Annotated in this window: 45 protein-coding genes and 3 pseudogenes (2 of these 48 running past the window's edge); 31 read left to right on the forward strand and 17 right to left on the reverse strand. The window is 53.4% G+C overall.

The features are described 5' to 3' along the window. Window positions 1-884, forward strand: partial view of a phosphogluconate dehydrogenase (NAD(+)-dependent, decarboxylating) gene (gene gnd / locus NYE48_RS01445; protein ID WP_212949401.1) — the 3' portion only. The gene continues 10 nt to the left of window position 1, outside the view; only the last 884 of its 894 coding nucleotides appear in the window; its start codon lies off the left edge, out of view; its stop codon occupies window positions 882-884. A 42-nt stretch (window positions 885-926) separates the two neighbouring features. Beyond that, the gene (gene fsa / locus NYE48_RS01450; protein WP_212949403.1) at window positions 927-1,592 is read left to right on the forward strand and encodes a fructose-6-phosphate aldolase; all 666 of its coding nucleotides are present in this window, start codon (window positions 927-929) and stop codon (window positions 1,590-1,592) included. 185 nt (window positions 1,593-1,777) lie between these two features. Here the strand turns inward: fsa and NYE48_RS01455 are convergent, their stop codons facing one another. Next, on the reverse strand, window positions 1,778-2,347 hold the full coding sequence (locus NYE48_RS01455) for a hypothetical protein (RefSeq protein ID WP_340996430.1): 570 nt from the start codon (window positions 2,345-2,347) through the stop codon (window positions 1,778-1,780). Between the two features lie 182 nt (window positions 2,348-2,529). On the opposite strand from NYE48_RS01455, the gene NYE48_RS01460 reads away from it, so the two are divergent. The 4 genes from NYE48_RS01460 (at window position 2,530) to NYE48_RS01475 (ending at window position 8,488) form a co-directional block, all read left to right on the forward strand. Then, on the forward strand, window positions 2,530-3,120 hold the full coding sequence (locus NYE48_RS01460) for a TetR/AcrR family transcriptional regulator (protein WP_340996432.1): 591 nt from the start codon (window positions 2,530-2,532) through the stop codon (window positions 3,118-3,120). Window positions 3,121-3,376: 256 nt separating this feature from the next. Continuing rightward, a complete protein-coding gene (locus tag NYE48_RS01465) occupies window positions 3,377-5,671 on the forward strand; it encodes an ABC transporter ATP-binding protein (RefSeq protein ID WP_340996434.1) in 2,295 nt (764 codons plus the stop codon). Next, on the forward strand, window positions 5,668-6,219 hold the full coding sequence (locus NYE48_RS01470; protein ID WP_340996436.1) for a DUF1854 domain-containing protein: 552 nt from the start codon (window positions 5,668-5,670) through the stop codon (window positions 6,217-6,219). The genes NYE48_RS01465 and NYE48_RS01470 overlap by 4 nt, the downstream gene beginning before the upstream one ends. A 46-nt stretch (window positions 6,220-6,265) precedes the next feature. Further along, window positions 6,266-8,488: an ABC transporter ATP-binding protein gene (locus tag NYE48_RS01475; RefSeq protein WP_340996438.1), complete on the forward strand. Its 2,223-nt coding sequence runs from the start codon at window positions 6,266-6,268 to the stop codon at window positions 8,486-8,488. 386 nt (window positions 8,489-8,874) lie between these two features. Here the strand turns inward: NYE48_RS01475 and NYE48_RS01480 are convergent, their stop codons facing one another. After that, window positions 8,875-9,276 (reverse strand): hypothetical protein, encoded by a 402-nt coding sequence (locus NYE48_RS01480; protein WP_160039504.1) that lies wholly within the window; start codon window positions 9,274-9,276, stop codon window positions 8,875-8,877. A gap of 634 nt (window positions 9,277-9,910) precedes the next feature. Between NYE48_RS01480 and NYE48_RS01485 the strand changes: the two genes are divergently transcribed. Further along, window positions 9,911-11,581 (forward strand): glycoside hydrolase domain-containing protein, encoded by a 1,671-nt coding sequence (locus tag NYE48_RS01485; protein WP_340996442.1) that lies wholly within the window; start codon window positions 9,911-9,913, stop codon window positions 11,579-11,581. Window positions 11,582-11,783: 202 nt separating this feature from the next. Here NYE48_RS01485 and NYE48_RS01490 read toward each other — a convergent pair whose 3' ends face one another. From NYE48_RS01490 to NYE48_RS01505, 4 genes are all read right to left on the reverse strand, one after another. Continuing rightward, a complete protein-coding gene (locus NYE48_RS01490; RefSeq protein ID WP_212949418.1) occupies window positions 11,784-12,761 on the reverse strand; it encodes a proline dehydrogenase family protein in 978 nt (325 codons plus the stop codon). A gap of 73 nt (window positions 12,762-12,834) precedes the next feature. Then, window positions 12,835-13,647 carry an AraC family transcriptional regulator gene (locus NYE48_RS01495; RefSeq protein ID WP_340996445.1) on the reverse strand — a complete coding sequence of 271 codons (813 nt, stop codon included), beginning with the start codon at window positions 13,645-13,647 and terminating at the stop codon, window positions 12,835-12,837. Window positions 13,648-13,747: 100 nt separating this feature from the next. Next, on the reverse strand, window positions 13,748-14,509 hold the full coding sequence (locus NYE48_RS01500) for a MerR family transcriptional regulator (RefSeq protein WP_036713332.1): 762 nt from the start codon (window positions 14,507-14,509) through the stop codon (window positions 13,748-13,750). A gap of 11 nt (window positions 14,510-14,520) precedes the next feature. Further along, a complete protein-coding gene (locus NYE48_RS01505) occupies window positions 14,521-15,396 on the reverse strand; it encodes a CPBP family glutamic-type intramembrane protease (protein WP_340996448.1) in 876 nt (291 codons plus the stop codon). 336 nt (window positions 15,397-15,732) lie between these two features. Between NYE48_RS01505 and NYE48_RS01510 the strand changes: the two genes are divergently transcribed. Beyond that, on the forward strand, window positions 15,733-17,094 hold the full coding sequence (locus NYE48_RS01510; protein ID WP_036713330.1) for an FAD-dependent oxidoreductase: 1,362 nt from the start codon (window positions 15,733-15,735) through the stop codon (window positions 17,092-17,094). A 118-nt stretch (window positions 17,095-17,212) separates the two neighbouring features. Here the strand turns inward: NYE48_RS01510 and NYE48_RS01515 are convergent, their stop codons facing one another. Continuing rightward, window positions 17,213-18,145 carry a hypothetical protein gene (locus NYE48_RS01515; protein ID WP_036713329.1) on the reverse strand — a complete coding sequence of 311 codons (933 nt, stop codon included), beginning with the start codon at window positions 18,143-18,145 and terminating at the stop codon, window positions 17,213-17,215. A 219-nt stretch (window positions 18,146-18,364) separates the two neighbouring features. On the opposite strand from NYE48_RS01515, the gene NYE48_RS01520 reads away from it, so the two are divergent. Beyond that, window positions 18,365-19,327, forward strand: coding sequence for an acetylxylan esterase (locus NYE48_RS01520; RefSeq protein WP_340996451.1), 963 nt, complete (start codon window positions 18,365-18,367; stop codon window positions 19,325-19,327). A gap of 626 nt (window positions 19,328-19,953) precedes the next feature. Here the strand turns inward: NYE48_RS01520 and NYE48_RS28160 are convergent. Continuing rightward, window positions 19,954-20,270: pseudogene (locus tag NYE48_RS28160) on the reverse strand (transposase); the annotation flags it as partial. A gap of 391 nt (window positions 20,271-20,661) precedes the next feature. On the opposite strand from NYE48_RS28160, the pseudogene NYE48_RS01530 reads away from it, so the two are divergent. The 3 genes and pseudogenes from NYE48_RS01530 to NYE48_RS01540 form a co-directional block, all read left to right on the forward strand. Beyond that, window positions 20,662-20,865 (forward strand): annotated as a pseudogene (locus tag NYE48_RS01530) (oligosaccharide flippase family protein); the annotation flags it as partial. A gap of 140 nt (window positions 20,866-21,005) precedes the next feature. Then, window positions 21,006-22,565 (forward strand): IS5 family transposase, encoded by a 1,560-nt coding sequence (locus NYE48_RS01535; protein ID WP_068700626.1) that lies wholly within the window; start codon window positions 21,006-21,008, stop codon window positions 22,563-22,565. Further along, window positions 22,556-24,031 (forward strand): putative polysaccharide biosynthesis protein, encoded by a 1,476-nt coding sequence (locus NYE48_RS01540; protein WP_340996454.1) that lies wholly within the window; start codon window positions 22,556-22,558, stop codon window positions 24,029-24,031. Before NYE48_RS01535 ends, NYE48_RS01540 begins: the two co-directional genes overlap by 10 nt. 143 nt (window positions 24,032-24,174) lie before the next feature. Here NYE48_RS01540 and NYE48_RS01545 read toward each other — a convergent pair whose 3' ends face one another. Together NYE48_RS01545 and NYE48_RS01550 are read right to left on the reverse strand one after the other, a co-directional pair. Then, entirely contained in the window at window positions 24,175-26,067 is a 1,893-nt protein-coding gene (locus tag NYE48_RS01545; protein WP_340996455.1) for a discoidin domain-containing protein, read from the reverse strand. A 173-nt stretch (window positions 26,068-26,240) separates the two neighbouring features. Beyond that, window positions 26,241-27,716, reverse strand: a pseudogene (locus NYE48_RS01550) (glycoside hydrolase family 20 zincin-like fold domain-containing protein); the annotation flags it as partial. Window positions 27,717-27,999: 283 nt separating this feature from the next. Here NYE48_RS01550 and NYE48_RS01555 point away from each other — a divergent pair. Continuing rightward, a complete protein-coding gene (locus NYE48_RS01555) occupies window positions 28,000-29,322 on the forward strand; it encodes an MFS transporter (protein ID WP_340996457.1) in 1,323 nt (440 codons plus the stop codon). After that, window positions 29,294-30,202: a polysaccharide deacetylase family protein gene (locus NYE48_RS01560; protein WP_340996459.1), complete on the forward strand. Its 909-nt coding sequence runs from the start codon at window positions 29,294-29,296 to the stop codon at window positions 30,200-30,202. Before NYE48_RS01555 ends, NYE48_RS01560 begins: the two co-directional genes overlap by 29 nt. A gap of 107 nt (window positions 30,203-30,309) precedes the next feature. Here NYE48_RS01560 and NYE48_RS01565 read toward each other — a convergent pair whose 3' ends face one another. Together NYE48_RS01565 and NYE48_RS01570 are read right to left on the reverse strand one after the other, a co-directional pair. Continuing rightward, window positions 30,310-31,671 carry a sensor histidine kinase gene (locus NYE48_RS01565; protein WP_340996461.1) on the reverse strand — a complete coding sequence of 454 codons (1,362 nt, stop codon included), beginning with the start codon at window positions 31,669-31,671 and terminating at the stop codon, window positions 30,310-30,312. Then, entirely contained in the window at window positions 31,668-32,381 is a 714-nt protein-coding gene (locus tag NYE48_RS01570; RefSeq protein ID WP_212949435.1) for a response regulator transcription factor, read from the reverse strand. The genes NYE48_RS01565 and NYE48_RS01570 overlap by 4 nt, the downstream gene beginning before the upstream one ends. A 205-nt stretch (window positions 32,382-32,586) precedes the next feature. On the opposite strand from NYE48_RS01570, the gene NYE48_RS01575 reads away from it, so the two are divergent. Both NYE48_RS01575 and NYE48_RS01580 read left to right on the forward strand, forming a co-directional pair. Then, window positions 32,587-32,754: a hypothetical protein gene (locus tag NYE48_RS01575; protein ID WP_340996464.1), complete on the forward strand. Its 168-nt coding sequence runs from the start codon at window positions 32,587-32,589 to the stop codon at window positions 32,752-32,754. Window positions 32,755-32,885: 131 nt separating this feature from the next. Continuing rightward, entirely contained in the window at window positions 32,886-33,605 is a 720-nt protein-coding gene (locus tag NYE48_RS01580) for a hypothetical protein (RefSeq protein ID WP_340996466.1), read from the forward strand. 178 nt (window positions 33,606-33,783) lie between these two features. Here the strand turns inward: NYE48_RS01580 and NYE48_RS01585 are convergent, their stop codons facing one another. Further along, window positions 33,784-35,202: a sensor histidine kinase gene (locus NYE48_RS01585; RefSeq protein ID WP_340996468.1), complete on the reverse strand. Its 1,419-nt coding sequence runs from the start codon at window positions 35,200-35,202 to the stop codon at window positions 33,784-33,786. After that, window positions 35,192-35,920, reverse strand: a complete 729-nt coding sequence (locus NYE48_RS01590) for a response regulator transcription factor (RefSeq protein ID WP_036715623.1) — start codon at window positions 35,918-35,920, stop codon at window positions 35,192-35,194. The genes NYE48_RS01585 and NYE48_RS01590 overlap by 11 nt, the downstream gene beginning before the upstream one ends. A gap of 164 nt (window positions 35,921-36,084) precedes the next feature. Here NYE48_RS01590 and NYE48_RS01595 point away from each other — a divergent pair, with 164 nt between their 5' ends. The 6 genes from NYE48_RS01595 to msrA all read left to right on the forward strand — a co-directional run bounded on the left by NYE48_RS01595 (window position 36,085) and on the right by msrA (window position 43,529). After that, window positions 36,085-38,361 (forward strand): MFS transporter, encoded by a 2,277-nt coding sequence (locus NYE48_RS01595; protein ID WP_340996469.1) that lies wholly within the window; start codon window positions 36,085-36,087, stop codon window positions 38,359-38,361. A 245-nt stretch (window positions 38,362-38,606) separates the two neighbouring features. Next, window positions 38,607-39,704, forward strand: a complete 1,098-nt coding sequence (locus tag NYE48_RS01600; protein WP_340996471.1) for a threonine aldolase family protein — start codon at window positions 38,607-38,609, stop codon at window positions 39,702-39,704. A gap of 243 nt (window positions 39,705-39,947) precedes the next feature. Beyond that, on the forward strand, window positions 39,948-41,336 hold the full coding sequence (locus NYE48_RS01605; RefSeq protein WP_212949443.1) for a hypothetical protein: 1,389 nt from the start codon (window positions 39,948-39,950) through the stop codon (window positions 41,334-41,336). 168 nt (window positions 41,337-41,504) lie between these two features. Continuing rightward, on the forward strand, window positions 41,505-42,122 hold the full coding sequence (locus tag NYE48_RS01610; protein ID WP_036715160.1) for a hypothetical protein: 618 nt from the start codon (window positions 41,505-41,507) through the stop codon (window positions 42,120-42,122). A gap of 163 nt (window positions 42,123-42,285) precedes the next feature. After that, window positions 42,286-42,816: a carbohydrate ABC transporter permease gene (locus NYE48_RS01615; protein ID WP_340996475.1), complete on the forward strand. Its 531-nt coding sequence runs from the start codon at window positions 42,286-42,288 to the stop codon at window positions 42,814-42,816. Between the two features lie 77 nt (window positions 42,817-42,893). Beyond that, the gene (gene msrA, locus NYE48_RS01620; protein WP_036715159.1) at window positions 42,894-43,529 is read left to right on the forward strand and encodes a peptide-methionine (S)-S-oxide reductase MsrA; all 636 of its coding nucleotides are present in this window, start codon (window positions 42,894-42,896) and stop codon (window positions 43,527-43,529) included. A gap of 7 nt (window positions 43,530-43,536) precedes the next feature. Here msrA and pdxR read toward each other — a convergent pair whose 3' ends face one another. Next, on the reverse strand, window positions 43,537-44,931 hold the full coding sequence (gene pdxR / locus NYE48_RS01625; RefSeq protein WP_212949445.1) for a MocR-like pyridoxine biosynthesis transcription factor PdxR: 1,395 nt from the start codon (window positions 44,929-44,931) through the stop codon (window positions 43,537-43,539). 108 nt (window positions 44,932-45,039) lie between these two features. On the opposite strand from pdxR, the gene NYE48_RS01630 reads away from it, so the two are divergent. The 3 genes from NYE48_RS01630 to NYE48_RS01640 all read left to right on the forward strand — a co-directional run bounded on the left by NYE48_RS01630 (window position 45,040) and on the right by NYE48_RS01640 (window position 52,109). Beyond that, window positions 45,040-45,672 carry a LysE family translocator gene (locus NYE48_RS01630; protein WP_340996479.1) on the forward strand — a complete coding sequence of 211 codons (633 nt, stop codon included), beginning with the start codon at window positions 45,040-45,042 and terminating at the stop codon, window positions 45,670-45,672. A 638-nt stretch (window positions 45,673-46,310) separates the two neighbouring features. Then, window positions 46,311-47,783 carry a chitinase gene (locus tag NYE48_RS01635; RefSeq protein WP_340996481.1) on the forward strand — a complete coding sequence of 491 codons (1,473 nt, stop codon included), beginning with the start codon at window positions 46,311-46,313 and terminating at the stop codon, window positions 47,781-47,783. 510 nt (window positions 47,784-48,293) lie between these two features. Continuing rightward, a complete protein-coding gene (locus NYE48_RS01640) occupies window positions 48,294-52,109 on the forward strand; it encodes a glycosyl hydrolase family 18 protein (RefSeq protein WP_340996483.1) in 3,816 nt (1,271 codons plus the stop codon). Window positions 52,110-52,340: 231 nt separating this feature from the next. On the opposite strand, the gene NYE48_RS01645 is transcribed toward NYE48_RS01640, so the two are convergent. After that, window positions 52,341-52,640 carry an MGMT family protein gene (locus tag NYE48_RS01645; RefSeq protein ID WP_212949451.1) on the reverse strand — a complete coding sequence of 100 codons (300 nt, stop codon included), beginning with the start codon at window positions 52,638-52,640 and terminating at the stop codon, window positions 52,341-52,343. Between the two features lie 201 nt (window positions 52,641-52,841). On the opposite strand from NYE48_RS01645, the gene NYE48_RS01650 reads away from it, so the two are divergent. From NYE48_RS01650 to NYE48_RS01660, 3 genes are all read left to right on the forward strand, one after another. Beyond that, a complete protein-coding gene (locus NYE48_RS01650; protein ID WP_340996486.1) occupies window positions 52,842-54,440 on the forward strand; it encodes an ATP-binding protein in 1,599 nt (532 codons plus the stop codon). Between the two features lie 62 nt (window positions 54,441-54,502). Further along, the gene (locus tag NYE48_RS01655; protein WP_340996487.1) at window positions 54,503-55,075 is read left to right on the forward strand and encodes a hypothetical protein; all 573 of its coding nucleotides are present in this window, start codon (window positions 54,503-54,505) and stop codon (window positions 55,073-55,075) included. Between the two features lie 24 nt (window positions 55,076-55,099). After that, complete coding sequence (locus NYE48_RS01660) at window positions 55,100-55,354, forward strand: hypothetical protein (protein ID WP_212949455.1); 255 nt, start codon at window positions 55,100-55,102, stop codon at window positions 55,352-55,354. Window positions 55,355-55,363: 9 nt separating this feature from the next. On the opposite strand, the gene NYE48_RS01665 is transcribed toward NYE48_RS01660, so the two are convergent. After that, complete coding sequence (locus NYE48_RS01665; RefSeq protein WP_212949457.1) at window positions 55,364-56,173, reverse strand: AraC family transcriptional regulator; 810 nt, start codon at window positions 56,171-56,173, stop codon at window positions 55,364-55,366. 162 nt (window positions 56,174-56,335) lie between these two features. On the opposite strand from NYE48_RS01665, the gene NYE48_RS01670 reads away from it, so the two are divergent. The 3 genes from NYE48_RS01670 to NYE48_RS01680 all read left to right on the forward strand — a co-directional run. Further along, window positions 56,336-56,788, forward strand: coding sequence for an SRPBCC family protein (locus NYE48_RS01670; protein ID WP_340996489.1), 453 nt, complete (start codon window positions 56,336-56,338; stop codon window positions 56,786-56,788). A 328-nt stretch (window positions 56,789-57,116) separates the two neighbouring features. After that, window positions 57,117-57,545 (forward strand): hypothetical protein, encoded by a 429-nt coding sequence (locus tag NYE48_RS01675; RefSeq protein ID WP_036715152.1) that lies wholly within the window; start codon window positions 57,117-57,119, stop codon window positions 57,543-57,545. Next, window positions 57,542-57,671, forward strand: partial view of a hypothetical protein gene (locus NYE48_RS01680; protein WP_340996492.1) — the 5' end (the start) only. It continues 218 nt past the right edge of the window; only the first 130 of its 348 coding nucleotides appear in the window; its start codon is at window positions 57,542-57,544; the stop codon falls past the right edge of the window. The genes NYE48_RS01675 and NYE48_RS01680 overlap by 4 nt, the downstream gene beginning before the upstream one ends.

Below are 57,671 nucleotides of genomic sequence, written 5' to 3' on the forward strand. Positions count from 1 at the left end.
GATTAATCGGATTGGGTAAAATGGGATTGAACTTGGGACAAAACTTGATGGATCACAACCACAGCGTCGTGGCTTACGACCTGAATACGGCTGCGGTCAAAGAATTGGAAAGCAAAGGCGCAAAAGGCACGTCCAGCCTGAAAGAGCTGGTTGAAGCGCTGGAAACGCCAAGAATTTTGTGGATCATGGTTCCGCACTCCGTGGTGGATTCCGTCATCGATGAACTGACTCCGCTGCTGGCTAAAGGCGACATCGTCATCGAAGCGGGCAACTCCCATTACAAAGAATCGATCGCAAGATACAACAAGCTCAAGGAATTCGGCGTGAGCTTCCTTGATGTGGGCACTTCCGGCGGCATGGAAGGCGCACGCAACGGCGCTTGCTACATGATCGGCGGCGACGAAGAAGCTTGGAACCATGTCGAGCCGATCTTCAAAGACACGGCGGTTGAAAATGGATACCTGTATGCAGGCAAAGCCGGCAGCGGCCACTTCCTGAAAATGGTCCACAACGGCGTGGAATACGGCTTTATGGCTGCTATCGGCGAAGGATTCGAAGTGCTTGAGAAGAGCGATTTCGATTTTGACTACGAAAAAGTGGCCCGCGTATGGAACAACGGTTCCGTTATCCGTTCCTGGCTGATGGAATTGACGGAAAAAGCATTTGCCAAAGACGCGAAATTGGATGAAATTAAAGGAATTATGCAATCTTCCGGCGAAGGTAAATGGACGGTGGAAACGGCTCTGGATCTGCAGGCTGCCACTCCGGTCATCGCAATGTCCCTGCTGATGCGCTACCGTTCCCTGGAAAACGACACGTTTACGGGTAAAGTCGTTGCAGCGCTTCGCAACGAATTTGGCGGCCACGCTGTAGTGAAGAACTAATTCCAGATCCTAAACAATAAACATATATGGAGGTTATGCATCATGAAATTTTTTATCGATACTGCCAATCTTGAGGACATCAAAAAAGCTTACAAAATCGGCGTGCTTTCCGGCGTAACGACCAACCCTTCCCTCGTAGCCAAAGAAGGCGTGAAGTTCGAAGACCGCATCGAAGAAATTTTGAAGGCCGTTCCTGAAGTGGAGTCCGTATCCGCCGAAGTAACTCCGGATGCCGAAACCGCAGAAGACATGATCGCGCAAGCCGAAGAGCTCATCAAGATCAACGGCGGAGACAAAAATATCACGATCAAGCTTCCAATGACGCTGGCTGGTCTTGAAGCTTGCCGTTACCTCTCCAAAAAAGGCGTAAAAACGAACGTTACCCTGATCTTCACCGTGAACCAAGCGCTCCTCGCTGCACGCGCAGGCGCAACTTACGTATCCCCGTTCCTGGGCCGCTTGGACGACATTTCCGAAGACGGCGTGCTGCTCGTAACGAAAATCGCCGAGCTGTTCCGCGTCCACAACCTGGATACGCAAATCATCGCGGCATCGGTTCGCCATCCGGACCATGTTACCCGCGTAGCCATGGCCGGCGCTCACATCGCGACCGTTCCGTTCAGCGTCATCGCGCAGCTTGCGAAGCACCCTCTGACGGATCAAGGCATCGAGAAGTTTGCTGCCGACTGGAAAAACGCAACGAAATAAGCTAGCTATATTATAAGTAAGGATTTCGCGAATCCTAAAATAAAAGGCTTCCCTCGAGTCGAATGGCATCGGCTTGAGGGAGGCCTTTTTTTGCGGGCGCAGATCGATTGTCGGCAAGGGAAGGCACGAAAAACACGGCAAGCTTATCCGAAAAGATCCGCATGAATACGAGTTCGGCGTGCTGTTCAGGCTTTTTCCCCCGTGTCGCGGCTGGCATGCCCATAATGGTCGACCGCAAATCCGTATAACACTTTCAGCATAAACAATAAGCTGACGATGAGCATATGGGGCTGCAGATCCGGCAGCATCGGTATCCAGCCGAGTCCGGCAGACAGGAGCAAACCGGCGACGAACCGCTGCGAGGGTTTCCCGATAAGCGCATTGACGACGAGCGCCCCGGCGACGGTATACGCCCAAATCCCGATCGAAACCCCCATATCCGTATCCAAAAGAAGCGCGATGAAAACGATGTGAACATGGATCGCAATGAATACGAGCCGATTCGTTGAGCGTACGGCATAAAAGTTGCTTGTCGAGGCCGTGAAATTGGCGATGCATCCGGAAAACACATCGAAAACGAGCAGCAATGCAAGGGTGACGCGCCATACGGGCAAATGCTCTCCGAGGCCGGGGAACCTAAGGTAGAACGCGGCGGTCAGCAATCCGCCGAACAATAGGACGGTTAGAATCGAAACGAGGCTTTGGCGTTCGCCGAACACGTCATGCAAAAATGAAGGCATCCGAAGTGGTTTCATGCACGAGCACCTCCCATCCATTTTAGGTTTGAAAAAACCGCTTTGAACAATATTTTGTACTATATATAGTGAATAACTACAAAAATATTATAAATTTTCGGATCGGGAATGGCAATAAATGTTGTACTGGTTTCATTGTATTGCTCCAAAACATCCGCTACACTACAAATGAGGTGCAAAACATGAACGGATTCGAACGACGGAAACGGAACAAAATGGAGCAGATCTACAGCTCTTCTTTTGAATTGTTCTCCAAATACGGTTTTCAGAAGGTAAGCGTGAACGAAATCGCCGAACATGCGAAGGTTTCCCCCGCGACCATTTACAACTACTTTGGAACCAAAGAGCAGCTGTATGCCGACATGTTTAAGGATTGGCTGGACAAACAGCTGGAGCAATACGAGGACATTTTGGCCTCGGGGCGTGCCTTTGCAGAGAAGGCCAAAGAGATCATGCTACTGGAGGCGAAAAATTTAAAAATTTTAACGGATCAGTTTCAGAAAGCGTCGTTTTTTGAGGCGAGCGGATTGATGCGGATGCTGGAGGGCTACAGCGAGCAGAAAATGATGCAATTTTTCATGAAGTTTGTCGCCATGGGAAAAGACGAGGGATATATTCGAAAAGACTACACGGACGAGACGGTCATGTTGTACTTTACCATGTACAAAAACGAGCTCGGACGGCATTGGGAGGCTTCGAAACAGGAAAGCATCGCGAGGAATATGGACCGGTTGATGGAGTTGTTTTTTTATGGGTTGGTCGGAGAAAAATAGGGCATGGCGGAGCGGGAACTTGCAGCCGCTGGCTTATGCGCTCGCAGACCAATCGGATAGCGGAATAAAGGCAGCGGCAGTCTGAGGCTTCATTTTCGCCCAAGGCTTTCCGCTGCTTTTTTTCGGACGAAAACCGGCTGTAAAGATAATTTGCGTTTAAAGCAAATTTTCCCTTTATTGGAATCGGTAAAGAGTGTATTATAATTCGTACCTAAAACAAATGAAATCCACATTAATCCAAAAAGTCGGAGGGCAAATGGATAAGCTTCCAGAAGAAATCGGAAAGGTTCTTCAGCGGCATGGCGCCGATCCGGAAGGCGTTTTGTGCTGGATGCTGTGCGACCGGACGCTGGACGGAGAATTCTCGGATACGTACGTGCTGCTTACCCGCGGGCATGTATGGATCCTGGCCAGCTTGGAGGAGCCTTTGCAGGAGAAGACGTACGGCGGTTATGCCGCGGGTACGCGCGCGAAACAGCCTCCCGCCCCGCGGGAGCGGAGGTGGGCGTTCGAGCGGTTGCCGATCGGGGAAATCGAGTCCCTGACCATCGTCAACCTGGTCGCGTCCGGCATGGTGGTGTTGAAGGCGCCGGAGGAACGGGCGATCGCCGCCTTTACGAACGGCCACATGAGGGCGGCAGCGCGGCTGGCGGGGATGTTTGCCAAGGTGAAGAAAAACGAGGAACCGGAGGAACAGGAGACGGAGGACGGCGACGAGCGCGCCGCGTGCCCGAAATGCGGCATGATCTACCCCGAGGAAGGGCGCAAGGTTTGCCCCAAATGCATGAAAAAACATGCGGTATTCGGGAGGCTGCTGTCATTTGCGGGCAGGTACAAGGCTTCGATGTTTTGGATCGTGCTTTTGATGCTGCTCGGTTCCGGAACGGGGCTCGTCATCCCTTATTTGCAGGGGACGCTGCTGTTCGACCAGGCGCTCGGCGGAGAAGGGGCTTTTGCGGGCAAAATCGGGCTCGTCATCTTGCTGATCATCGTGTTTCGGACCTTGTCGCTGCTGTTCGGGGTGCTCTACGGGGTGATTAACGCGAAGATGGCCGCAAACATCGCCTTTGATTTGAAATCGAGCGTGTTTCAGGCGATGCAGCGGCTTTCCTTGAGCTTTTTCGAGAAAAAGCAGACGGGGCAGCTCATGACGCGGGTCAATAATGACGCAACCGAGCTGCAGTATTTTTTCGTGGACGGTATTTCTTATTTCGTCGTAAACGCGATGAACATCGTCGGGATCGTCACGGTGCTGCTCATCATGGATTGGAAGCTGACGGTGCTGTGCCTGCTGCCGCTTCCGCTCGTGTTTTGGCTTGTTCGGAAAGCGTTTCCCAAGCTGTGGCGCCTGTCCATCCGCAGGCATAAACGGGTCGCGGCGATGAATGCCATCATCAGCGATACGATCCGCGGGACGCGGGTCGTCAAGGCTTTCGGGAAGGAGCAGACGGAGAATGCCCGTTTTGGCCGGGCCAGCGGCGCCTTTTCCGAGGCGGAACAGTCGTTCAACAAAATGGGCGTCACGTTGTTTCCGGTATTAAACATATTAACGCAGGTCGGCGGCATCGTGATTTGGGCTTTTGGCGGCTGGAGGGTGATGCAGGGCGACTTTACGTTCGGGAAAGTGATGACCTTTATTAACTACATGCTGCTACTGTACGGTCCGATCCAGTTCATGAACAACATCGTCAACTGGTGGTCGTATTGCATGTCCGCCGCCCAGCGGATTTTCGAGATTCACGACGCGGTGCCGGACGTTGCGGAAAAGCCGGATGCCGTCCAGCTTTCGGACATGAAGGGCGAAATCGAGATCAAAAACGTCACCTTCGGTTACGAGCCGAACAAGGCTATTTTGAAGGGAGTATCCCTGCATGCGCGTCCCGGCCAGATGATCGGGGTCGTCGGACACTCGGGGGCGGGCAAATCGACGCTCGTCAACCTCATCCCAAGGCTTTACGACGTTAATGAAGGAGAGATCCGGATCGACGGCATCCGCATCAAGGATCTGTCCATGGCTTCGCTGCGCAAGCATATCGGCATCGTATCCCAGGACGTGTACGTCATGTCGGGCAGCATCGCCGAAAACATCGCCTACGCCGACCCGGACTGCACGCTGGAGGACTTGGTCCATGCCGCCAAGATCGCCGGAGCGCATGACTTCATCGAAAAGCTGCCGGAAGGCTACGACACGATCGTCGGCACGGGCGGGCATAACCTGTCAGGGGGCGAAAAGCAGCGGCTCAGCATCGCGCGGGCGATTTTGCATAATCCGAAAATTTTGATATTGGACGAAGCGACCGCTTCCCTCGATACGAAAACGGAGCTGCAAATCCAGGAGGCGCTGGACACCCTCATTCGGGGCCGTACGACGATTGCGATCGCGCACCGCCTCTCGACGCTGCGAAACGCCGACTACTTGGTCGTGCTTGAGCATGGAACCATCGTGGAGGAAGGAACCCACGAGCAGTTAATGAAAAAAGAAGGGGCGTATTACGGCTTGGTGCAAAAACATGACGAAGCGCTGAAAATGAAAGAGGTGATCACGGCATGACCCAAAACGAAACGGGAGCGGCACGAAGCCCGGGGAAAAGCAGCGCCGGCTTGGCGGACGCGGCCCAAATCCGTTATCTGTCGCCGGCGGATGCAACGTTCACCCGGACGGAAGGGCGGATGTTAAACGTGACCGTCGGGGGTCAGGCGCATGCGGGCGTGTATATCCATTGCTCCTTTCCCCATACGAACAAACGGATCTATTTATCGGTCCGGACCGCGGAAAACGAAGAAATCGGCATGATCCGCTCGCTGGATGAGTTCCCGAAGGAAACGCAGGAGCTGCTGGAGGAGCAGGTGCAGCTGCGGTATTTTGCCCCGGAAATCACGAAGGTGCTCTCAGTGAAGGAGGAATTCGGCTATTCCTATTGGGAAGCGGAAACCTCGTCGGGGCTGTGCCGGTTTACGGTCCGGAGCGGCGGCGGAAACGTCAAGCTGATGACGCCGAACCGCCTGCTCGTCGTCGACGTGGACGGCAACCGGTTCATCATTCCCGAACTGGACCGTTTGAGCGATAAGGAATACCGGATGATCGAAGTATGCATGTAGGCTTTGAAAGGCCTGCAAGCAACCGAGTGCGAGGACGGAGGTATCCATGAACCTTAATTTTACGCTGCCCGAGGAGCAGCTGTTCGCCGCGAGGCAGGCCGTCGGGGAGACCATCCTATATTGCGTCCCGGCCGATCTGACGTATGGCGGAAGGCGGACGGAAAACTATTTTGTCGTCGGCGAACACCGCTGGGCGCTGCTGGAGGACGGGGTTGTCATCGAAAGCCGGGCGATAGCGGACGCCGAAGAATACAAGGTGGTCCCGCTGATCGGCAGCGCCGTATTGGAAGGGGACGAAGCCGGGACCAAGTTCATCCTGACCCGGCTGTCGATGAAACATGCGGCCCGATACGGATATATCGCGCAAATTTTGAACGACATATCCCGCAAACGCAAGGTCCGGATATACAACGATGAGGATGAGCCGATCTGCGCGACCTGCGGCGGGCCGCTCGTTCCCGGAACGAGGGTATGCCCGAAATGCATGAACAAAGCCGCCGCCCTCAAGCGGCTGCTGTCGGTTTCGCTGGCCCACTCCAAAACGTTTGCGGTCGGGCTGGCGGTCATTATCGCCGCTTCGGCGATATCGATGGCCGGACCCTATTTTCAAAAGCTGCTGGTCAATTCTGCGCTGCAGCCGCCGGCGGGTCAGTCGCCCAGCGTTCTGATGTTCCTTCTGGGCATTGCGGGCCTTTTGCTCGTGCTGGTCGGCGGCGAAGGGCTCGGCATCATCAAAGGCCGGATTATGGCGCGGGTCAGCTCGGAAATCGCCGCGGATCTGCGCAAGGTGGTGTATGAGCGGATTCAAAGCCTGTCGCTCGGTTTTTTGACGTCGCAGCGGGCCGGAGATATCATGAACCGGATTACGTCGGATACGGAGCGGATCCGCAATCTCGTGCAGGAGCTCGCCACCACGGCGATCTTTCAGCTGATCATCCTCGTCTCCGCGAGCGTGCTGCTGTTTTCCGCCGATTGGCGGCTTGCCTTCGTGGTGCTGCTTCCGGCTCCGCTGGTCGCCTATTTGCAGCGTTACATATGGAAAGGCGTGCTGTGGAAGCTGTTCCGCAAGCAATGGCGGGTCTATGACAAGGCCAATTCCTTCCTGCATGACGTGCTGAGCGGCATCCGCGTGGTGAAGGCTTTCGGCAAGGAGGAGCGGGAGGTCAAACGTTTCCGGCAGTATAACGGCGAGTTTGCTGCGGCAACGATCCAGACCGAAAAGGTATTCAGCATTTTGGCGCCGATTTCGAACTATTTGATCCAGATGGGGCAGTATCTCGTGCTCCTGATCGGCTGCGGAATGATTTTGAATAAGGACATGACCTTGGGCGAGCTCGTGCAGTTCAGCGGTTATGCCGCCATGATCTACGGGCCGATCACCTGGCTGATGTTCATGCCGAGATGGGTGTCGAACGCGATCATTTCGATTGACCGGATTTTTTCGGTGATCGACGAGCAGCCGGAGGTGATCGATTCGGAGAGCTCCGTCAAACATTCGATCCGGGGGACGATTACGTTCCGCGGCGTTTATTTCGGGTACAAATCGTATGAGCCGGTATTGAAGGACGTGAACTTCGAGGTGAAACCCGGGGAAATGATCGGCCTTGTCGGGCATTCGGGTTCGGGCAAATCGACGCTGATCAACCTGGTTTCCCGTTTTTACGACGTAAACGAAGGGGAGATTCTGATCGACGGCGTGAACATCCGCCGGATCGAGCAGGCCCACCTGCGTTCGCAAATCGGCGTCGTCCTGCAGGAGACGTTCTTGTTCGGCGGCACCATTCTGGACAATATCCGTTATTCCAAGCCGGACGCCACGTACGAAGAGGTGCTGGAGGCGGCGAAAATCGCCAATGCGCATGATTTTATCCTTCGTTTGCCGGATGGATACGACACGCGGCTGGAGGAAAACGGCAGCAACCTCTCCGGCGGCGAACGGCAGCGGCTGGCGATTGCCCGGGCGGTGCTGAACGATCCGCGGATTCTCATTTTGGACGAAGCGACCGCTTCGCTCGACATCGACACGGAGACGGCGATCCAGGAAGCCTTGCAGCGCGTCACCCGCAACCGCACGACGCTGGCGATCGCGCACCGGCTGTCGACCTTGCGCCACGCCGACAGGCTCATCGTGCTCGACAAAGGCAAAATCGCCGAAATCGGCACCCATGCCGAGCTTATGGAGCGGAAAGGAATTTATTATAACCTCATTACCGCGCAGCGCAATATGGCGAAGGCGAAAACGGAGGCGGCCGTAGAGTCGGTGGTGTAGATGCGATGACCTTTTGGCTCAACGGCATAATTAGTGCACAAGAAATGGGAGCTAAGGCTTTTAAGCCGATTCCATGGTTACTACGCTTGACTTAGGTGAGAGCAGAAATAGGGGGTGTCCCAAAAGTCTAAAGAGACTTGGAACACCCCCATGTTTTTATAGGATAGCCCATTTTAAAATTCAATCAGAGCAAACGTGTAAGGTCAGCTCTTCTTCTCTTGATTCTCTTTGTGCTCTTTATTCTTTTTATCCCGCTCCATTGCCTCAGCTACGTAATCACGTGGTGGGCGCGGGGGGATCTTATTGTTAATATTAATAAGCAGTATTATGGCAATGATCAATAAAAATATGATTAGAATTAGCAATAATCATTCATCTCCCTGGTGTCAATATTGCCAAGAAATCCCGGTCTGTATTGCTGGGTCTTGTTTGACGTTTGCAGTGATTGAAAAACTTCCAGTTCCCTTTGCATCTACACCAAGAGAACCAGAATATTTTGTTTCAGTGTGAATGTAGTGTCCTGATAAATCACCATAAGTAAATGTGCTATTATTTCTTATAGCTCTATATAATACCGAACCTCTATGATTTTCTTCTTTGTATTGCTTGCCGGTGGAGTTTACCATTCCAGTATCTTCTCTAAGCTGAAGCTCAAAACCGATTCCGCCTGTTTTATCGTTTGCACTCCAAAGAGAACTGGATGTAACACGTTCAAAATTCCAAGGACCTACACCTTGAATAGGATTTCTTGAGTAATCCAACTTTTTCAAGAGATCTTGATTACTCACTGTTTGGTTATTCCCATCTTCAGCGACTGCCACTGCGGAACCAGTAAAGCAAAGAAGTAACGCGATAAGGAATGAACGGACTCTTTTCTAATTTTATTCCTCCCTATTTTGGATTATTATTACATCAAAATGTATAACAACTAAAAAGGGAAAAAGTTTGTTTTTTAGGAAACCGTCGAGGTTTAGCTTGGAAGTACAAAAAATCAGCTACTTTAGATATTATGCAAATTCAATCTGTCCGATCCGATCAAGTGTGAGGGGGTTGTCCCCCCCTTGTTGTTCAGACGCCCATAGATGAAAGTCATTGAAGTCGATCATCAAGCAGCAGGTGCAAGGTATTTCTTCCGAGTGCCTACAGCACAAAATACGAAAGTCAGATCGGGTTACTTTTTGAGGTAGAATAGCGTTCCTTATAGCCTTTGGATTAAGCGAGACCATGGTTCTTTTATCTGGAAAAGGAAGGGGGAGCAGGACAATAACCACGTACAGACAGTCTTTTTCAAATTAGGGCTTGAATGTCTTCTGCCATCAGGTAAACTGGAAGTCAGTAGAGCGCGGATTTTGCATGATTCCCCCAAGAGCCTCCAAGCAGCCTGAATTGCGAAATCCCGGAAAACAAGGGAGGAAGGATTGTATGACGCAAAAGTTTGAAACCCGCATTCTCCATTCTTTAGTGAAAGTGTTTCCCGATGAGGAGCTGCAGGCCGCGGCCGGCAAAGCCAAAGGCTCCGCGCTTCTGAACGAAGTATTTTCGTATCAGGTGGCCTATCGCTCGCCGCATTTGATCCCCGCGGTGAAGGTCAAGGCCGAATCGGAGCTTGGGGATCTGGTCACCCTGCGCAGCGTCGGCTTGGTACCGTCCGAACTGCCTATTTACTCCGACCATGACGACAATGTGCTTCGGTCCACGCCGGGTTTATATCCCGATCCTTTGTTACCGCTTACAGACGGGGAGCTGAGAGCTTATCCCGGGCAATGGCGTTCGGTATGGGTTACGGTCGATCCAAAAGGACAGGCGAAACCGGGACGGTACCCGATCACGGTCCGCTTTGAGACGGCATCCGGGGAGACGCTTGGGGAAGAACGCTTCGAGCTGGAGATTATCGGGGCCGAGCTGCCGAAGCAGCAGCTTTTGCATACGCAGTGGTTCCATGCCGATTGCTTGGCGACCCAATACGGCGTGGAAGCGTTCAGCGAACGGCACTGGGAGCTGCTGGAGAAGTACATACGAACCGCTGCCGATCATGGCATCAACATGCTGTTGACGCCGCTTTTTACCCCGCCGCTTGATACCGAGGTGGGAGGGGAGCGCCCGACGGTGCAGCTGGTGGACGTCGAGATGACGGGCGAAGGCCAATACCGCTTCGGTTTTGACCGGCTGAAACGCTGGGTGGATCTGTGCCAAAAATGCGGCATCGAATACTTCGAATTTTCGCATCTGTTCACGCAATGGGGGGCCAAACATGCGCCGAAAATCATGGCTGTCGTGAACGGTGAGTCGAAACGCATTTTCGGCTGGGAAACCGATGCTTCCGGCGAAGAGTACCATACGTTCCTGAAGCAGCTGCTGCCGCAGCTGAAAGACTGGATCCATGAAAACGGCATTGAAACCCGCAGCTATTTCCATATTTCCGACGAGCCGAGCTTGGAGCATATCGAATATTATGCCAGCGCCAAACAGATGGTCAACGAGCTGCTGTCGGGTTTCCCGGTGATCGATGCGCTGTCGGACTATGATTTTTACGAAAAAGGTTTGGTGCAGACGCCGATCCCGGCCAGCAACCATATCGAACCATTCCTTGAAAATAACGTGACGCCGCTGTGGACATACTATTGCTGTTCGCAGTACAAAAACGTCGCCAACCGGTTTTTCTGCATGCCTTCGGCCCGCAACCGGATTCTCGGATACCAGCTGTACAAATTCGACAACGCCGGATTTTTGCAGTGGGGATATAACTTCTGGTATACGCAATATTCGAAAAAAGTCATCGACCCGTTCCGCGTAACCGATGCCGGCGGAGGCTTCCCTTCGGGCGATGCTTTCCTCGTGTATCCGGGCGAGGATGGGCCGATCGAGTCCATCCGCATGGAGGTCATGCAGGAAGCGCTTCAAGACCTGCGCCTGCTGCGCCAGCTGGAGGAATGGCTGGGCCGCGATGCCGTTCTTGCCGCGCTGGAAGAGGGCCTGGAGGAACCGATGACCTTCAGCAGCTATCCGAAGGACGCCGAATGGATTTTGTCCAAGCGCGAGTGGATGATTGAAAAGGTGAAGGAGCATATCGGCAACCGCGCGGTCATTTCTTAATGCGCAGCATGGGAACTTCCGATTAAAAAACCGCAGCCTGATTCAGGTTTTGGAAAAGAACGCACCGCTTTAAGCCGATTATTGGGGCTTAAGCGGTGCTTCTTCGCGTTTGTTGCGCAGCCTTCAACTCGCGGTAACGTTTTTGGCGGCCGGATTTACCGCATGGGGATTTAGGGTTAAGCCGCGCAAGTTCCTGTATCCGTCATTGGGTTTGAAGCTCGTAAGCAAGGCAAGGGTCGGCCGCTTCCCCGCCGGCCATGTCCGCGACGGCCCGGTATAAATGCGGCGGATATTCGGCGATCCGGTGACAAAGGTACAAAAACCACTCTTGTCCATAGGTGATGTAGATGCGCACGGGGAAGCCGGCCGCCCTCAGCTTCGCGGCCAGGCCCGGGCGGAAGCCGTAAAGCATATCGAATTCGGCGTTTCCGGCGTCGAGCCATCCGCGGCGGATCGCCTCGTTGATGATTTGCTCGTCATGCGTCGCAATGGATACGTGGTGGCCTTGTCGGATCGCGTCGTGAACCAGCTCCAGATAACGATCGTTCAGTGCAGCCGAGCGGGGCAGAGCTTGTCCTTCCGGCTCCCGGAAGGCCCCCTTGACGATCCGGATGCGGCGAGGCGAATGGCTTAGGTCCGCCAAGTCCTGCCGGGTGCGGTGCAAATGCGCTTGCAGCGTGATGCCGATGTTCGGGTAGCGGGAGGCGGCCTGCCGGTAGACGTCCAAAATGCGATCCGTTTTGGCAGACTCCTCCATGCTGATCAACAGCTCCGCCTCGACCCTCAAGGCTTCTTCGGCCAATTCGGTCAACAGACGATAAGCCAGATCCGTATCCACCGACAGACCGATATGGGACAGGTCGAAGCAAACCCGATCGCCCGCTCCGTTCAACTCCCGGATGATCGTTTTCAGCTCTTCGGCAGCCGCCTGGCATACCGCCCGATCTATCGTATTTTCGCCGATGTATTCCAGGGAAGTCCTGTACCCCATGTCCGCAAGTTTGCCGGCGGCATCCAGGCCGTCCCGGCGTTCCTCGCCGGCGACGTACTGCCTCGCTGCGCGCCGCAGAAGCTGATAGAGCCAAGGCGTTTGCTCCACAAATGATTTCACGTCCGGGCGTCTTGCCACCGATTTTAAGGCGTCCGCCAGACGCCGCTCCCAATCGGGTTCATGGTTCATATCGCAAGCCTCCTTTTCTTTATGCCTTTAAAGTATACAAAGGCTCGGGAGGCTCGTATTGTAAATTATTGCTCTATGGCATCCGGGTGGAGACGTACCGTTGGGGCGTCACGCCGACGATTTTGAAAAAAGCCTTCGAAAAATGGCTCTGGTCGTAATACCCGGTCTCAGCAGCAATATCCGCGATCGGCCGCCTTTTCAAAAGTTCGGCCTTCGCATGGTTGATCCTCAGCAGGTTTTGGTAGGCGTGAGGCGGCATGTGCGTGCCTTTCTTGAAAAGGCGTATGAGATGGAATTTGCTGACCCCCACCGCTTCCTCCAGCCTTTGGAGCGTAATCCGCTCATGATAGTGGGCATGAAGGTATTCCTGAATCCGGCGGATGTACGGCTGTTCGCACCCGGGTCCTGATGGATGCTCCAGATCGAGCGTATTTCGGCTGGCGAGCGCATAAATCAACTCAACGGCAGCGGATTCGGCGGCCAACGGTTCGTCCGCCCCGGCGAGAGCGTCCGCCACCTGATTGATCAAGCGGCGGCAATATTGATTTTTGTGCCCTTCCAGTAAAAACGGGATGCGCAGCGGTTCCGCCATGGCCGGCTCCAGTTGGTCCAGCCATTCCGGCTTGATGAACAACATTTTATATTTCCATGAATCGAGGGAGGCGGGGCGGCAGGCATGCAGCATGCCTGGCGGAAAACTGATCGCCCTGCCCGTCTCTACCCGATACGCGTGTCCGTCGCACCAGGCTTCCGTTTCGCCTTCGTCGATCAAGCCGATCGAATACTCTTCATGAAAATGCTTCTGATAGGCCAGATCGCTTCGCGTGCATCGTTTGGCCTCCAGGAAAGGCAAATGTTCGTTTCTATAAAAGGTTACATTCGTCATAGAATTCTCTCCATCCGGTGTCCGACCCCAAAATTACAAGCGAGATGACTCCTTGAGCGTAAGGGGAGTTAGTCCATCATTCGCGCGGAATGCAAATGGCTCAGCTTGTGCTTTTTCCTGTGTAGTATTGCTCCAGGATCTGTTCGATGTAAATCATAACCTCCCGGTCCATGCCGTAGATTTTGGCGGCTTCGCCAGGCTCCGGTTTGATGTAATCCCAATATTTTAGAGCCAATGCCTCGTCGTCTTTGAATAATTGTTCGGCATAAGCCGCTATACGGGCAGCCAGACGTTGGGAGCGCCCGGACGCGGGAGAATCGTTGAGCTGCGCCCGCAACTCGTTTAGTATATCGGCCCATTCCATGGCAAGCGGATCGGCAGGTTCATGGGACGGCAGCTTTTCCATTTCCTCTTCCGTAAAGAACAGCCGGCGAATCTGCCGTTTTCTGTCCGGCTGTCTTTCGATTTCACGGATAAAACCGAGCATCTCTTCAATCCGGACTTCCTTGGTCGCCCTCATGGCATAAAGCGATGATTGGAGCAGATGCTCGACCTTTTGGATTTCTTCCTTCTCTTTTTGCAGCTCCGCGATTTGGCGCTCGATGACGCGGACCCATATGTCGTAATCGTCACCCGTTTGCCGCTCAAAATGTTGATCGAACATCTCCTTGATCTCGCGAAGCCGAAACCGCATTCGCTTAAGGAGCACAATTTGCTGCAGACGCATGACATCCCCCGGACCGTAAAGCCGGTATTGATTGTCCGGGCTGCGTTTGGGCTTTAACAGATTCATTTTTTCATAATAATGCAGCGTTCGGATCGAAATGCCGGTTTTTTTGGACAGTTCCCCGACCGTATACAAAATTTTTCACCTCACCTCTTTTTTGCGCGAATTCGGCGAACCGTAAGCATGCACGCAAGAATAAGGGCTGCAACCACGACCGTCATAAAAAACAATATAAACAATTCCCCCGTACCAGGCATCGTTTCATGATACGTAAACAATCTTTGCTCCCTCTGCAGCACGGCAAACCTGGAAATTTCAAGATACGCAAGATGAAAACCGATGGGGGCCCAGAGGCTGCCGGTCGCTATTCTGAGCAGCTGCAGCGCGGTCCCGAAACATAGCAGAAGGATTACGTATTCGGCGTTCATCTGAGTGGCCATCCCCATTCCGCTAAGCCGCTGCAGGCAGGCAACCGCAACCGGAACGAGCACGAACATGGCAAGCTGAAGCGGGAAAGCGGCAAGGGCAGGAAGTTTCAATCTCAGCGTGCTGTACGCAAAACCCCTTAACACGGTTTCTTCCGGCAACGCCTCGTAGAGGAAAGCGAACATGATGTTGACCGCGATGCTCCCCAAGAGCTCCGGAGAGAGATGCCATTGCGCAATGCCGATCCATCCCTGCCAACACGCAATGATGAATCCGAAGCCTGCAAGGCCGACGGCAAGACCCGCTCCGATGAGGAGATGGACGATTCCTTTTCGAAGGCGATCGCCAACAATATCGCTCCAAGCTCTGCCCAGCAGCCTCGTTTGAATATAATAAACGGCCGCAAGGCTAATGGAACTGATAATTCCTCCTTTACTTAATTGGACAACGATGACATTCGCACCTGCAAGTTTGAGCAATCGGCCGGCCGCTGTCGCTGCGTACAAGCCGATTGTCAGGGACAACCATCCCAGGAGGACGGCTGTTATCCACGTTTTGGTTTCCGCGCCGGTTGGCGAAGTTTTCATTGATTCCATCAACTTTTCCCCTCCTTGGCGCTATTGTAAACCCTCTACTATAGGTCAGGGTCAAGAGGGGTCTGGATCAAGACGTTAAATAATGCGAGCGCTTCTTGAGGAGAAACGAAGATGCCGTCGGATTATTTGTGAAAAAATGAACAAATTATGAACTTCGTGCATGAACCTATTGATTTGTGAAAAAAATCACAGTATACTGTGAATGTGAAATAAATCACAACTAAACATTACAATTCGAAGGTTAAAATGCAGCGGCTTCACGACAGGCATGAACTTTTAAATTTCTTTAGATGAAGAACCATCGGACTTACCGATTATATTCGAGGAGGAATTACGATGAGAATTGCAGTGATTGGATGTACCCATGCCGGAACGGCAGCGGTGGCGAATGCAGCCAAGCTTTACCCTGATGCCCAAATTACCGTTTATGAACGCAACGACAACATCTCGTTTTTATCCTGCGGCATTGCCTTGTATGTAGGCGGCGTCGTGAAAGATCCGGAAGGCTTGTTTTATTCGTCGCCGCAGCAGCTGGCGGATTTGGGCGTCGTGACCCATATGCGCCATGAGGTGCTTGCGGTCGATACCGATGCAAAAACGATGCAGGTGCGCAACCTGCTGACCGGAGAGGTATTCAAAGACTGCTACGATAAATTGATCGTCACGACAGGCTCTTGGCCGGTCATTCCGAAGCTTCCGGGCATGGAGCTCGGCAACATTCTGCTCTGCAAAAACTACGAACATTCCAACACCATCATCGAAAAAGCGAAACATGCGAACCGCATTACGGTGGTCGGCGCGGGTTACATCGGCGTTGAGCTGGTGGAGGCGTTCGAGCAAAGCGGGAAGCGGGTGACTTTGATCGACAGCGCGGACCGGATTTTGAACCGGTATTTGGACGGCGAGTTCAGCAGCCGGATCGAAGACGCGTTCCGCGGTCATGGCATCGAGCTGGCGCTGGGGCAAACGGTGAAAGCTTTTGAAGGCAAAGATGGGCTTGTCAGCCGCGTCATCACCGACAAAGGCGAAATCGAAACGGATATGGTCATTCTTTGCATCGGCTTCCGTCCGAATACCGAACTGCTGAAAGGCCAGGTGGATATGCTGCCAGGCGGCGCCATCATCGTCGACCCATACATGCAAACGAGCAAAAAGGACGTGTTTGCGGCCGGCGACAGCTGCGCCGTGCATTACAATCCGACCGGGAAGGCGGCTTACATTCCGCTGGCTACGAATGCGGTGCGGATGGGACTGCTGGCGGCCCGCAACCTGATGGGACCAACGACGAAATATTTGGGCACGCAGGGCACGTCGGGCCTCAAAATCTACGATCTCAACCTGGCTTCGACGGGACTGACGGAAGGCGCCGCAGCCGACGAGAAGATCCATGCCGAAGCGGTGACCGTCAATGACGCTTACCGTCCGGAATTTATGCCTACGGCTGAGACGGTGATGCTGAAAGTCGTATATGACAAAGAGAACCGCCGTCTGCTGGGGGCGCAGATCATGTCCAAGGTCGATCTGACGCAAGCGATGAACACGTTGTCGGTATGCATTCAGAACGGGATGACGATCGACGAGCTGGCTTTCGTCGACTTCTTCTTCCAGCCTCATTTCAACAAGCCTTGGAACTTCTTGAATACGGCCGGCATCGCCGCGCTGCCGAAGCTCGTAGCGGGCGAACTGCAGCACGCTTGACCTGACCGCACGAAAAAAGGTCATCGGGTCATCTTTAGGGATGACGCCGATGGCCTTTTTTACGCCGTTTTGAAGGAGTAAGCGAACGCAAACATCTGCGGACGATAAAGCGAAAGCCTTAATCCTCCGAATGTTGTTTTTTCTCTTTGCCTCCCACCTGGAAGCCGACCTGGCCGTCATGGCTGCCGACGTTGCCGCCGACCTTGAAGCTTACGCCCTGGCCCCCGCCTACTTGGGCACCCGCGTGGGCGCCGAGGCCGTGATCGCCGCCGATCTGCGCTCCCGTGCTGAAGGCTGCGCCTTGACCGCCGCCGAGCTGGCCTTTCACATGGGCGCCGAGGCCGTGTTCGCCCCCGATTTGGGCTTCGGTGCTCAGTCCGATCCCTTGCTTCAGACCGGCATGGCCCTCGGCCTGCACCTGAATGCCGTATTTGCCGCCGAGATTGCTTTCGGTTTCGAATTGGAAGCCTTTTGTTTTGTTATCCAGGTTCGCCCCTCCCTGGACGTTCAGACCGTATTCCTCCGCGCCGACGTGGCTGCTGACCTGGTTGCTTATGCCATGTTTGTCGACCTGGGTTTCTGCCTGGAAGCCGGCGCCGTGTTTGCCGCCAACTTCGATGCCGGTGTTCATTTTGACGCCCGTATGGCTTTTTTCCGGTTTGGCCTTTTCGGGCTCAACCTGTTCCGCCTGGACGTTTTCCGCTTTTACTTCGGCGGGTTTCGTCTCCGTCTCCGGCTGAAGTTTAATCTGAAAGCCTTTGGAAGTCGGTTCGACCCGTGTAGGGTCCATCGCTGAGTAAGGCGCGTCATAAGGGATGCCGGGGTATGGAGCGGCCGGGAACGGCGCGTAAGCCGGGTAGGCTGGATACCCCGTATAGGCCGGATACCCGGTGAACCCGCCTCCGTAAGGAACTACCCGTTCCGGCATGGGCCAGAAATAAGGCGATGGAGCAAACGGGCCGCGGAATGTATAGGCAAACGGATAATAGGCGAATGGAACCGGATGTATGTGCTGGAAGGCGGGCCCGAAGGGATAGCTGCTTGTCGTCATGAGATAGAACCTCCAGATCAAATTTGATGATATAGCCTATTCAATGGGGAGAGAAATGACACATATATTATGTTTTGCTTTTGGGGGAATCGGGAGCGCTGCAACCGGCACCGGGCAAAAGAGGGGACGAAAGGCGGGGGCCGGGTCGCATCTGGAAAAAAAGGGGTTGTCAACGGGAGTGCGAATCTGCTTAAATCAAATAAAAAAGGGTGATGACGAATGCCGCTAGTGGATATGCCCCTATCGGAGCTGAAAAAATACCAAGGGATCAATCCCAGACCGCATGATTTCGACGCTTATTGGGAGAAGGCGCTTGAGGAGATGCGCGCCGTAGACCCGCAGGTCGAGCTTGTCCCGGCTGAATTCCAGCTTCCGTTCGCGGAATGCTTCCATTTATATTTCACGGGTGTAAGCGGTGCCAGAGTGCATGCGAAATACGTTCGGCCTAAAGGGAGCGCCGAACCGCATCCGGCCGTGCTGCTTTTTCACGGGTACACCGGACATAGCGGCGATTGGATGGACAAAATGGTGTATCCGGCGCTCGGCTTTTCCATCGCGGCGCTGGACGTTCGCGGGCAAGGAGGCCTGTCCGAGGATACCGGCGGCGTATCGGGCAACACGCATCACGGCCATATTATCCGCGGACTCGATAACGAGGATCCGCACCGTTTGCTGTTCCGGGACATTTTCCTCGATACGGCGCAGCTGGCTTCGATCGTCATGAACATGCCGGAGGTCGACGCGGACCGCGTCGGGGCGACGGGTTGGTCGCAGGGCGGTGCGCTTACGATCGCTTGCGCTGCGCTTGAACCGCGCATCAAAAAAGCGGCGCCGGTTTATCCGTTCCTGAGCGATTACCGCAGAACCTGGGAAATGGATTTGTGCAAACACGCTTATGAAGAACTCGGCAAATATTTCCGCATGTTCGATCCGCAGCATCAGCGCGAGGACGAAGTTTTCACGAAGCTGGGATACATCGATATTCAAAACCTGGCTCCGCGCATCAAAGCCGAGTGCCTCGTCGGGGTCGGCCTGATGGACACCATTTGCCCGCCTTCCACGCAGTTCGCCGCCATCAACAAAATCCCCGGGCCCGTGCAGCTTGAGATTTTCCCGGATTTCGGCCATGAAGGCTTGCCCGGGCTGAACGACAAGATCATTCAATTCATGAAGGATCTCTAAGATTCAATAAGGACGGAACCCTAGAATAATCCTCTTTTAGTAAACAAGAGAACTAAGACACCGTTAAAATCGGCTTAATCTTGTTGAACGAAGGGGATTTTTCATATCTGGTGATTAGAACAATCCTGTATGACCGTGCACTTTAGCAAGTGCCTCCACACTATTAGAACAGGAAGAGCAAGGTTGGATTGGTGGTCTGGATCCTCGCGTAGAAATGGACGGGCTGATGCTTGGGCGCGTTGGTTTTGGTTACTCATGCCTCCGTTTTATTGATCCAATAATTCCATCAGTGCTAGCATTGGAACTTCCCAAGATTAAGTAACTAGTAATTCATTAACTATAAAGTGAAATAGAACAGTAATGACAGTGAATTATTATTTCACTGTCATTATTCCATTGCTGAACATTCGGGAATTATTGTTGACAATAAACGTATTCTGCTTGTATTAATATGCTAATGTTGTTAGCAGAGTTACGGGAAATTATTGCATATTTTACTTTTTTGACCATGTTGTATATATTTATAGAAAGTGCCTTCACTATCATCGTTCTAAGTTAGGAACTAAGAGGTAGTGTCAAGAATTTTGTGTAAATGTAGATTTCCTGGTCTTGTAGGTGCAACGGTTTTAGTCCTTGGTTGTGAACATAGCCTGCAGTTCAGCACGTGCAAGATCAAAACCCATATGGCAACGTGTAGTGAAGCGCTGGTTATAGTCCTCAAACTGTGCCACCAGGAATTTTTCTAGGGTTTCTTCGAGTCGATTCGAGTGGAATTGTTCTTTACGTTTGCTGTATTTCTTTATCTGCTTGTTGAAAAATCTCTATAAGATTCATTGAGTAGATACTTCTCCAAATTGAATTCGGGAAGCTATGGGTTATCACGTAAAGATTTAACGACTTTAGGATAGACAGTTTTCCATTTATCGCAGAAGTTCTCAAGAGCAGCCTTATAAGGTGCAACGTTTGCTGCTTAAACTCTCCGTTGCGATCTCTAGGAATGTTAGCTTTAGGCCTCCGTAATCGGTGTGTAGCCACCGTTTCTAAAGTTTCCAGATACGGTCATACTTTTCATAGTCCAAGAAGGCGGTTAATTCCGTTTCTAACAAGCGATTCATAGCTGATTCCAGGTGCTTGCGGAATACTTAGTCACATCCTGTTTTGTGACGAGCTTGGACTAAATCTGATTTAAAATGATTCATAGGGAAGACCTCTTTTCTATGGTTTGTTGTGTGGTAGCTCAATTCTACAAGAAAAGGTCTTCCTTTTGCTATTTATCTATTTACACAAAATATTTTATGCCCTCATTTTTTTCGTATTGAAAGAAGGTAACTTCCTTGTCTAAGAAAGAGTCTTTTATTAAGGGTACGTTGATTCTTGTAGTGGCCACATTGATGGTTCGTGTACTTAGCATTGTTCAACGTGTACCACTTGAGCATGTGTTTGGGGATACTGGGAACTCTGCATACGGACTTGCTAATAATCTTTATTTGATGTTGCTAACAGTAGCTTCCGCAGGAATTCCTAGTACTTTAAGTAGGGCTTGCTGAATAATCAAAAAATCCTTATCTCACAAGGGTTTAGAGGCACTATTGTCGAATTCATCTGCAAAGAAAACACGGAAAATCGGTAAAAAACCTTGCAGATGGAGTGAGCGAAAGTGTTCGTGCTGAATCGAGATATGGCAGACTTGTTGGAAAACTTCTATTTGCCCTTTGGCGGAAAATTAAATCCAACCAATCGGTGGGTGCAGCTTGCGGCGATCATCCCTTGGGACAAAGTAGAAGAGAAATATGTGAGCTCGTTCAAGTCCCCAGCCATCGGCCAAAAGGCGTACTCGGCACGTATCGCCCTCGGCTCGCTCATCATCAAAGAGCGCCTTGGTTTAAGTGACCGCGAGACCACCTTACAAATCCAGGAAAATCCATATTTGCAGTTCTTCTTGGGCTACACCGCGTATGTCGATAAAGTGCCGTTTCATCACTCCCTGCTCACGCATTTTCGGGAACGGCTCGGCTTGGAAATCCTAGCTGAAGTCAACGACTGGATCGCCCAAGCCGCGCTGCAAGCAGAGCGAGAGGTCGAGGCGAAACCGAAATCGTCCAAGCGAGATCGCGATGACGACGACAACGACGCGGGCGGCTCGCAGCTCACCATGGAGGTAGGGGACGCTTTCTCTATTCCCGAGGAGCCCCCTGTTGTGGCGAAGAAACCCCGCAACATGGCGAAAAAGCTACACGTCCTGCCATCTACAGCCGCACCGACAGCGGAAGTCATGAACAAGGGCACCCTCATGCTGGATGCGACATGCGCGCCTGCGGACATCAAGTATCCGACTGACTTGGGGCTGCTGAATCACGCCCGTGAAATCCTGGAAGACATCATCGACGTGCTGCACCGTCCCCATGTCGGAGCGATGGAGAAGCCGCGCACGTACCGCGAGAAAGCCAGAAAATCGTACCTGAGTGTTTCCAAGCAACGCAAGGCATCGGGCAAGGTGATCCGCAAAGCGATCAAAAAGCAACTTGGCTACGTGGGACGGAATCTGCGGATTATTGAAGCCCTCGTAAAGTATACGCCTCTCACGGAACTGAGCAAAAGACACTATCGCCAGCTTCTGATCATCTCGGAGCTCTACCGTCAGCAGCGCGAAATGCTAGAGAAGAATACGCATGTCGTCGCCGATCGCATCGTGAGTATCGAACAGCCGCATGTACGTCCGATGGTTCGAGGCAAAGCTGGAGCGAACGTGGAGTTCGGCGCCAAAATCGCCGCCAGTCTGGTGGACGGTTACGCTTGGATCGAAACGGCACAATGGGACAGCTTCAACGAGGCAACCACGCTGCAAGCATCGGTGGAAGCGTACAAACAGCGATTCGGGTATTATCCCGCCGTCATTCTAGCCGATAAAATCTACCGCAATCGAGACAACCTGAACTATTGCAAAACGCTAGGGATTCGCCTTAGTGGCCCGAAGCTCGGCAGACCCTCGAAAGAGCAAAGTGAAGTCGCCGATCGTCGGCAAGAGCGCCAGGACGCTGTACAGCGTAATGCGATCGAAGGAAAATTTGGAGAAGGCAAGCGCAAATTGGGCCTAGGTCGCATTCGGGCGCGTGGCGCCGAAACCAGTTTGACCGTCATCGCCCTTCAGTTTCTGGTCATGAATCTGGAGCGGCGACTGCGTGTTCTCTTTTTGCATTTTTTCAGACTGCTTGGGTTTAGAGACTTGCGTTGGGTGTAGATGGAACGAATCTTGTTCAGCAAGCCCTAAGTAAAATGATATCCGAGCGCTATGCTCTAAATAAGCCCCAAGAGGTAAGTCGGATATTTCGTGCAGCGTTGATCTTTTCGGCAATATCTGGCGTGTTAATGACACTCCTTTTATATTTAGCGGCACCGTTCTATGCGGAGTACATTGCAAAAGTACCTGAAGCTTCTCTGGCGATTCGGGCGATAGCACCTGCTCTGCTTTTATTTCCTGCTACTGCGATAATGCGAGGATACTTTCAAGGACGAGGGAATATTACAGCTTCTGCAATTTCTCAGATAATTGAACAAATTTTACGGGTGATTACAGCCGTTGGACTGGCTTTTGTAATGCTGGGAATGGGATACTCCGATAAATGGCTGGCTGCGGGTGCCTCCTTTGGCGGCGTTCTAGGCAGTATTGGTGCTTCTGGAGTCATGCTATATTATTTGTTGAAAAGACATAAAGAGGACCAAGTAAACTCTTCAGTTGTATCTGCTCACGAAGAAACCATTATACCTTATACACAGATCTATTTGGATATTTTCAAGCTTTCAATTCCTATAGTACTGACTTCCCTTGCTGTTACTGCTGTAAACTTCATTGATGGTTCAATTGTTAAGATACTTTTGATTGGACAAATTGGAGAAGTATTGGCGGAACAGATGTTAGCATATCTTACTTCACGTGCACAGATGGTAGCTGGGATTCCACCCATTCTTGCAATAGCACTCAGCACATCCCTGATACCAGTAATTTCTGCTGCGTTTACTCGAAAAGATGAAGATCATCTTCGAAATCAGGTTACGTTAGCGATGCGGATTGCAATTCTGACAAGTATGCCGATTGTAATTGCACTAAGTACGGCTTCTTATTCCGTTAACGGGCTGTTGTTTAAAAGTTTAGATGGCAGCGATATCGTCGGTCTTTTAACACTCATGACAATTTTTCAAGTTACCATGATGATCAGTAATTCAATCCTACTAAGTTTAGGTAAACCGAACTATTCTATGGTGAATGTTGCGATTGGTATTGCAGCAAAGGTAGCAGGAAGTTACATTCTATCATGTTTCTTAGGAATATACGGAATTATATTTGCAACTGGACTGTGTTTTTTCATTATTACTATTTTGAACTTATATGCTATAAAGAAAATAGTACCGTTCTTTATTATGGGAAAACGTTGGATTGGATTCTTAATAACTATAATAGTTCTTTCGGGAATAGGGTATGGTCTAAACCTAGCAGGGATACAAATGGTGTCGATTTTACCTGATCGCATTGTGTTCTTCCTGACTTGTTGTACCGTTGGCATAGTGGTAGTTGCCCTCTATCCAATCTTTCTGGTTCTGCTGCGAGTTATTCGGCAAGATGATCTAAAAGACTTTCCTACTCCTTTGCGCAAAATCATATCACCATTTATGAGGCTTCAGCTGTCTAAATCGGTTGAGCGCAAATAATATTAAACTTTACCAATTGTGAAAGGTTGCAGGAAAATTAAAGGGCCTTAGTCCAATGAAAATCAGGACAAAGGCCGCTTGCAATGTCTACTTGATAGGGGGGCAGTTCACATCTGTTGGATGGTTTAGGACTGCCCCGTCGTTCAATTGGCTTGAATCATGTCAATTAGATCTTGTATCGGACGCATTTCGCGGTTGGCATCATACGGATAGCGGTTCAGCAGTTGCAGCAGCAGTTTATGCAGATTTCCGTTGTTCGTCTGCTGCAGAAGCTCATCCATTTGCGCAATCAACTGCTTATATTCCTGAATATGATCCGGGCCGTACACCTCGAATTCGAAGAAGGAGTTTCCGAATACGGTGGCGCGTTTGATGCCCTGGAATTTAACGTAACGCGCCTCCTGCGGATCGAATGCAATGATGTCCAGGGTGCCTTTGGAGGAAATAGTTCCATCCCCGCCGGAAACGTTCGTCCAATTCTCCTTATCCGTCGATACGAACAATTGGTATTTCTCCGCGTAGGCTCCCTGCCACTTGATGACGACCTTGCTGACGTCTTTCGGTTCGCCGAGATCGACGATAAACCAAGCGTCATCCACGTAAGCGCTCGACCATCTGGAGAGCGGGGACAGGTCCCCGTCCACGGCTTTGTCGGGCGAGTAATACGGGAATTCGGTTTCGGACGATTCAGCGGCTTTATGAAGGGCCAAATTGTCGCTGCTAAGCAGATCGATCGGCTTGTTGTAGATCATGACGTTGTCCAGCATGCCGTTAAACGCGTTCGTATCGCTTCCGATCCGGAGCGTCGGCAGCACGAGCGTATGCAGTTTCGGGGCTTGTTCCTCCAGCCTTTCCACATATTCGTCCAGGTTAACGAACAGCGTCACGCCTTTTTTGTCGCCTTTCAGCGTGATATGCGTCCACTTGCCTTCCGGAACCGCATAGTTGAACGTGCTGTCGTAATGCTCTTTCGTAAACCCGAGCTTTCCGGAAGCGCCTTGTTTGAGCTTGAGCGTACCGGCAGGGGATTCCATCAGTACGGCATTGTCCGGGTTGCCCGGGTCGGGTTTGATCCACATCGATACCGTCCAACCGAAACCTAGGGACTCGATCGGCGTTTGGATGTAGCTTTTCCCGCCGTTCAGGCGGGCGCCTTTGCCGTATTTCCCGTCGGCCGTGTCGACGTTGACGCCCTTGCCGTCGAAGCGGTTGCCGGATTCATCCTTGAACCGGTTTTCAAAAAGGTATTGAATGACGCTGTTTTCATCGTTATCTACGGCGATCTTGTGGGACAGGTCGGCGTTCGGCGCGTCGGCTATGGCTTTCGCCCGCTGCTCGAATTTCTGGAAGGATCGGTCTTCCCGCGTTCCGGTCCACATTTTTTCCGATACGGCTTGAATGCCGGGAAGCAGCCGCTCATGCGAATCGTCCATCGATAAGCCGTTGGCGTCGGACACGTCGTTCCATAAGCAGAACATGCCACCTTTGACGCGCGGATGCCCGTAAGGAAGCGTGGTCGTTTCCCATTTGACCGGCTCCCACTCGTTATAGAGGAATTGGGAATTCAAATAATCGCCGTATAACGTAGGAACGATGTACATGTATACGTTTTGGGCATTGACGACGTCGTAGCCGAGATCGACCGCCTGCTGCGCCGAACCGTAAGGCTCATGCCAAATATTCATCGTCGCGTCGGTGCTGATCGGGGTCACGCCGTTGTATTGGGTGAGCCCGCCCCACAGATGCGGACGTTTGCCTTTGCTGTTGATATGCTTGATCAGCGTATCCATGTACCCCCGGAAAACCTCGACATCCGGTCCGTGGTATTCGTCCGTGCCGATGTTAACGTCCGGGCCGATGAACGTCGGGTCGCTTCCGTCCAAATATTCATCGAATAACGATTTCACGAACCGAACGGTTTCCGGTTTGGAAATATCGAGGTTGCGGCTCTCACCGAGCGCCGGATTGTAGGAAATAAACGCGCCGGAATGCCCCGGCGTATCGATCTCCGGAATGACGTTGACGCCGTATTCCATGCCAAGCCGCTGCAGGTCTTTGAACTCCTGCTTCGTATAATGGCCGTTTGGACTCGCGAGTCCGGGAAGGTGGTGCTTTCCAAACGGAAGGCGGCGTTCGTTCCGTCGGCGAACGGCGTGCCGACATCATCGTTCAAATGGATTTGGAACGTGTTCATTTTGTACCAGGACAGCAATTTGACGTAGCTCCGGAGAAAATCGATCGTGTAAAATTTGCGCGCGACGTCGATCATCAATCCGCGCTGCGCATATTTCGGATAATCTCTCGCTTCCCCCTTCGGGATGGTGCGGTCCGGATGCTGCTTGAGAATCTGCAGCGCGGTCCGGGTGCCGTAAAACGCCCCTTTGGCGGAAACGGAGGAGATCGAAACGTAGTCCCCGACCCGGAACAGGTTGCCTTCTTCGCCGAGCCATGCGAGGGACGGATCGATGGACAAATACAAATCGCCTGTTTTCGGTTTGCCGGCCACGACTTTGAGATCGTATCCGGTCATGTCGAGCAAATCCTCGCGGGTCAGCTCGGCCGCGTTCCGCAAAGCCGCTTCGTCCTGCGGATTCACGACGATGCGCGACGATTTTTTGAGCGCAAACCGGCCGCTGTCTCCGTACCATTCCTGCAGGGAAGGGATGACGTCGGGCTCGGAGTTGCGGTCCGGGGTTTGCTTATGCAGTCCCGGCACCACGACCGGTATGTTCCCCGAGAGCAGCTTCCGGTCCGGGTTTTTCCCGTCTTCCACCTGCACGATCAAATGGACTTTGGCATCGACCAGCGGCGTGCGGATTTGGCCGTCCATGCCGATCACCGGCAGGCGGTCGCTTCCGTACAAGCTGACCCGGTACCCTTCCGGCACGCCAGCATCTGACCAGTCCAGCTGCGTTTGCCCCGGCCGGACGGTTAACGCGGCGGCGACGTTGTCGATGATCGATTGCAGGTCGTGCAGCTGATAAACCTCGAATTCATAGAAGGAATACCCGTACAGCGTGCCTTCCACAGGCGCCCGTTTGACGCCTTGGAATTTGACGTAGCGCGCTTCGCGCAAAGCGAAGTCGATCGTTTCGACGCCGCCTTTGCAGGAGATGATGCCGTCGTTGGCCCGGATGTTCTCCCAGTTTTCGCCGTCGACCGATACGAGGATTTTATAAGAGTCGGCAGGGGTTTGCCAACGGATCACGACGCGGTCGATTTCCCGGGGTTCGCCGAGATCGACGTAAAACCATTGGTCATCCTGCAAGGCGGAGGACCATCTGGTGTTTCCTTTTCCGTCCACGGCCAGCTCCGGATTCAGATAATCGACTTCGTTGCCGGAAGCGAAAACGGGTTGGTGAAGCGCCAAATTGGTTCCGCCGAATGTGGATGTTGCGGCCAAACCGGCTTCGCCTGCCTGCGGCCCGTTTGCAGATCCGCCGGGATCCTGTCCGTATACGTCGTCGGTGACGCCGGCAGGTTTTTCGGTATCGTGTTCTCCGGCAGCCGGGGGCGGCAAGTCCTTTGAGGCGGCGGACATGTCCTGAACTTCAGGTTTCGCGAGCGCCGCGGTCGGGTGGACGGCAGGCATCAGCAGGACGGCTGCCAACAACATTGAGAAGGCTTTCATTTTTGTTTTCTTCATTTGTCCCTCCATAATGGTTTTGTTTGATGGAAAAGCCATACACAGCAAAACTTGCAGGGAATTTGCCTTTCATGATGAGATATTTGGATGATAAATCCGCCTTAATAATATAACGCGGTTGATTTTACCGGCAATATACAGTTGATGACATCGGCAAGGAATTTTCGTTTTTATGCAAATTTAATACGGGGGATCAGCCTTACGGAAACGGCTTCCCGTCCAAGCCCTGCGGATCATAAAGACTTCCTGGCAAGGAAGGTAATATCTCCCGGCCGTTGAATAAGATAAAACAAGTTATTTTACGGTATGGGGGGAATCGCGCATGCAGCGCAAATGGGTCAATTCGCCGTACATCTTCGCCCTCGGCATGTTTGCCATGATGGTGCCGAGTCAGGCGTTCAGCTCATATTACAGCTTTTTTTACGTGGAGAAGCTGGGTCTCGGCATCGGACTGGCGACGCTGGCCCGCACTATTTTTCTCGTCTGGGATGCGGTCAACAACCCGCTGTTCGGGCACTGGTCGGACCGGACCCACACCCGCCTCGGAAGGCGGCGGCCTTGGGTGTTCGGCGCCATGCCGCTGTTTATGCTCACGTTCATCATGGTGTTTTCCCCGCCGGGAGGGCTGTCGCAGAACGGCTTGTTCGCCTGGTTCCTGACGGCCTTGGTTTTGTTCGAAGCCGTTTCGACGGTGCTGTGGGTCAATTACGGGGCGTTGTTCCCCGAGCTGTATCACGGCGACCGGCTGCGCGCCAAAGCCTCCGCGATCCAGCAGAGCTATCAAGTCGTCGCGCTGTTGATCGGTTCGGCGCTCACGCCAATCGTTTTTAATGCGCTCGATTTTACCAACATGTCGATTATTTACGCCTTCGTGTTCGGCATTGCGATGCTGGTCTGCATGCTGGGGGTCCGGGAGCGCGAGGAATACAGCGCCGGCGAACCGCTAAAGCTGGTGGCCGCGTTTCGGGAAACGCTTGGCAACAAAAAGTTTTGGCTGTTTAACATTTCGAATTCATTTGCCCAGACGGTGAACGGCTTGATCAGCTCGATCATCCCTTTTTACGCAAAATACGTGCTGAAAATCAGCGACGCGCAGGTGACGCTCATCATGGCCGCCGTATTCGTGTCAGTTATCCCGCTCGTGTTCGTCTGGTATTGGATATGCCGCAAGCTGGACGGGGTGAAGGTATGGAGGCTGTCGCTCGCCGTTTATGCCGTTTCCGTGCTGCCGCTTTGGTTCGGGTTTAACCTGGTCAGCGGATTGCTGGCGGGCATCGCCGTCGGCTTCGGCCTGGCCGGTTTTTTGGTGACCCCGGCGATGGTGAGCGGGCGGATCATCGACGAAGACGCCGAAAAAACGGGGCTGCGCCGGGAAGGCATCTATACCGCGGTCGCCGGATTCATTACGCGTTCCAGCGGGTTGATATCGGCGCTTGCGTTTTTGGGCGTAGGTCTGGTGTTCGGGTATGAAAGCGGCGACAAACCGGGCCCGAATCCGGAAATGACGTTTCGCGTGCTGATCAGCGCGGTGCCGTTCTGTTTGCTGCTGATCTCGATCGCGATATCGCTGCTGACCCGGTTTGAATTTACGACGCATCGGAGAGGGGATGTAACGCATGGGGAAAAAACTCATCCTCAATTGTGACGATTTCGGGCAAAGCCCGGCCTTGAATCAAGCGATCATGGCGCTGCTGGAGGAAGGGAAGGTATCGTCGGCGACGATCATGACGGTGGCTCCCGGGTTCGAGGAAGCGGCCGCATGGACCGCCAAACGGCCCCAGCCCAATGTCGGACTGCATCTGACGATGACAAGCGAATTCGAGGCGCTCCGCTGGCGCAGCCTGACGGGCGACCGGTCGCTGCATGACGACAGCGGATATCAATACCGCACCGTAAAAGAGTTCGAGCAAGGCGCGGCTACGAGGGCGGTCATGAAAGAAATCGACGCGCAGTACGGGCTGGCGCGGAAGGCCGGCATTGCGGTCAGCCATGTCGACAATCATATGGGGAGCCTGTACGGCATGGAAACCGGGCGCAGCCTGCTCCCCCAGACGTTGTGGAAGGTATCGCGCTGGAAGCTGCCGATGCGCTTTTTTCGCCGCATTTACAAGGAGGATCCGCTGCTTGGTTCCTTGGAGGGCATCGAACGGCCGGTGGCCCAAGTGGCGGCGCTGGCCGACGCCTTCGGCGTGCCGATTCCCGATTACTTGCTGTCGCATCCTTTTGCGGTCGAGGACGGGGAAACGTACGACAGCTTCAAGCAGTCGATCATCGCCAAGTTATACCGGTTGCCCGACGGCGTCTGCGAAACGTACATTCATCCCGGCGTTCCCGATCCCTGGATGCAGGAGCATATCCCGAATTATGAAAAGAGAGTGTGGGAATACCGCCTGCCTTTTGATGACGATTTTGCTTACGCCCTGCGCGACGCCGATGTCGAGTTGACCGATTACCGGTACGTGCAGGAGCATTTAAAGCGGCCGCGGCTGCGTTCCGGGCTGAGGCTTGTGAAGCTGCTGCGATAAGAAGCGGCACGATATAGAGCCAAGCGACCGTTGATCCGCTGCGGAGGCTCTTGGATATACCCACAAATAAAAGGAGGATGCCGATGCATCCTCCAATCGATTTCCAGCTACCCGGCTCCGGGAAACTGCAGCGAAATTACCGCGCCGCCGCCGCGGGCGTTGCCTGCGCGGATCAAGCCGCCGCACCGCTCGACGATTGCGCGGGAGATGGCGAGGCCCAAGCCGGATTCGCCGTCTTTGCCTTTCACGAAACGGTGGAACAGATAGGGCAGCAGGTCCTCCGGAATACCCGGCCCGTCGTCGCTGACGCGGATCACGATTCGCCCGTCGCGGGTTTCGGCATGAATGTAAATATGCTGCCGCGCATAACGCACCGCATTGGAGACCACGTTCAGCATGGCTTGCAGCAGCTTGTCGCGGTCTGCGCGCAGCGTGCCGGCATGAAGCTTTCCGCACTCCGTATGCAGGATGATGCCCTTTTTGACGAGCAGCGGATTCAGCCGCTCCACCGTCTCCGTCAGCAGCTCCCGCACGCAAATCTCCTCGTCTTTGAACACGTCCTCTTCGCTGTCCAGCTTGGCCAGCAGCGTCATTTCGGTCACGAGCTTTTTGAGCCGCGCGCTTTCGTTCATGATGATATCGAGCCCTTTCCGCACGTTGTCCCCTTCAAACACGCCGTCGCGAATGCCCTCCGCGTACCCGGAGATGGACATAAGCGGCGTTTTTAGTTCATGGGACGCGTTTTGGAAAAACTGCTTTTGGACATGGTTGAAGCGGTTCAGCTCCTTGGCCATGTCGTAGACCGATGCGGCGACCGAGCCGATTTCGCCTCCGGCTTTGATGAAGGTAACGTCCGCGAAACGGCGTTCCTTGACTTTGGCGAGCTCATCGCGAAGCCGGATCAACGGCCGGATGAGTTTTCTCGTAATAAATAGGCTGAAGAGAAACATCGCGAGTCCCGCCGTGCCGAAAATGATCAGCAGCCGCTTCAGCAAAGCCTGTTCGATCATGCGGATTTTGCTCATCGGCGTATACAGCGTCAGTTTCCCCTGAGGGGTCAGTTGATCGACCGTAATGTAGTTTTTATCGAAGCCGTCGAGGATTTTTTGCGCGCTCTGCGCTTCCGTACTGCTTACGGCCGCCGCCAAAGGCTGCATGTGTTTCATTTCAAGGGGGGATGGGGACATTGCGATGATGCTGCCCGTCTTGTCGGTCAAAATGGCGCTGATGCCGGCCTTCGAGGGGGTGACGGGCATTGCCATCGTTCCTTGTTTGGCGGCACGGCTCTCCAGGGGGAGAATTTCCATCTTCAGCGAGGTCGTCATCTCGACGCTCATCGCTTTCAAATCCTCTTTTTGCGCGCCGATCAGATGGTCGAGCAGCACGTAATGCAGGACGAATCCGGCCACGACCAGCACCAGTACCAGCGCGATGCCAAACGCGAGATTGATTTGGTGAACGAGTTTCATAGGGATTGATCGCCTCCATCATGTCTCATCCGGTAACCATGCCCCCATACCGCTTCGATGGGAAGCCGGCTTATTTTTTTGCGCATCCGTTTGATCAAATGGTCTACCGCCCGGTCGCTGCCAAAATAATCTTCGCCCCATACATAGGTCAGCAGCTCGTCCCTCGTAAAGGCGCGGTTCGGATTTTCCGCAAAAACCTGCAGCATCGCAAACTCTTTGCTGGTCAGATCCACTTCCTCTCCGTCCCAAAAGACGCGGCGCTCTTCCGGCAGCAGCTGCAGGCGGCCAAGCCCGACCCGGACGGGGGAAGATGGCGGCTGTCCTTCCGGACCGTTCAGTTTGTACCAGCGCTGCAGCTGTCTTTTGATGCGGGCGACCAGCTCGCGCGGGCTGAAGGGCTTGACCATATAATCGTCGCTGCCGAGTTCGAGGCCCAGGATTTTATCGACTTCATTGTCCTTTGCGGAAATCATGATGATAGGCACTTCCGCTTCGCTGCGGATTCGTCTGCAGAATTCATACCCGTCCATGCCGGGAAGCATGATATCGAGCACCCACAGATCCGGCGGACTGCTCCGCCACAGCTCCCATGCTTCTTCCGCGCTAGCCAGCCCGACGGTGCGGTAGTTTTCCTTTTGCAAAAAAGCTTCGACCAAAAGGCGTATATTCGTATCGTCATCCACGACGGCGATGGTATATTGGTTATTCATGTTCAAATCCTCCCGTTTCTCTTCCTCCAGTATACCAACGGGCGGGCCTCCAATGGAAAATGCCATCGTTTTTCCATAAATCCGCAGGCGGCCTGACAATCGCATGACACAAACCCTCCCTATACTTGGACATGCAGGCACCGGCCGCCGGTTCGGGCGATGCCGCCAAAGGCGGCCTAAGGCTGCCGCAAAAGGAGGAAAAACGATGGACGAAGAATTTCGCGATCCGGAGGCCCGGTTTCGGGCAGCCCTCAAAAAGACATGCCGGATAACGGGTTTGGTGCTGTTTTGCTGGTGCGTCCTTTTTGCTTGTTCGGAGGCTGCCGTGCTGGCATTCGACATCATTGCCGAGACGTTGGCGGAATGGCTTTGAAGCTGAAGGAATTTCATCTTGCCCGCCGGCCGGGCTTACGGGTGCCATCGTTTTTCCATCGATCAAGCCATGCTTTGCCATCCTTTTTAGGTACACTGGGACGTGCAAACCAATAAAAGGAGTGTTGAACCATGAAGATGCAAAACATACTTAAAAAGACGGCCTTGTCGGCCGCCATGTTGTCCGCGGTTGCCGCGCCGGCGATCACCCATGCCGACAGCGCGCCAAAGCCCGAGGCACCGGCCGCAAAAATCCAGGCCACGGCGGCCGTGGTCGGCGAAAACGGCAAGCCGCAAAACATCGTCATTTCCAGATTGACCGACCCGCTTGAGCTTGCGAAACAATACGCGCCCGAAACGGTGGAGGACTGGCGGAAAACGCTTGCGCAATTCGGAAAAACGGCGCTTCCGGTCAGCGACAAGGATATCCGCATCGACAAGCTGTCCGTGGCGGTGAAAGTCGCCGAGGCCGGAGCCGGAGCCAAATCCGGCGATGCCGAGCCGTCCGCCCCGTTAGCGAAGGCGGTTCCTGCGGTGAAAATGATCAAAGTCATCGAAAAGGAAGCCGAGGGCGGAAAGGTTACCTTTGAAACAGTCATTCCCGCAATCCAGTTGGACGCATCGTCCAAAGATCCGAAGCCGGTTGCGGAGGATCGGGCGGAACGCGGGGCCCTTACGGTTACGATGATGGCCGCGGAAGCGAAGGAAGCGGACGCCGCTTTCCCGAAAGCATGGGCTGCGCTGGCCAAGGCTGAGGAATCCAAAGATGCGGATGCCATCCGGGCTGCGCTGGCCGACCTGCTGCAGCAGTTCAAGCAGGCCATCGCGGAGCAGGAAGCGGCGGCGAAATAAGGATCGGGAAAATCCTCTCTTCAACAACTCGGATAGATAAAACATGCTGTAACATACTCAAGGAGATCGTAAAAAACCCCTGGCTTTGCCTTCACGGCGAAGCAGGGGTTTTTGCGCGGAATGCGCCTACAATGTTGCCATCCGGATGCAGACATTCGAAACGGCATGGCTTTGGGCGTCAGTTCACGCGGCTGTCGATCTTCGGCAGCGTTAAAGCAAACCGAGTCCGGTTCCCGCCCGTATCCAGCGCGAGACTGCCGCCGTGCTTCGCCGCCACATGCTTTGCAATCGTCAGCCCCAAGCCCGTTCCGCCGTCGCTTTTCCTCGCGGCGTCGCCGCGGACGAACGCGTCGAATACGCTGTCCCGCAATGCGTCCGGAATGCCGATGCCATTGTCGGACACTTCGATGCGCACTGTCTTGTGCCCGTCGAGGAGTACCAGCTGCACATGCGTTCCCGGCGGATTGTATTTCAGCGCGTTGGCGAGCAGGTTAGAGACGGCTCGGTACAGCAGCTTATCGTTAAAAGGCACGATCACCTCCCCCGGCGGAATATCGCACTCGAAGAGCAACTGCTTCTCTTCGAACGGATCGTAATAGTCCACCGCCATCTCGCGAAGAAATTCCGCCAGATCGAGCGCTTCTTTGATGACCGGGTAGTCCGGACTTTCCAACTTGAAAAGCTCGAACATATCTTCAAGGAGTTCGGCCACAAGCTCCGCCTTGTCGTGGATCCGGCGGATCGTCCGAAGCTTTTTCGCCTCATCCTCGACCATGCCGAGCTGAAGGGCCTCGGCGTAGCCTTGGATTGCCGTGATCGGCGTTTTCAAATCATGCGAAATATGCATGAGCATCTGCTGCCTGCTTTCCTCCAGCAGGCGTTTATCCGACTCAGTTTGTTCCAGCTTTTCGGCCATTGCGTTAAAGCTTTCCTGAATCTGCACCAGCTCAAAGCTTGCCTTAAATCGGAGCCTTTTGTGGTACAGCCCGCCTGCCACGCTGCGTATGCCCGCCGCGATGGCGCTTAACGGATTCGTCAGCCGAACAGCGGTCAACCGGCTGTATACCAAAACGTTAAACCCGAACAGGACCAGGAACAGGAGTCCTGCCTCCGCCGAAGCCTTCCAGAAAATCGCCTGGTTCTCCGTTGTTTCCACGAGAGGGGCCATCTCTATTTTTACGTTGTTTTTCGGCAGCCTGACCAAAGCGTAACGAAGTTGTCCGTCATCGTTGCGGAACGGGGCAATCGACGTATAATACGGATTTTGCTTTTCGTCGTGAAATAATCGGTTTAGTTTCTCTTCCGTGTAGGAAGAGGGTACGCCTGCTCTGCTGCCTTTGATTTCGATCACGCGCAGCCCTTCGTCGAGAATCTCCACCCAACCATGGAGCGCTAAAACAGCCTCTAACGGCATATCATCCGTATGGGGCCGAACGATTTCTCCGGCTTGCAGCGGAGATGCCCCTTGCGAAGGCATCCGCTCGCTCGTACGCTCGACGAAAAAAAGCAGAACCAGCAAAACGCTGGCCCCAACCGTCAGCGAAAAGAAAATGTAGTTCCGGAGCAGCATCCCGGACAACGTCGATTTACCTCGCATGGAGCTCCTCCCGTTTAGCAAACCGGTACCCGAGTCCCCGAACCGTTTTCAGATAAAAGGGCTCGCGCGGGGAGTCCTCGATCTTTTCGCGGAGCCTGCTGATCTGGACCATGATCGTATTGTCGTCGGCGATATACGGGTCTTCCCATACGTTTTCGAAAATTTGTTTTTTCGTATAGATTCGGCCCGGCCTGCCCATAAACAGCTTCAACAGCTTATATTCGATGGCGCTGAGCGCAACCGGCTCGCCTCGTTTGTACAGCATGCACGCCTCATGATCCAATACCAGCTCGCCGAACCGCGTTTCGGCCGGCTCGTCCTCGGCCGGCGCGGGAGCCGGAGCCGAATCGTTAAATTCATACGTTCTCCGCAGCTGCGCCTGAATGCGCGCCACAACCTCCAGCGGGCTGAACGGTTTCGTAATAAAATCGTCGGCGCCGAGACTGAGCCCCGCAATTTTATCCGTGTCCTCGCTTTTGGCCGACAACACGATCACCGGCAGTTTGGAATGCCGGCGTATCCATTGCAGCAGCTGGTAGCCGTCAAGGTGCGGCATCATGATATCGACCACGGCCAAATCGACCGCGGCCCGCGAGAACAGTTCCATCGCTTCGTGTCCGTCTTTGGCTTCGAGAACGTCAAAATGTTTTTCAAGAAAAATCTTTAACATATCCGCAATATCCGGATCGTCGTCGACAAGCAAAATCGTCTTGCGCACCATCCCACCTCCCTGTACCCGTACTGTTCGAAGCCTGTCAGCCGAATTCCTGCGTTGTAAGGTTATTTTAAGAAAAGGGAAAGCCGTCGGAAAGAAACGGTGCTTACAATTAGGCCATGCCAAACGTTTTGGCCATCGAATTGATGAGGAAGAGAGGTTGTTATATGGCGAATACGGAGCTTGAATCCACTAAACGGACGGTGAAAGGGTTGGCGTGGTTTGCCCAAATCATGACCCGGAACAAGCGTTTTGCGCCGCTTGCCCCGGGCTGGAAAGGAGCGATGATACTACTGGCCGCCCTTGTTTGCCCGATTTTTTTCATGCAGGGGTATTTTCTCATCGGGGAGCGTGGTTTGGGCGATTACTTGACCGGCGTCGTCTTGTTTATGCTCGCGGTCGCCCTTATTACCGGTGTGCTGGCAGGGCTGCTGCACTGGGCGAAGCGGATGCCGACACGTTATGTTTGGCTCGCACTGGCTTCATTCTGCCTGTTGATTGTCAGCTTCATCGGCCCGGTGCAGCTCATGTTGGCCACGGCTTTGTCGATGGTTGCCGCCTTCTCCTTGTTGGGAGCGATTCTGTTTCGATGGGTCACGGGAGCTTACCGTAAAGCCAAAACGATCGCGAAAGTGACGGCCGTATCCGCTGCGCTCGCCGCGATCGCTTTCATCGCCGTCGGCGGATGCTGGCTGGCAAGCGGCGGGAACGCGGAGTTGGCAAAACCGTACCGGCTGAAAACGATGAAACCGGCGGACCGTTACCCAGCAGCGATGGAAAATCCGGCGAAACCCGGCCCTTTTGCCGTCAAAACATTGACATACGGCAGCGCAAACAGCTATCGGAAGGAATTCAACGCAAAGGATTCGCTCGTAACCCGGCAGGTGGACGGTTCGGCCTTCGTGAAAAATTGGTCTTCGATCCGAACGCATACGTTCGGGTTCGGGCCGGAGGCGATGCCTCTGAACGGGCATGTCTGGTATCCCGACGGCGCCGGGCCATTCCCCTTGGTCGTGATCGCGCATGGCAATCATGTGGCGACCGAGTATTCGGATGTCGGATACGCATATCTTGGGAATCTGCTGGCAAGCCGCGGATTCATCGCCGTGTCGATCGACGAAAACTTCCTGAACACGTCCCCGTACGACGACTTGTTTATGCTGAATGTGCTGGAGAAAGAAAATCCGGCCCGGGGCTGGCTTATGCTGCAGCATTTGAAGGTATGGGACGGATGGAATAAAGCGAAGGGCAACCCGTTTTACGGCAAGGCGGACATGAGCCGGATCGCATTGATCGGCCATTCCCGGGGCGGAGAAGCAGTATCGGTCGCTGCGGCTTATAACAGGCTGTCCGCCTATCCGGAGAATGCCAACATCAAGTTCAGCTACAACTTCGGCATACGTTCGGTCGTATCGATTGCGGGCACGGACGGGCAATACAAGCCTGCGGGGCAACCGACTGTCCTGAAAGACGTCAATTACCTGGCTTTGCAGGGCTCGCATGACATGGATGTCAGCTCGTTCGACGGGGCGAGCCAGTTCAGCCGGATTCGCTACACGGGAAGCGGCGATTATTTCAAATCGTCGGTTTACATGCACGGAGCAAATCATGGGCAATTCAACACGGTATGGGGGCGGACCGATGGCGCGGGACTCGGCAACAAACTGTACAATATCGCGCAGCTTATCCCCCAGGAGGAACAGCTTCAGGCAGCCAAAGTGCTGATTTCCTCGTTCCTTGAGGCGACGTTGCATGAAAAGAAAGAATACGGCGCCGTCTTTCGGGATCTTGGCCATGCCCGGGAATGGCTGCCCGATACGATGTATATCAGTAATTACTGGGATTCGAAAACGGCCCTTGTCGCAAGTTTCGACGAAGACGCCGATCCCGGCACGACGACGCTGCATGGCGGACGGCTGGTTGGCGAGGGATTGAAGGAATGGAAGGAGGAGAAGGTCGAGATGAAGTTTGCCCCCGCGGAGTACGGTGCCGTAAGTCTTAGCTGGGAACGTGCGCCGGGCGCCAGACTCCCCTCCTACACAGTCGTTCTGCCTGGCGGCGAGTCCGGCATCCGGTCGAACGGCGCCATCGTCTTTTCGATGGCGGACCGGGATGACAAGAAAAAAGCTTCCGGCAAAAACGAGCTTGTCGATTTAACCATCAGGGTCGAGGACAAAAACGGCAGCCGGGCGGAATTGCCGCTGAGCAGCGCCGGCAGCCTGCTGCCGATGTTCGAAGGCAAAATCGTAAAGTGGCCGTTTGCTTCCGCTCTGCCGATCAAAGAGCCCGTGTTTCAAAACTTCGCCTTCCGGCTGGCCGATTTCAAGAAAATCAATCCAAGTTTTCAGCCGGAGCAACTGCAAAAAATCGTCTTTGCGTTCGATAAGACGGATCAAGGGACGGTGCTGATCCGGGATATCGGTATCCGGAGCGGCTCCGAATGACGATACGCGAGTTTATTTATGCATGCGGCCTTAGCCGCAAGCGAAGTTTTACAGTAAACTAGTAGATAGCTATGTATCAACCGGCATTGGGCGTCGATGCGTAACGAATAGGAACCGTCGGCGGGTTGATCGATTTAGCGGAGAGAGATTGCGGGGACCAACGCCAGGCTGGCGGAGCAAGGTTATAAAAAGACATGTCGGCCGTAAAACGACGATGGTGCACGCTATACCGGGGGGATGATCGTATGAGCGGCGGTAAAACATTGATGGAAGCATTCGAGCAGGCGGCCTATCCGCTGGGCGGCCACGGGCCGCGTGATGTTCAGGTGCTCCGGCAAGCTTTTGAAGAGGTTCCGGGCTCCATGAGCAGCGATATGTACGGCAAGGGGAATGTAATCGAGGATTTTCAGGATAAAATGGCGTCCTATCTCGGCAAGGAGGCTGCGGTATTTTTTCCGAGCGGGACGATGGCCCAGCAAATCGCGCTTCGCATCTGGTGCGACGAAAAAGGGCTCAAACGCGTGGCCTACCATCCGCTTTGCCATTTGGAAATCCACGAGCAGGACGGAATGAAGGAGCTGCATCATATTGAGGCGGTTCTGCTTGCGGACAAAGAACGGTTGATCACGCTGGACGACGTGCGGCAGATGGAAGGCGAGATATCCTGTCTGCTCCTGGAGCTGCCGCAGCGCGAAATCGGCGGCCAGCTGCCGCCGTACGGGGAGCTTGAGGCGATCTCCGCCTATTGCCGGGAAAAAGGAATCCGGCTGCATTTGGACGGGGCGAGATTGTTCGAGATTACCCCTTACTACAATAAATCGGCTGCGGAAATTTGCGCGCTGTTCGACAGCGTGTACGTATCCTTTTATAAAGGAATCGGCGGGATCGCGGGAGCGATTTTGGCGGGAGACGCCTCGTTTACGGAGCAATCGAAAATTTGGAAGAGACGCCACGGCGGCGATCTGATCAGCCTGTATCCGTATATCGTCAGCTCGGAATACTATTTCGACCGGCGGATCGGCAGCATGGCGCGGTATTACGGGGAAGCCAAGGAGATTGCGGCTCTGTTCAACGCCTGCGAAGGCGTGTCTACCCGGCCGGAAGTGCCGGTATCGAACATGTTCCATGTGCATTTCAGGCTCCCGGAGGAGAAGATCGCCCCGATCCTGGCAAATATCACCGAAACGACGGGCGTCGGGTTATCCTCCTGGCTGCGCGGAACGGAAGCGGGGTCGTGCTTTTTTGAGATCAGCATCGGGGACCGGTATGCAAACGTGCCGAAGGAGAAAATCCAGGAGGCCTTCCGCTTGTTGGGAGAGCTGATGGAAGAAGCAGTGAATTAGTTTAGCGTAAATTTTGGGCAGCCTTGGACAATGGCGACCGGGGCTGCTTGCTTTGTTCAGTAAAGAAAATAATCCCAAAATAAAATAAATTAGGTATATAGGAATAAATTATGTAACTATTGTAGGTTTAATAGTGTTCTATTAAGTAGAAACAACAGTAGTATCGTTAAAAAATGGAGGTGAAAATTCTATAAAGCAGTATTGTTCGAATATAGGAAAAAGCCAATGAAGGAGATGAATACCATGAAGAAAGGAATAGCGAGTTTTCTTCTTGCAGCAGTACTCATGATAACCTTAAGCTTTCCAGTACAGGCGCAAAGTATTGATGATGGAGAAGTTATTGCTAAGGGTGTAGCTTTGCCAATCCCTACCTTTAATCAGCTTTATGGCACACCTTCAAGTTCAGACAATGCAATTACTAATTTAGATAAGAATGTAACCGCTAACATCCATGATATTCAGCTTCAAGATGCTAATCTTAGCTTTAAAGCTGAAATAAACTACAATAACCAAGTTAAAGAATTGGATGCTACCGGCAAACTTTTCAAAGGCTACAAGCAAGAAGATTCAATCAATAGCATAGTGGGGGATATTGAAGATAAAGGGAACCATTTTGGTATTCTTTTATTCGAAATCTATAACGACAAAGCCCCTGATAAAGTAATTACAAATGACAACTTGGCGGAAACGCCACATTTAAAACTTTACTTGACGGACCAAGAAGATAATGTCATCCTTCTCGAAATGGAGCTACCTGAACAATTAGCGCATGTAACCGTCACAAACGACGAAGCAATCGATACAACAAAGGATTTCTTCTGGTTTATCAACGTTATTAAACCCTATGAGAAACGTAATATTCCTACAGATGATAAGATGAAGAAAATGCTGGGGGTAAATCCAACTGAGGTGTCACCTACGGCTGTGGGCTATTTTAGCGATTGGACCCACAGCACCACATATTATCAGTCATTTTATATTGGTTCCGACTTTGTACAAACGTATTCTTTGCCATATGGTTCATGGAAGGCCTTGGATGTTACCAACCAGTCGACTTGGACAAACAGTTTTAAAATAGCTGAGCATACAACGGTTAATGGGGTAACAAACCGAAGTATCGATAATCCGTTCAGATATCGGAATGTCAAACTGTCCACCGGTGTTGGAGCGAAGTCGACGATCGTTTTTGCAATGACTGATGGTAGATTAAGCAGTTATGCAACAGGGTCATCGCTAACACTTAAAATTGCAGAAAAATTATGGTCTACTGCATTACCGGCTGCTCCATCAATAAGTGATATAAAGGGGTGGATCAATGCGATCGTGGATGCAGGAACCGATAAAACCGTTACGCTAGGATCTTCCAACATAAAATTAAATTCAAACCCTACAGTTGTAGAGGGGGCGAATTCCAAAAACTATGATATGTATCGATATACGGATATTAACGGTGCAAATACAGGTCATAATATGGTTCTTCAGACAACTGTACAGTATGACAGCACTACAGGAACTTCTGCAACGGCTAATGGTGTTATGAAAGTAAAGTGGGACGTATATTATGGGGCTACGGGTTCGCTATATGATTCAAGTAGTAAAGATATTTCTTTCACTTATAGCGTGAAGCCTTAAGGGGATAATAGATGAAAACGGCGGTGTATTATTGCCGCCGTTTTTGTTGATTCACGATGCAGCGACCTGTTGTATAGAATATTAAAACGGCTATGGTATTCAGATGGAAACTTCGTTATGTTTTGTATGTATAACAAGTGAACAAACCACCGATCCGAGGTGAATGAAATGAAACTCACGTACCGGACGCTCCGACATTTTACTCCCCACTTCGTCATGTTGGCGGCGATCATCATCCTGTCCATTTTCTCCATCACGCAGTACAGGGCCAAGTTCATGTATGAACAACATATTTCCGCCGGGTTGGAGAAGGATATGAAGCTGCTTGAGACGACGATTCGAAGCGATGACGCATTGTACCGAGAGATTTTAAAAAATGGAACGATGACGAAGGAACAAGTCCATGCCCTTATGACGAACCATGAAAAAATAAACCATATTATTCTGGATTACCGGGAGTTCGCGGTCCGATTCAAATTCAGGCATGAAGACTATACGTACGACAAAAGCTCATTAACCGCCATTCAAATTGCGCGTCTTTTTTATGATTGGAAGCTTGAAAATGATTCGCTCGGTTCAGCAAATAAACCGATCATCGAGCAGCTGCAAGCGCTGAATGCGGTATGGCTTTCCGCGGCTCCCTCCGAGGAAACGTCATTTCGTCTTTCAGATCCATCTTGGCTGTCGATGCTCGACCGGATCGAAACGGGGACACTTGATTTTCTTAAGCAGCATAATCTGAATACATTGGAAGACATTTGGCTTCACCGCACGGAAGTTCATTAATAAAGCCCCGTCCTTCGGACGCGGGTTTCTATGGTTTTTCCACGGCGGCATCCTTTGAAAGCGTTTACAGTTTATCGAATGTCAAGTAATATATCAAACAAATGCCGGAATATTCCATGATGTTATCCGATGAAAATTAAAACGCTTAAAGCGGGGTGACCATGTGAAACAATGGCTGGGGAGATCGCTGAAGCATAAGCTTTCACTGCTGATGATCATGACCACGCTCGTCCCTCTTTTTCTCATGATGAAAAACATCGGCCTGCTCGATACCTACGGCGCCTTGATCCTGCCGTACACGGCGTTCGAGCTGCCGATCACGGTGTTTTTGGCGATCGGGTTTATGGCGTCCACACCGCGCGAGATCGAGGAAGCCGCCATGATCGACGGAAGCGGCTGGTGGATGATATTCGGCCGGATCATTTTCCCGCTGTGCACGCCGATCGTCGCCACGATCTCCATCCTCGCCTTTTTAAGGTTTTGGAACGATTTTTCCTTCGCGCTCGTGTTCATCAATTCGCAGTCGCTCAAAACGCTGCCGCTCAGCCTGCCCCTGTTCTCCGACGGCTTCGGCACGGATTACGGCCTGACGATGGGCGCGATGGCGATCGCGGTCATTCCGACCATCGTGATCTATTTGATGATGCAGGAGCGGATCATGAAAGGCATGGTAGCGGGTTCGATCAAGGGTTGACCGGGTTTGGAGATTCCGCGCAAGTGGTATATAGTGATACCTGATTAAAGGCTAAAAGAGCCCGGGAGGTATCTGCAATGAATGAAATTCACACCGAAACCGCCACGCTTGCCATGGGCTGTTTCTGGGGGCCGGAGGCGCTTTTCGGCGCCTTGCCCGGCGTCGTCCGGACCAGAACGGGTTATGCCGGGGGAACGGCGAGCGACCCGACATACCGCCATATGGGCGACCATACCGAGACCGTCGAGGTAGATTTCGACCCGGCGGTTTTGGCGTACGACGACATATTGCGCGTATTCTGGAACGGCCACCGCCCGGAAAATATCAACAGTTATAAAGGAAGACAATACCAATCGATGCTGCTGTACCGGAGTCCGGAACAAAAGGACGCGATCGAACGGGTGCTGGAAGAACGGCGCGTTTCGGGGAAGGGGGAGCCGGCGACGGAAATACGCCCGTTTTCCGTTTTTTATGCAGCAGAAGAGAGGCACCAGAAATATTATTTGAAGCGGTACCCGCATGCGGTGGAACGACTGCTGACGCTGTATGGCTCCATCGCCGAGATGGACCGCTCGACGCTGGCGGCTAGGCTGAACGGCCTGGCCAAAGGTTATGCCAACCGATCCGGCGTACTGGAGGACATCAGCCGCTGGCCGTTGCCGGAAGAGGAACGGGAGCGCATCGCGGCCTGCGTCGGAAGCATTCGCTGGTAGCCCGCTTTTACAGCACTTCCCGCAGCAGCGTTTGCAGTCCCCGTTCGATTTCCTTTTCCGTTAAGCCGGCGAAACCCAGCAGAAGCTGGACGCGGCCATCGTTTTTGGGCGTTTCATAGAACATGGAGGCTTTGTACACTTTCAAGCGGCGGTCGGCCGCTTTTTTGATGAGCTCGTCTTCCGTCAGGTCCGTTTGGATCGTCAGAATGACATGCAGCCCCATGGTTGTGTCGTTGACTTGGACGAAAGGGGGAGCGTAATTCCGCACGGCTTCCCTGATCTTCGCCATCTTGCTTTTGTAGATGCTGCGCATTTTTTTGATGTGGGCTCCGAAATGACCTTCCTCCATAAAATAATGCAGCGTCCGCTGGTGGATGCCCGAAGCGCAAGGCTCGAACAGCAGCTTTTTTTTCTCATAATGCGGCAAAAGCGCGTTCGGCAAAATCAGGTACCCGATACGAACCGACGGCAGCAGCGCTTTGGAGAAGGTTCCCACGTAAATCACCCGCTCGTTGTCGTTCAAGCTGAACATGGCCGGAATCGGCTTTTGTTTATAGCGAAATTCGCTGTCATAATCGTCTTCGATCAGATAGCCGTCTTTCTCCTCGGCCCAATTCAGGAGCGCCAGCCGATGTTGGATCGGCATGATCATCCCCAGCGGAAACTGGTGGGAAGGCGTGACGTACAACAGCCTGCTCCCGACCTGACGGAGACTTTCGAGATGCACGCCGTTCGGGCCGACGGGGACGGGTTCGATCCGGTAAGACAGCTCGCGAAACACGTCTTTCGCTCCCGCGTACCCCGGCTCTTCGAAGCCGATGGAATCAAAGGTTCCGCCCAAAATCGCGCCCAGCAAATACATCAGCTGCTGCGTGCTGCTGCCGACGATGATTTGCTCGGGGGTTGCCCGGACGCCGCGGGATTGAAACAGATAGGCTGCAATGGATTGCCTGAGCAGAAGATCCCCCTGACGGTCCCCGTAAGTGTAGATGGAGGAATCTTTTAACGCGCGGTTGGACAGGAGCCGCCATTTTTCGATGGGGAAATGTTCCGGATCCACGGCCCCGAGGCGAAAATCGATCCGATCCGCCGGAGCTTCCTCCTCCGTCTGCGAGCGGACTTGTCGAAGGTCGGGCGGCAGGGCTTGGCTTAGCGGCAGCGGCTCCACGTAATAGCCCTTTTTGTTTTCGCTGCGGACATAACCTTCGGCAAGGAGCTGCTCGTATGCAAGCTGCGTCGTGTTGCGGCTCAGGTTTAGCGAAGCGGCCAGATTCCGGATGGAAGGCAGACGGGCGTCGGGAAGCAGCCGGCCCTGCATGATTTCGTTTTTCAAATGCCGATACACCTGGACGTACCGGGGAACCGGGCTGTCGGGGTCGATGTGGAAAATCAGCTCTTGCATAAAGCGTTGCACCTCATCTGTCATTTTTGAAAAGTATAAACTATACCTTTTTGAAATGACAATTGTCGGGTATGGTAGGTCTATACTTGAACAATGAACGAGGGGTGCATGGAACTGCTGTGGTGGAGTAGCGTCATGTTGGGCCTGTCGGTAGCGATTCCGGTTGGACCCATCACGATCGAGATGATTCGGCAAGGATTAAAAAAGGGCTTTTTCCATGGCTGGAGCGTGGGACTCGGCGGGATGACGGTGGATGTGCTTTTGATGATCCTCCTGTATTGCGGCGCATCGGCGTTTTTGACGGCTCCGGTCATTCAGCAAGCGATGTGGATCGTCGGGGCGGTCTTTTTGTTTGTTGTCGGATACGGCAGCATCAAGGAAGCATCGGCTTTTCATGCCGGCGGAGAAGGAGCGTCCCCTGACAAAACCTGGTTATCTTCCTACGGGAACGGTTTTATGGTCGCCGTATCGCCGGGGAATATCGTGTTCTGGCTGAGCGTATTCGGCACGCTGCTGGCCGACAGGCTGGGAAGCACGGGGCAAGCCCATTTCTGGACCATGGCCGCGGGCGTCATTTGCGGCATTGCGATCCATGACGTGGTTTTGATGCTGCTTGTGACGCATGCGCGGAGGCTGATCGACGGGAAGTGGATGAAGCGGTTTTCGATTGGCGCGGGCCTGGCGTTGATGTATTTCGGGGGCATGTTCGTTTGGCGGTTTGTGCAGTCCCTGCAGCTGTAGTTTTGAACAAGAGGCTTCCGGCCCCAAGAAGGGCGGAGCCTTTTTGCGTTTCGCCGGGATGCTCGCGCCAATCTCCGTCGGACCGCAGCAAGCGGCTGCATGAACGAGGCGAACGCCAAGCTGCAGATGATTATGATACAATTCAACGAAATCAGATACATATTCCGGATACGATTTTCATCTTCGGAACGGAATGGTATGATGGTTATGCCAATTTTCACCTACACTATTCAAAAATCCTCACGAGCCCTTGAGCTCGATCATACCGGTTTTCTGCTCCCGATGTGACATTTTTCTGCTTGCAGCAATGCTCTCCCAACGTTCTTCTACTGAATCCCAGCAACGTTTCCGAAGTCTCCATCATAATTGAAAACGCTAACATAGAGGAGAGACAAGCTTGGTTTTCCCGACTTTTTAGCGGATCTACATTCCAGCCCGCAAACGGAATCGGCGTTTCTTCCTTCGTTTATGCAGGTCAGGCCGGGTTTTTCCGTGGTTTTGCCGTGCCGACATGGTTACTTACATCCCTTTGACATAAAGCCAGGAGTTTAAGGAAAAGGAGGTGGCCGGAGCAAATTCAGGACGGTTCGACCGGAAGCATGAGAAGCAGGAGTTAAACCAATGAAGGAGGCGTATCGATGAGAAATGCATGTTCCCCGAAAAGCAAGCTGATTCGCAAATTTTTGCCGCTGCTGATGATGGTGGTGCTCGTCGTCGGATTGGCGCCGTCCATCGCCGCAGCGGCCGACCGCGGGGCTTGGGCGCCCAATGTCGCTTATGCGGTTAATGATACGGTGACGTATAGCGGAAGCACGTACAAAGCCATCCAGCCGCATACTTCCTTGGTCGGCTGGGAACCGCCGAACGTGCCGGCGCTGTGGCAGTTTGTGGCCGGAGGCGGGGGAGGAGGCACGACGGATACCCAGGCGCCGACGATGCCGACGAACCTTGCCGTCACGGGCACGACATCCTCAAGCGTGTCCCTATCCTGGACGGCCTCGACCGATAATGTCGGCGTCACGGGCTACGATGTTTATCAGGGCACGTCGAAGGTCATGACGGTTGCGGGCACGACGGCGACGGTGACCGGCTTGTCGGCAAGCACGGCTTATACGTTCCGGGTTGCCGCCAAAGACGCCGCCGGCAACGTATCCCCGCAAAGCGCCGCGGTGACGGCAACGACGCAAAGCGGCAGCGGCGGCGGAGGCGGTCAGCTTCCGAAGCATGTGCTTACCGGTTACTGGCATAATTTCATCAACGGATCTTCCAATTTGAAGCTGGGCGACGTGCCGGACCAATACGATATCATCGTGCTGGCTTTTGCCGATATGGACCCTTCCAAGCCCGGGGGCGTTACGTTTAACGTGGATTCCCCGCTGTCGAACGCCCTCGGCGGATATACCAACGCCGACCTGATCAACGACATCCAGGCGAAACACGCGAAAGGCAAAAAGGTCATCATCTCCATCGGCGGGGAAAAAGGAAACGTCAATCTTGGCAGCGCATCGCCGAACATCGCCAACTTCGTCGACAGCATGTCCAACATCATCACGACGTACGGCCTTGACGGGATCGATATCGATTTGGAGAACGGCATGAACGTGGCCAACCTGACCACGGCCGTCAAGCAGCTGCAGCAGCGGTTCGGCTCCGGTTTTATTTTGACGATGGCCCCGCAGACGATCGATATGCAGAGCCCGAATACGACTTATATGCAGCTGTATAACAACTTGAAGGACATCACGACCGTCATTAACGTTCAGTATTACAATTCGGGCTGCATGCTGGGCCGGGACGGCAAATGTTATTCCCAGGGCACGGTCGATTTCCTGACGGCGCTCTCCGATCTGTCCCTTCAGTGGGTGGCCCCGTCGCAGCTCGGCATCGGGGTGCCCGCCGTTCCGGCTGCCGCGGGCGGCGGCTATGTATCCCCGTCCGTCGTCAACAATGCGCTTAACTGTCTGGCGACCGGCACGGGCTGCGGAAGCTACAAACCCGTCGCAAAATACCCCGACATCCGCGGCGCCATGACGTGGTCGATCAACTGGGATAAAACGAGCAATTACAACTTCGCGGGCACGGTGAAGCCATTCCTCGTTTCCATGCCTTAGTTCCTTTTCCGACAACCCTCGGCCGCACAGGCCGGGGGTTGCGGCATGAGGAAGATACAAATCAACGAAATAAGATACTTATCCCGAAACCGATTTTCGCGCTGGAACCGGGGTGGTATGATGAGGCTGCAACGATCTTCATTCGCGATCCGCAGAACTTCCCCGGAGAACAGCTTATACGCCGCGTAATGCTGCGCCGCCTGCCATAAGACGACCGATCCCGTTTTTCCTTGACAAATCTTTATGGCGGCTTTGCATATTTCCTAACGGGTAATCACCATTGCCGAAGTGACTTCAACGAAAAATCTCAAAACTTTTTGCTTGCTGCAGTTTTCCCGTCGGGCCGGCCCGATAGGGAACATACCGTCTGCGATTAAGTCCGGTCCAACGGCCGGGTTTAATACTCATGCCATACGCCCCCCGTTCCGAAGCCGAAGGAGGTGGAATATGCGTTTGACGAAGGAGGGGAGAAAGGGCGCGTGGCCAAAAAAGGATAGATAGGGGTGCATTATGAAAGCGCTTCATAACAGGATGGAATGGAAGTGGTTTATTTGCTTCGTCTGCGCAGCCGTCATCGTATCTTCATTCGCTTTTGCGGGACGGGCTGCAGCCGCCTCGTCCGACGTCAAGGGCCATTGGGCGGAACAGCTTCTTGCCGGATGGCAGGATCAAGGCCTGCTTAAAGGGTATCCCGACGGCTCCATGAAGCCGGATCGGGCGCTGACCCGAATCGAGCTGATGGCCATGATCAACCGGTATTTTCATTTGACGGCCGAGAAAGCGGCCTCCTTCCCCGATTTGAAATCCGGGCAGTGGCAGTATGCGGAAGCCGCAAAAGCTTTGGAGGCGGGTTATGTCTCCGGTTACGCCGACGGTTCCGTCCGCCCGGATCAGCCGGTTACACGGGAAGAGGCGGCCGTGATGCTGTTTAAGGTTTTGAAGGCCGAAGCGGACAGCGATCCGGGCGTCCTCAAAGCGTTCAAGGATGCCGGTAACATTGCCGATTGGAGCCGACAGGCGCTCGCTTATCTGGTTCTGAAGGGCAAGCTTGGCGGATACCCCGACGGCACGATTCGCCCTCAATCGGCGCTGACCCGGGCCGAAGGGGCGGTGCTGATCAGCCGTATGCAGGTGAGCGTGCCTAAGACGCTGCAAACCTATAACAAAGCCGGCACCTACGGTCCCGCATCGGGAACCGAAACGGTTGGCGGGGATGCCGCCATATCCGCCTACGGCATTACCCTGCAACATATGGTCATCCGCGGGAACCTTATCCTCGAAAAGGGAGCCGGTCCCGGCACCGTAACGCTGAAAAACGTGAAGGTGGAAGGGAAATTGGTCATTTTGGCAGAGGGGGTGGAGCTGGTCATCCAGGGAAGCCGGCTGGATTCCGTCGTCGTGGACGGACAAGGCAATACGCTGCAGCTCGGCAGCGATGCGGGCATCGCCCATTTGGTGCTGAATGCGAAGGCCAAGGTTCTTGGCTCCGGCAAAATCCAAAAAGCAACCCTTAACGAAGGGGCTAAAGGTTCCTCCTTCCAAACCGCTCCGCAAAGCGTCGACGGTCCGCAGGCCGGATCTATCCAGACGGGTGTACCCGGCAGCAGCACCCCCGGCGGCAGCTCCGGAGGAAGTTCCGGCGGCTCCGGCGGGGGATCGGGCAGCGGCGGCGGAAGCGGGGGCAGCCCCGGCGGCGATTCGACCGTTCCGCAGGCGCCCGTCGTCACCGGAGTCGCCAATGGCGAGATCTATACTTCGGGCGTGCTTCCGAACTGGACCGACGCCGCGGATACGACCAGCAGCGCCACGCTGAACGGAGCGGCCTACGTCAAAGGCACCGGCATTATCGAGGCGGGACAATACACGCTGGTCGTCACCGCCGTCCACAAGAACAGCGGCAAAAAAGCAAGCACGACGGTCAACTTCACCATGAAGCCGGAGGTTAAGCTGATCGGCTACGTGGCGGGCTGGAAGGATTGGTCATCGGCGCAGCCGGTGGACGCCGCCAAGCTGACGCACATCAATTATGCTTTTACGCATATCAAAGACAATAAAATCATTCCGATCGAAGGCCAAAACGATGACGCGAACTATGCATACCTGCAAAGCCTGAAAGCCCAAAACCCGAACCTCAAAATTTTGAACTCGGTCGGCGGCTGGGGGGCGGACGGATTTTCGGATGCGGCCATGACCGAAGTTTCGCGGAACGCCTTTGCGGACAGCATCATCGAATACGTCAAAAAATACGACCTGGACGGCATTGACCTCGACTGGGAGTATCCGACCCAAGATGCAGGCGGGATCGTGACGGGAAGGCCTGAAGACAAAGAGAACTTTACGCTCGTGCTCAAGCTGATCCGCGAGAAGCTGAACGCGCTGGGGCTGGAGAACAACAAGTATTACGAGCTGACCATCGCGGCCGGAGCGGGCTGGGGGTATTTGAACGGCGTCGAGATCGGCAAAATCACTCCGCTGCTCGACAACATCAACGTGATGACGTATGACTTCGCCGGAGGCTGGGTGCAAAATACGGCCCATCATACGCATCTGTACGGAACGAACATCAGCACGGATTTATCCGTCGACGTTTTGCTGAAAAACGGAGTGCCTGCCCATAAGATCGTGATTGGCGGCGCTTTTTACAGCCACAAGTGGACGGACGTGACCGGCGACGGGCCGATGGTAGGACGTAGCGCCAAAGGCAGCGAAGACACGCCGTCGTACAGCGCAACGATTGCGGCCTATAACGGGGAAACCGGATTTACCCGGTACTGGGACGAAAACGCCAAGGCGCCTTACCTGTTCGACGGCAGCACGTTCCTGTCCTATGACGATCCGGAATCCTTGGCGGAAAAGGCAAAATACGTGCTGGACCGCGGACTGGCAGGAGCGATGTTCTGGGAATACAGCCAGGATACGACGGGCGCGCTGCTTACAGCTCTGGCGGACGGCTTGAAGGGCAAACCTTACGAAAAAGACACGACCTCCGTTCCGGATGCACCGGTCATTCGCCCCATTACGGAAGGCGGGGAGTATGATCCGGGCGTCGCGGCAGACTGGAACGATGCGCCCGGAACCGCTAGCGCAGCTTTCCTGAACGAAGCCGTCTACGAAAAAGGAACCCCGATCACGAAAGCCGGAAGCTACACGCTGACCGTGATTGCGGCGCATGGCAAAAGCATGAAAACCGCCAAAACAACCGTTCATTTTACAGTCAAAAGCAAAGAACAGCCGCCTGCCGGGCCGAAGCTGATCGCCTACGTACCGGGCTGGGTCGCCTGGTCCGAGGCCAACCCGATCGATGCAGGCAAGCTGACTCATATCAATTATGCCTTCACCCATATCCGGGATAACCAAATCGTGCCGATGGCGGGATCTTTCGACGAGGAGAACTATGCTTATCTGCAGCGTTTGAGAGCGGAATATCCGCATCTTAAAATTTTGAACTCGGTCGGCGGTTGGGGAGCGGACGGTTTTTCGGACGCCGTACTGACGGAAGAGAGCCGGGAGATTTTCGCTTCCAGCATAATAGACTTTATCAAACGTTACGATTTGGACGGCATCGACCTGGATTGGGAGTATCCGACCCAAAGCGCGGACGGCGTCATGAAGGCAAGGCCCGAAGACAAACAAAACTTCACGCTGATCCTCAAGCTGCTGCGGGAGAAGCTGAACCAATTGGGTGCCGAAAACGGAAGGTATTACGAGCTGACGATCGCCGCCGGGGCGGGCCCATCTTATCTTAACGGCGTCGAGATCGGGGAAGTGGCCAAATACGTGGACAATATCAACGTGATGACGTTCGATTTTGCCGGAGGCTGGAGCCCGTCCACGGAACACCATACGAATCTGTACGGAGGCAATTTTAGCGTGGATGCGTCCATTCAGCTGTATTTGAACAGCGGCATTCCTGCGGATAAGCTTGTGATCGCGGCCGCGTTTTACGGGCATGTTTGGACCGACGTCGAAAACGCCGGTTCCGACGGCCTGGGCCAACAGGCGAAAGGTTCGCCCGACACGCCGACTTATACGGACATTTTGGCCAAATACAACGCGCAAACCGGGTATACGCGCTATTGGGATGAGACTGCCCATGCACCTTATTTGTTTGACGGCAGCACCTTCATTTCCTATGACGACCCCCAGTCTATCGCGGCGAAGGCCAAATACGTTCTCGACCGCGGACTCGCAGGGGCGATGTTCTGGGAATACAGCCAAGATGCGTCGGGAAGTTTGCTGGCCGCGCTTTCGAACGGGCTCAAAGGCATTCCTTATGAAACGGATGAAGCGGCGGTTCCCGGCGAGCCGGTTATAAACGAACCCTAAGCTAAATAATTCAGCAAGTCCCCCGTAAAGCAGTTTGAAATGGCATGCTGGTCATGCCCGCTTTGCGGGGGTTTTTCATTGGATCGCCGGACGCCTAACATTAACGGTTTTGGCATATCGCTCATCGACCGGAATCTAGTATACGAAACAGACCGCGCGTTGCGGTACAGTAGGGACAGGTTGACGCTTTATCGTTGCATGATCGTACATAAAGCCGCTTCAGGAATTCTTTTATGCTCCATATACAGACAAATCGATCCGGCCGCCGATCCCGACTTCGACCCCTTCGTCTTCCAGCAGGGCCTGCTGCAAAAAGCGGGACTCGTCGTCGCGCAAGGCGATCTCGCCTTTGGCATTGACCACCCTGTGCCACGGAAGATCGTATTTGGCGCTCATGGAATGCAAAATTCGGACGACCTGCCGGGCGGCGCGCGGACTGCCCGCAGCGGCGGCGACGCCGCCGTAAGTCATGACTTTGCCCGGCGGTATGGATTGGATCTGCTCGATCACGGCCTTTGTAAATGGCTGCATCGTTCCTCCTTTGTAGCCGGAGCTCCGGCCCGTCTTCCAAAAATATAACATGCTTATGACAACATCAAAAAACCTCTAGTGAAGGATTCATTTTGAATGGTATGATATAGGGGTGGGCAAATAATTCTTACTATAATAAATGATCCGCTTCCAAACGATCCAATCACTAGGTAAAGTATATAACAAAATGAGGTGTGCTGCATGGGCGAGCCCTTATATCAATTGAATGATGCACACGCCATCGAGGTGTCCAAACAATATTGCATACATACGGGACTTGATCCGAGCGAGCCTCCGAGGTTCAATCAGAGATACAGTCCAGCGGAGCTGGCCGCCAAGCTGGTAAAGTACAAGGAGTACATCGAAGTCATTCATTTTTTCATAGGCAAATTTTTATCTTCCATTTCAGGCAGTCCCATCACAATCACCGTAACGGACGATCAGGGATATGTGCTGGAGTTTGCCGGGGATGAGACGATTATTAAAACGGTTAAACAATTAGGGATCGAGGAAGGCGTCCGGTTCAACAAAGATGCGGGCACCAATTCCATTGACCTGTGCCTGACCCATGGCCGGCCGTTTCAGCTGCTGGGGCAGGATCATTACCATACCATATTGCACAGGCTGGCTTGTTACTCCACGGGATTCCGCAGCGAAGACGGCCGTATCGTCGGGACGATTTCGCTGATGACGGAACTCGGGTTCGCCCATCCGCATTTACTCGCGCTTCTCTGCACGATGGCCGATTCCGTGGAGCGCGAGCTTTTGCTGCGAAGGCAAAACACCCAGCTGCAAATGCTGAACCAGTTTTTGCTGGATACGAATTTTTACGGTGTCGTCATAACCAACAGCCTGGGCAATATCCTCGAAATGAACGAACGCTGCCGCTCGATGCTGCTTTTGGACGGGCAAACCGATTATGCAGGGACGTCGGTATTCAACATCGATTTGATAAGCCCTTATTTTCAAAGAGCGATCAGGCGTCATGAGGAAACCATCGGGGTCGAGCTGAGCCTGGCGGTAAAGGACGACGAACACCGTTACATGCTGGACGTGCTTCCGGTGTACGACACGGACCGGACGATCGTCCGCGTGGTCGGCAGCATCCGCGACATCACCGAAATGAAGAAAACGGAGGAAATCCTCCGCAATACCGAAAAGCTTGTATTCGCCGGTCAGATCGCGGTGGGCATCGCCCATGAAATCCGCAACCCGCTGACCACGGTCAAAGGCATGCTGCAGCTCCTCGGCAAGGACAACTGCCTGCGCCATTATAACCTGATCATGTCGGAGCTGGAGCGGATGAACATGATCGTGAGCGAATTTTTGATTCTGGGCAAACCTCAAGCGGTGCAGTTCCGGAAGGATCGTTGCTTCCCGGTTCTTCAGGAAGTGCTCAACCTGTTTGAAATTCAGGCCGCTTTGAACTGCATCACGGTCGACTGCGTCGTCCACGCCGATCATCCCATCCGCTGCGACCGAAATCAGATCAAGCAAGTATTCATGAACATCGTAAAAAATGCGATCGAGGCTCTGCCTCACGCCGGGAAAATACATATACTCCTTGAAACCCGCGAGGGATACCAACGGATACGTTTCGCCGACAACGGCGTCGGCATGAGCGAAGAGATGCTGCAGCGGATCGGCGAGCCCTTCCATACCACCAAATCGGAGGGCAACGGCCTGGGCATGATGATCGTCAAAAAAATCATCGATGCCCACCATGGACGGATGGACATTGCCAGCGAAGTGGGGAAAGGGACGATCGTGGATATTTACTTGCCGCTGAGCGAGGACTAATGCAGAAAGTCGAATAGGGGCTTCCCACGGGCAACCCGGCCCTTTAAAACAGGAGGAAGAACATGCGTATGGAAAACGGACTGAAAAGCAATTTCGGAAAATACGCCGTCCCCAAAGCGCTGCAAGTTCTGGCCGAGATCGATCAAGGCTTACAGGCGAAGGGCGGCAATTTGGATGAAGGATTGTCTTTTTATCTCGTGCATGAGGAGAATTTCCGTTACTTTAACACGCCATGCGATGTCGTGGTGTTCGGGAACACCGGCGCGGACGGAATCCATTACGGGCTGCTGACCGATTTCGGAACGGCGGCGACGCTGGATGAAGCGCCTGTCGTTTGCGTCTCGCCCATGAGTTTTGATCGTCCGGTCCGCATCGTCGCCGAGAACCTGGAGCACTTTTTGAGCTTGAACATGAACGATTCGGGGCTTTTTTACAATCATTTTCGTTCCGAGGAGGACTATGCCCGGTTTTTGGGGGAACAGGATGATGATTCGCCTTATCGTCCAAGCGAGGAGGAAGAGGAGCGGGCTGAGCACATTCGGCAGCAGGTTCGGGATCGGCTTCATCTTCCGCAGATCGATCACCCCTACCGATATGTCCGGGAGCTGCAGGCAAAGCGGGACCGCGATGCCTGAATTCGTGTTCGAGGCGGGCTGCATGTGCTTCGGCCCCCGGGACGGCATGCCCCGTTTTCCGGGGAACGGTTTCACGTCGATCCTGAAGGAAGGTTCGAGACTGAGGAAATTTTCCGTTTTTTGGACGATGCCGAACCTCCGGCCGTGATGGCGCTCGTGCGGGATTTGCAGCTGCATGCGCTGAACGGCATGACGGACTTGCAACACAGGCTGGGGCATGTGCTGGCCGGCATCGGCCTTCATGACGAAGCAGAACGGTTGCGGATCAGCATGGACTGAACGGGAGCCTCAGCTATCCTGCACCATCCGCCGGTATTCATCGGGCGTGCAGCCGACGACCGCTTTAAAATCTTTAATAAAATGGGGCTGGTCATGGTATCCAAGCTTCGCGGCGAGCCGGGACAAATCAACGGGAAGGCTTCGGTCCATCGTTTCGGCGGCATTTTGCAGGCGATAAAGGCGGATGACCCATTTCGGACTGATGCCGACGTATTGGTCGAACAGCCGCTGCAGCTTGCGGATATGAATCTGAAAATGCTCGCATACCTGGTCTACCTTGGAAATTTCCCGTTCGTCCGCGATAAAGTCGATGATGCGGTTGATCCTCAGCACCTCGTCGTCCAGCGGAGGAAGTTTGGGCAGCAGCAGCTTTTCCATAGTACGGACCATATCCTGATCGTCGTCCATGGATAGAATCGTTTTTTCGAGTTCGGATCCGTCCGCGCCCAAAATGCCTCGTACCCCAAGCGGCTGATCCAGCAGGCTGGACACGGGCCGCCGCAGGAAAGGGTAAAAACCGCCGGGCCTGAATTTGATGCCAAAAACGACGCCTTTTCCGTGGATCGGGTAAGAAAATTTTCCGGGAGACGGGGCATAAATAAGCGTTTTACCGGGCTCGACGACCAGATTGACGCAGGGATTCGGGACGACGTGCTGCATGTACGGCTCCTCGTCCCGGCAATCCCAGCGGATGATCCAGTAGTGTTTAACGAAAAAGCCCAGCGCTTCCGAAGCGGCGTGGCGGGACAACGCAAACCTTTTTTCGCCGCCCTGCGGGTTCAGAATTCCCATGCTTGGTTTGATTGCACCGGAAGACATGTCGATCAGCTCCTGAAAAAATTTATGGAACAGGCGTTCCTGTCGTGTTTTTACAATACGTGGCATTCTATCAAAGGTATCATGAGTTTAGCATACAATTTCCGTTTGGGGAATTTTGCGGCAAATGAATAACGAATACGAATTCCAAGGGAGCGTGAACGCATGAACAGCCTGAAATATGAATTTTATATCGGAGCCGAGCCGGAAAAAGTGTGGGATCTGCTGGTGGCGCCGGAAGGAACGAAAAAAACGTTTTTTAACTGCGTGCTCCAGTCCAGCTTTAAAGCCGGGGAGCCTTTTGCTTACGTCGGACCGGGCAATGACGGCGATGAAACGGTGCACGTGTACGGGGATATTTTGGCGTATGAGCCGAACAAAACGTTGAGTTATCTTGAGCATCCGGGGCCGTCGTATCATGCCAATCATGAGGAGCTGACTTCGCGGGTGACCTTTACGCTGGACACGGTGGGCAAATGCACGAAGTTAACGCTCGTGAACGATCAGTGGTCGGACGACCATCCATCCTTCCAAAACGCCGAAGGCCATTGGTGGATGATTCTGAGCAACATCAAAACGGTGGCGGAAACGGGAAATACGCTTGATTTTGGCTGGTAAAAAGGAATAGCGAATCGGACAAGGGTGGCTGCGGATGGCAGCCGCTTTTTTTTTATCTACAAGCATGTCCCGCTTCCGGAGGTATTTTGCATTTTTATGCATAGCAACTAGGCCCTTGATCATATAAGGTGTAGAGAAAACTCTAAATAATTTAGTAAAACAATCCAAAAAATGGGTACAAACCTAAAAAACTTGCAAGTTGAAGCAAAACCGTGCATAAAATAGCAGAACTAAGGACGCCTTCTGATATGTCAGCCAATTTTCACATCTCGTTATCACAAATCAGCTTCTCATTACATATTAGAATGGTATATGGGGGAATCCAATCATGCATTGGACTGATTTCGCGGTGATCATAGCGTCAGGTTCATTCGGCGGTCTTTTGTCAAGTTTGTATATCCACGACGGATCCCTTATACTGCCCAAAATCATCGAACTGGAACTCAGCGACGGATCCAGAAGGAAAAATTATCATATCGGCTTTCTTTCGGATATCATTTTGGGGGCTGGCGCAGGCTTGATTTCGGCACTTCCGCTTGGACTCGAGTTCCCGAAATATATTTACGTGGCGATGATCGCCGGCTTCGGCGGCGGCAGCTTTATCGCGAAACAAGCCAAGCTGACGGCCGAAGAAAAAATATCCTCCCAGGATAAGCTGCCGACGATCATTGCGTCCAGCGCTCCTGATACGGACGGTTCCGATGAAATGACGTTTGAACTTGCTATTCCAGACCGTAAAGGAGAGAAGTTGACATGACCCTTGGTAAGATCACGTTAACGAACGACGAAATCAACGAGTACAACAGGCTGAAGAAAAAAATCAGGGATGCCAGAACAAGGCTGGAAGTCTCGTTGTACACGAAGCAGGCAGAGCAAATCCTTG

The sequence above is a fragment of the Paenibacillus sp. FSL M7-1455 genome (assembly GCF_038004655.1).
Taxonomy (GTDB): Bacteria; Bacillota; Bacilli; order Paenibacillales; family Paenibacillaceae; genus Paenibacillus_AQ; species Paenibacillus_AQ cookii.

Bases quoted from the DNA above. Each gene is read 5' to 3' on its own strand.
- NYE48_RS01575 (WP_340996464.1), top strand. From the start codon at position 32,587: ATGGACGAAGAATTTCGCGATCCGGAGGCCCGGTTTCGGGCAGCCCTC.
- NYE48_RS01650 (WP_340996486.1), top strand. From the start codon at position 52,842: ATGGGCGAGCCCTTATATCAATTGAATGATGCACACGCCATCGAGGTG.
- fsa (WP_212949403.1), top strand. From the start codon at position 927: ATGAAATTTTTTATCGATACTGCCAATCTTGAGGACATCAAAAAAGCT.
- NYE48_RS01485 (WP_340996442.1), top strand. From the start codon at position 9,911: ATGACGCAAAAGTTTGAAACCCGCATTCTCCATTCTTTAGTGAAAGTG.
- NYE48_RS01665 (WP_212949457.1), bottom strand. From the start codon at position 56,173: ATGTCTTCCGGTGCAATCAAACCAAGCATGGGAATTCTGAACCCGCAG.
- NYE48_RS01635 (WP_340996481.1), top strand. From the start codon at position 46,311: ATGAGAAATGCATGTTCCCCGAAAAGCAAGCTGATTCGCAAATTTTTG.
- NYE48_RS01555 (WP_340996457.1), top strand. From the start codon at position 28,000: ATGCAGCGCAAATGGGTCAATTCGCCGTACATCTTCGCCCTCGGCATG.
- NYE48_RS01515 (WP_036713329.1), bottom strand. From the start codon at position 18,145: ATGACGACAAGCAGCTATCCCTTCGGGCCCGCCTTCCAGCACATACAT.
- NYE48_RS01470 (WP_340996436.1), top strand. From the start codon at position 5,668: ATGACCCAAAACGAAACGGGAGCGGCACGAAGCCCGGGGAAAAGCAGC.
- NYE48_RS01510 (WP_036713330.1), top strand. From the start codon at position 15,733: ATGAGAATTGCAGTGATTGGATGTACCCATGCCGGAACGGCAGCGGTG.
- NYE48_RS01495 (WP_340996445.1), bottom strand. From the start codon at position 13,647: ATGACGAATGTAACCTTTTATAGAAACGAACATTTGCCTTTCCTGGAG.
- NYE48_RS01605 (WP_212949443.1), top strand. From the start codon at position 39,948: ATGAAGAAAGGAATAGCGAGTTTTCTTCTTGCAGCAGTACTCATGATA.
- NYE48_RS01570 (WP_212949435.1), bottom strand. From the start codon at position 32,381: ATGAATAACCAATATACCATCGCCGTCGTGGATGACGATACGAATATA.
- NYE48_RS01600 (WP_340996471.1), top strand. From the start codon at position 38,607: ATGAGCGGCGGTAAAACATTGATGGAAGCATTCGAGCAGGCGGCCTAT.
- NYE48_RS01560 (WP_340996459.1), top strand. From the start codon at position 29,294: ATGGGGAAAAAACTCATCCTCAATTGTGACGATTTCGGGCAAAGCCCG.
- NYE48_RS01585 (WP_340996468.1), bottom strand. From the start codon at position 35,202: ATGCGAGGTAAATCGACGTTGTCCGGGATGCTGCTCCGGAACTACATT.
- NYE48_RS01465 (WP_340996434.1), top strand. From the start codon at position 3,377: ATGGATAAGCTTCCAGAAGAAATCGGAAAGGTTCTTCAGCGGCATGGC.
- NYE48_RS01655 (WP_340996487.1), top strand. From the start codon at position 54,503: ATGCGTATGGAAAACGGACTGAAAAGCAATTTCGGAAAATACGCCGTC.
- NYE48_RS01610 (WP_036715160.1), top strand. From the start codon at position 41,505: ATGAAACTCACGTACCGGACGCTCCGACATTTTACTCCCCACTTCGTC.
- NYE48_RS01670 (WP_340996489.1), top strand. From the start codon at position 56,336: ATGAACAGCCTGAAATATGAATTTTATATCGGAGCCGAGCCGGAAAAA.
- NYE48_RS01545 (WP_340996455.1), bottom strand. From the start codon at position 26,067: ATGGAATACGGCGTCAACGTCATTCCGGAGATCGATACGCCGGGGCAT.
- msrA (WP_036715159.1), top strand. From the start codon at position 42,894: ATGAATGAAATTCACACCGAAACCGCCACGCTTGCCATGGGCTGTTTC.
- NYE48_RS01535 (WP_068700626.1), top strand. From the start codon at position 21,006: ATGGCAGACTTGTTGGAAAACTTCTATTTGCCCTTTGGCGGAAAATTA.
- NYE48_RS01675 (WP_036715152.1), top strand. From the start codon at position 57,117: ATGCATTGGACTGATTTCGCGGTGATCATAGCGTCAGGTTCATTCGGC.
- NYE48_RS01520 (WP_340996451.1), top strand. From the start codon at position 18,365: ATGCCGCTAGTGGATATGCCCCTATCGGAGCTGAAAAAATACCAAGGG.
- NYE48_RS01475 (WP_340996438.1), top strand. From the start codon at position 6,266: ATGAACCTTAATTTTACGCTGCCCGAGGAGCAGCTGTTCGCCGCGAGG.
- NYE48_RS01580 (WP_340996466.1), top strand. From the start codon at position 32,886: ATGAAGATGCAAAACATACTTAAAAAGACGGCCTTGTCGGCCGCCATG.
- pdxR (WP_212949445.1), bottom strand. From the start codon at position 44,931: ATGCAAGAGCTGATTTTCCACATCGACCCCGACAGCCCGGTTCCCCGG.
- NYE48_RS01595 (WP_340996469.1), top strand. From the start codon at position 36,085: ATGGCGAATACGGAGCTTGAATCCACTAAACGGACGGTGAAAGGGTTG.
- NYE48_RS01645 (WP_212949451.1), bottom strand. From the start codon at position 52,640: ATGCAGCCATTTACAAAGGCCGTGATCGAGCAGATCCAATCCATACCG.
- NYE48_RS01505 (WP_340996448.1), bottom strand. From the start codon at position 15,396: ATGGAATCAATGAAAACTTCGCCAACCGGCGCGGAAACCAAAACGTGG.
- NYE48_RS01460 (WP_340996432.1), top strand. From the start codon at position 2,530: ATGAACGGATTCGAACGACGGAAACGGAACAAAATGGAGCAGATCTAC.
- NYE48_RS01630 (WP_340996479.1), top strand. From the start codon at position 45,040: ATGGAACTGCTGTGGTGGAGTAGCGTCATGTTGGGCCTGTCGGTAGCG.
- NYE48_RS01490 (WP_212949418.1), bottom strand. From the start codon at position 12,761: ATGAACCATGAACCCGATTGGGAGCGGCGTCTGGCGGACGCCTTAAAA.
- NYE48_RS01455 (WP_340996430.1), bottom strand. From the start codon at position 2,347: ATGAAACCACTTCGGATGCCTTCATTTTTGCATGACGTGTTCGGCGAA.
- NYE48_RS01640 (WP_340996483.1), top strand. From the start codon at position 48,294: ATGAAAGCGCTTCATAACAGGATGGAATGGAAGTGGTTTATTTGCTTC.
- NYE48_RS01565 (WP_340996461.1), bottom strand. From the start codon at position 31,671: ATGAAACTCGTTCACCAAATCAATCTCGCGTTTGGCATCGCGCTGGTA.